General features: G+C 47.6%; 41 protein-coding genes and 2 tRNA genes (2 of these 43 only partly in view). 20 read left to right on the top strand and 23 right to left on the bottom strand.

Annotated features, from left to right (window positions below; translation table 11 throughout):
- Window positions 1-955, bottom strand: the 5' portion of a protein-coding gene (locus ACT6NV_RS10240; RefSeq protein WP_445384356.1) for an Sb-PDE family phosphodiesterase. The gene continues 161 nt to the left of window position 1, outside the view; only the first 955 of its 1,116 coding nucleotides appear in the window; it begins with the start codon at window positions 953-955; the stop codon falls past the left edge of the window.
- A gap of 181 nt (window positions 956-1,136) precedes the next feature.
- Between ACT6NV_RS10240 and ACT6NV_RS10245 the strand changes: the two genes are divergently transcribed.
- Window positions 1,137-1,400, top strand: coding sequence for a hypothetical protein (locus ACT6NV_RS10245; protein WP_445384357.1), 264 nt, complete (start codon window positions 1,137-1,139; stop codon window positions 1,398-1,400).
- Between the two features lie 18 nt (window positions 1,401-1,418).
- Window positions 1,419-1,787: a DUF1801 domain-containing protein gene (locus ACT6NV_RS10250; protein WP_445384358.1), complete on the top strand. Its 369-nt coding sequence runs from the start codon at window positions 1,419-1,421 to the stop codon at window positions 1,785-1,787.
- Here the strand turns inward: ACT6NV_RS10250 and kdsA are convergent.
- Complete coding sequence (gene kdsA / locus ACT6NV_RS10255) at window positions 1,784-2,602, bottom strand: 3-deoxy-8-phosphooctulonate synthase (protein WP_445386689.1); 819 nt, start codon at window positions 2,600-2,602, stop codon at window positions 1,784-1,786. The two genes, ACT6NV_RS10250 and kdsA, sit on opposite strands and share 4 nt — an antisense overlap.
- Window positions 2,603-2,989: 387 nt before the next feature.
- Here kdsA and typA point away from each other — a divergent pair, with 387 nt between their 5' ends.
- Window positions 2,990-4,789 (top strand): translational GTPase TypA, encoded by a 1,800-nt coding sequence (typA, locus tag ACT6NV_RS10260; RefSeq protein WP_445384359.1) that lies wholly within the window; start codon window positions 2,990-2,992, stop codon window positions 4,787-4,789.
- On the opposite strand, the gene ppgK is transcribed toward typA, so the two are convergent.
- Both ppgK and ACT6NV_RS10270 read right to left on the bottom strand, forming a co-directional pair.
- Window positions 4,790-5,548, bottom strand: coding sequence for a polyphosphate--glucose phosphotransferase (ppgK, locus tag ACT6NV_RS10265; protein ID WP_445384360.1), 759 nt, complete (start codon window positions 5,546-5,548; stop codon window positions 4,790-4,792).
- Between the two features lie 171 nt (window positions 5,549-5,719).
- Complete coding sequence (locus ACT6NV_RS10270) at window positions 5,720-6,403, bottom strand: cell division ATP-binding protein FtsE (RefSeq protein WP_445384361.1); 684 nt, start codon at window positions 6,401-6,403, stop codon at window positions 5,720-5,722.
- A gap of 153 nt (window positions 6,404-6,556) precedes the next feature.
- Between ACT6NV_RS10270 and ACT6NV_RS10275 the strand changes: the two genes are divergently transcribed.
- The 3 genes from ACT6NV_RS10275 to ACT6NV_RS10285 all read left to right on the top strand — a co-directional run bounded on the left by ACT6NV_RS10275 (window position 6,557) and on the right by ACT6NV_RS10285 (window position 12,580).
- Window positions 6,557-9,574, top strand: coding sequence for a tetratricopeptide repeat protein (locus ACT6NV_RS10275; protein ID WP_445384362.1), 3,018 nt, complete (start codon window positions 6,557-6,559; stop codon window positions 9,572-9,574).
- A 1-nt stretch (window position 9,575) separates the two neighbouring features.
- Complete coding sequence (locus ACT6NV_RS10280; RefSeq protein ID WP_445384363.1) at window positions 9,576-11,339, top strand: TonB-dependent receptor; 1,764 nt, start codon at window positions 9,576-9,578, stop codon at window positions 11,337-11,339.
- A gap of 152 nt (window positions 11,340-11,491) precedes the next feature.
- Window positions 11,492-12,580, top strand: coding sequence for an OmpA family protein (locus tag ACT6NV_RS10285; RefSeq protein WP_445384364.1), 1,089 nt, complete (start codon window positions 11,492-11,494; stop codon window positions 12,578-12,580).
- Between the two features lie 77 nt (window positions 12,581-12,657).
- Here the strand turns inward: ACT6NV_RS10285 and ACT6NV_RS10290 are convergent, their stop codons facing one another.
- Complete coding sequence (locus ACT6NV_RS10290) at window positions 12,658-13,197, bottom strand: DUF2911 domain-containing protein (protein ID WP_445384365.1); 540 nt, start codon at window positions 13,195-13,197, stop codon at window positions 12,658-12,660.
- Window positions 13,198-13,434: 237 nt separating this feature from the next.
- On the opposite strand from ACT6NV_RS10290, the gene asnB reads away from it, so the two are divergent.
- The 3 genes from asnB (at window position 13,435) to ACT6NV_RS10305 (ending at window position 18,368) form a co-directional block, all read left to right on the top strand.
- On the top strand, window positions 13,435-15,105 hold the full coding sequence (gene asnB / locus ACT6NV_RS10295; protein ID WP_445384366.1) for an asparagine synthase B: 1,671 nt from the start codon (window positions 13,435-13,437) through the stop codon (window positions 15,103-15,105).
- Window positions 15,106-15,347: 242 nt separating this feature from the next.
- Window positions 15,348-17,288: a DNA topoisomerase (ATP-hydrolyzing) subunit B gene (gene gyrB / locus ACT6NV_RS10300; RefSeq protein WP_445384367.1), complete on the top strand. Its 1,941-nt coding sequence runs from the start codon at window positions 15,348-15,350 to the stop codon at window positions 17,286-17,288.
- A gap of 72 nt (window positions 17,289-17,360) precedes the next feature.
- Window positions 17,361-18,368, top strand: a complete 1,008-nt coding sequence (locus ACT6NV_RS10305) for a DUF6588 family protein (protein WP_445384368.1) — start codon at window positions 17,361-17,363, stop codon at window positions 18,366-18,368.
- A 74-nt stretch (window positions 18,369-18,442) separates the two neighbouring features.
- Here ACT6NV_RS10305 and ACT6NV_RS10310 read toward each other — a convergent pair whose 3' ends face one another.
- Window positions 18,443-18,811, bottom strand: a complete 369-nt coding sequence (locus ACT6NV_RS10310) for a hypothetical protein (protein WP_445384369.1) — start codon at window positions 18,809-18,811, stop codon at window positions 18,443-18,445.
- Between the two features lie 232 nt (window positions 18,812-19,043).
- On the opposite strand from ACT6NV_RS10310, the gene ACT6NV_RS10315 reads away from it, so the two are divergent.
- Both ACT6NV_RS10315 and secDF read left to right on the top strand, forming a co-directional pair.
- Window positions 19,044-19,970, top strand: coding sequence for a malate dehydrogenase (locus ACT6NV_RS10315; protein ID WP_445384370.1), 927 nt, complete (start codon window positions 19,044-19,046; stop codon window positions 19,968-19,970).
- 226 nt (window positions 19,971-20,196) lie between these two features.
- On the top strand, window positions 20,197-23,148 hold the full coding sequence (secDF, locus tag ACT6NV_RS10320) for a protein translocase subunit SecDF (RefSeq protein WP_445384371.1): 2,952 nt from the start codon (window positions 20,197-20,199) through the stop codon (window positions 23,146-23,148).
- Between the two features lie 70 nt (window positions 23,149-23,218).
- Here secDF and ACT6NV_RS10325 read toward each other — a convergent pair whose 3' ends face one another.
- Window positions 23,219-24,472 carry an ATP-binding cassette domain-containing protein gene (locus ACT6NV_RS10325; protein WP_445384372.1) on the bottom strand — a complete coding sequence of 418 codons (1,254 nt, stop codon included), beginning with the start codon at window positions 24,470-24,472 and terminating at the stop codon, window positions 23,219-23,221.
- A gap of 246 nt (window positions 24,473-24,718) precedes the next feature.
- On the opposite strand from ACT6NV_RS10325, the gene ACT6NV_RS10330 reads away from it, so the two are divergent.
- Window positions 24,719-24,934 (top strand): YgaP family membrane protein, encoded by a 216-nt coding sequence (locus tag ACT6NV_RS10330; protein ID WP_445384373.1) that lies wholly within the window; start codon window positions 24,719-24,721, stop codon window positions 24,932-24,934.
- Between the two features lie 161 nt (window positions 24,935-25,095).
- On the top strand, window positions 25,096-25,791 hold the full coding sequence (locus ACT6NV_RS10335; RefSeq protein ID WP_445384374.1) for a hypothetical protein: 696 nt from the start codon (window positions 25,096-25,098) through the stop codon (window positions 25,789-25,791).
- Between the two features lie 124 nt (window positions 25,792-25,915).
- Here ACT6NV_RS10335 and ACT6NV_RS10340 read toward each other — a convergent pair whose 3' ends face one another.
- The 5 genes from ACT6NV_RS10340 to folE all read right to left on the bottom strand — a co-directional run bounded on the left by ACT6NV_RS10340 (window position 25,916) and on the right by folE (window position 29,877).
- Entirely contained in the window at window positions 25,916-26,416 is a 501-nt protein-coding gene (locus ACT6NV_RS10340; protein WP_445384375.1) for a DUF192 domain-containing protein, read from the bottom strand.
- Complete coding sequence (lgt, locus tag ACT6NV_RS10345) at window positions 26,406-27,368, bottom strand: prolipoprotein diacylglyceryl transferase (protein WP_445384376.1); 963 nt, start codon at window positions 27,366-27,368, stop codon at window positions 26,406-26,408. Before lgt ends, ACT6NV_RS10340 begins: the two co-directional genes overlap by 11 nt.
- Window positions 27,369-27,460: 92 nt before the next feature.
- Entirely contained in the window at window positions 27,461-27,691 is a 231-nt protein-coding gene (gene yidD, locus ACT6NV_RS10350; RefSeq protein ID WP_445384377.1) for a membrane protein insertion efficiency factor YidD, read from the bottom strand.
- Between the two features lie 15 nt (window positions 27,692-27,706).
- On the bottom strand, window positions 27,707-29,185 hold the full coding sequence (cysS, locus tag ACT6NV_RS10355; RefSeq protein WP_445384378.1) for a cysteine--tRNA ligase: 1,479 nt from the start codon (window positions 29,183-29,185) through the stop codon (window positions 27,707-27,709).
- Window positions 29,186-29,196: 11 nt separating this feature from the next.
- Window positions 29,197-29,877, bottom strand: a complete 681-nt coding sequence (gene folE / locus ACT6NV_RS10360) for a GTP cyclohydrolase I FolE (RefSeq protein WP_445384379.1) — start codon at window positions 29,875-29,877, stop codon at window positions 29,197-29,199.
- A gap of 138 nt (window positions 29,878-30,015) precedes the next feature.
- Between folE and ACT6NV_RS10365 the strand changes: the two genes are divergently transcribed.
- Together ACT6NV_RS10365 and ACT6NV_RS10370 are read left to right on the top strand one after the other, a co-directional pair.
- Complete coding sequence (locus tag ACT6NV_RS10365; RefSeq protein WP_445384380.1) at window positions 30,016-31,821, top strand: T9SS type B sorting domain-containing protein; 1,806 nt, start codon at window positions 30,016-30,018, stop codon at window positions 31,819-31,821.
- Between the two features lie 111 nt (window positions 31,822-31,932).
- Window positions 31,933-33,330 (top strand): T9SS type B sorting domain-containing protein, encoded by a 1,398-nt coding sequence (locus ACT6NV_RS10370; protein ID WP_445384381.1) that lies wholly within the window; start codon window positions 31,933-31,935, stop codon window positions 33,328-33,330.
- A 48-nt stretch (window positions 33,331-33,378) separates the two neighbouring features.
- On the opposite strand, the gene ACT6NV_RS10375 is transcribed toward ACT6NV_RS10370, so the two are convergent.
- Together ACT6NV_RS10375 and ACT6NV_RS10380 are read right to left on the bottom strand one after the other, a co-directional pair.
- Entirely contained in the window at window positions 33,379-34,887 is a 1,509-nt protein-coding gene (locus ACT6NV_RS10375; RefSeq protein ID WP_445384382.1) for an OmpP1/FadL family transporter, read from the bottom strand.
- Between the two features lie 30 nt (window positions 34,888-34,917).
- The gene (locus ACT6NV_RS10380) at window positions 34,918-36,300 is read right to left on the bottom strand and encodes a hypothetical protein (RefSeq protein WP_445384383.1); all 1,383 of its coding nucleotides are present in this window, start codon (window positions 36,298-36,300) and stop codon (window positions 34,918-34,920) included.
- Window positions 36,301-36,397: 97 nt separating this feature from the next.
- Between ACT6NV_RS10380 and proS the strand changes: the two genes are divergently transcribed.
- The 4 genes from proS (at window position 36,398) to rpsT (ending at window position 38,446) form a co-directional block, all read left to right on the top strand.
- Window positions 36,398-37,873 carry a proline--tRNA ligase gene (gene proS, locus ACT6NV_RS10385; RefSeq protein ID WP_445384384.1) on the top strand — a complete coding sequence of 492 codons (1,476 nt, stop codon included), beginning with the start codon at window positions 36,398-36,400 and terminating at the stop codon, window positions 37,871-37,873.
- 95 nt (window positions 37,874-37,968) lie between these two features.
- Window positions 37,969-38,040: transfer RNA gene (locus ACT6NV_RS10390), tRNA-Glu, on the top strand.
- Between the two features lie 45 nt (window positions 38,041-38,085).
- Window positions 38,086-38,157: transfer RNA gene (locus tag ACT6NV_RS10395), tRNA-Glu, on the top strand.
- Window positions 38,158-38,194: 37 nt separating this feature from the next.
- Window positions 38,195-38,446 carry a 30S ribosomal protein S20 gene (gene rpsT, locus ACT6NV_RS10400; protein ID WP_445381545.1) on the top strand — a complete coding sequence of 84 codons (252 nt, stop codon included), beginning with the start codon at window positions 38,195-38,197 and terminating at the stop codon, window positions 38,444-38,446.
- Window positions 38,447-38,528: 82 nt separating this feature from the next.
- Here the strand turns inward: rpsT and ACT6NV_RS10405 are convergent, their stop codons facing one another.
- From ACT6NV_RS10405 to rho, 3 genes are all read right to left on the bottom strand, one after another.
- Entirely contained in the window at window positions 38,529-39,224 is a 696-nt protein-coding gene (locus ACT6NV_RS10405; RefSeq protein ID WP_445384385.1) for a hypothetical protein, read from the bottom strand.
- A 13-nt stretch (window positions 39,225-39,237) separates the two neighbouring features.
- Complete coding sequence (locus ACT6NV_RS10410) at window positions 39,238-39,930, bottom strand: hypothetical protein (RefSeq protein ID WP_445384386.1); 693 nt, start codon at window positions 39,928-39,930, stop codon at window positions 39,238-39,240.
- Between the two features lie 167 nt (window positions 39,931-40,097).
- The gene (gene rho, locus ACT6NV_RS10415) at window positions 40,098-41,780 is read right to left on the bottom strand and encodes a transcription termination factor Rho (protein ID WP_445384387.1); all 1,683 of its coding nucleotides are present in this window, start codon (window positions 41,778-41,780) and stop codon (window positions 40,098-40,100) included.
- 302 nt (window positions 41,781-42,082) lie between these two features.
- Between rho and ACT6NV_RS10420 the strand changes: the two genes are divergently transcribed.
- Window positions 42,083-42,493, top strand: a complete 411-nt coding sequence (locus ACT6NV_RS10420) for a DUF4293 domain-containing protein (protein ID WP_445384388.1) — start codon at window positions 42,083-42,085, stop codon at window positions 42,491-42,493.
- 182 nt (window positions 42,494-42,675) lie between these two features.
- On the opposite strand, the gene ACT6NV_RS10425 is transcribed toward ACT6NV_RS10420, so the two are convergent.
- The 6 genes in view from ACT6NV_RS10425 to ACT6NV_RS10450 are tightly spaced (at most 30 nt apart) and all read right to left on the bottom strand, a layout consistent with a single transcriptional unit that may run on beyond the window.
- Window positions 42,676-43,716 carry a response regulator gene (locus tag ACT6NV_RS10425; RefSeq protein WP_445384389.1) on the bottom strand — a complete coding sequence of 347 codons (1,041 nt, stop codon included), beginning with the start codon at window positions 43,714-43,716 and terminating at the stop codon, window positions 42,676-42,678.
- The gene (locus ACT6NV_RS10430) at window positions 43,716-44,090 is read right to left on the bottom strand and encodes a response regulator (protein WP_445384390.1); all 375 of its coding nucleotides are present in this window, start codon (window positions 44,088-44,090) and stop codon (window positions 43,716-43,718) included. The genes ACT6NV_RS10425 and ACT6NV_RS10430 overlap by 1 nt, the downstream gene beginning before the upstream one ends.
- Window positions 44,091-44,120: 30 nt before the next feature.
- Complete coding sequence (locus ACT6NV_RS10435; protein WP_445384391.1) at window positions 44,121-47,666, bottom strand: two-component regulator propeller domain-containing protein; 3,546 nt, start codon at window positions 47,664-47,666, stop codon at window positions 44,121-44,123.
- Complete coding sequence (locus ACT6NV_RS10440) at window positions 47,663-49,804, bottom strand: ATP-binding protein (RefSeq protein ID WP_445384392.1); 2,142 nt, start codon at window positions 49,802-49,804, stop codon at window positions 47,663-47,665. The genes ACT6NV_RS10435 and ACT6NV_RS10440 overlap by 4 nt, the downstream gene beginning before the upstream one ends.
- A complete protein-coding gene (locus ACT6NV_RS10445) occupies window positions 49,801-57,330 on the bottom strand; it encodes an ATP-binding protein (protein WP_445384393.1) in 7,530 nt (2,509 codons plus the stop codon). Before ACT6NV_RS10445 ends, ACT6NV_RS10440 begins: the two co-directional genes overlap by 4 nt.
- Window positions 57,327-57,671 carry the end of a sensor histidine kinase gene (locus ACT6NV_RS10450; RefSeq protein ID WP_445384394.1) on the bottom strand. Its footprint extends 7,332 nt past the window's final position, so 345 of the gene's 7,677 nt are visible here — the last part of the coding sequence; its start codon lies beyond the right edge, outside the window; the stop codon is at window positions 57,327-57,329. Before ACT6NV_RS10450 ends, ACT6NV_RS10445 begins: the two co-directional genes overlap by 4 nt.

Raw genomic sequence — 57,671 nt, forward strand, 5'->3', positions numbered from 1 at the left:
AAAAGGTAAAGCCCATTGCATTTTCGAAAATGAGGTCACTGCTGCTGTTGTTTTTTAGGACTACCTTCAGAATGCTTGTATTTGGAATGTATTCTTTTTCGAGAATTTCAACCGACGCTTTCAGTAAAGGTTTGAGAAATTCTTCCCTTCCCACAAGCAGCGTATTGTAAACGGCAACCGTCCTCCTTTCGAAAAGGGACTCTTTAAGGCCTTCGACAGATCGCTCTTTGGAAAAAACCAGGGTAATGGGGCGGTGGTTGTTTTTCTCCAGGTAATCCCAGCTGATCAGTCCGTGAATATCGCTGGTTCCAATAATAGTCAGGTTTTGTTCAAGGGCAATGCCCAGGGCTTCTTCGGAATAATCTGTGGTATTGATCACCTCAATGCCGTGCAATTCCCCTCTGCGGATGCGCTCTTGCTGGAATTCACTTAAGACGGGGTTCCCCTGAGGTTGCTGGCTGTACCAGGCAGGATGGTTCCAGAAGATAAAGGCGCCCTGCTTTTTGGCTTCGCTGAAAGGAACCGCTGCCGATCCGGCCAGAAGGGGGTTGGCGTCTTTTATAAAAACGGCATTGCTGTGCCCCATTGGGGCTTCACGGGTAATTTCAGAGCCGTGAATGATAAGCAAATCGTGGTCCCTTGCTTCATTCAGGGCAATCTCATAAGACCGGTTCCGGTCGGGATGCGGAATATCAGCACTGTGTGGCTGGTATTCCAGATGTTCTGTAAGGGAAATGGCATCGAGCCCTTCCCGCAGGGCCTCCATCACACGGATATCCGGCCAGACACTTCCGTCTGAAAAAACGGTATGCTGATGCAGGTCGGTGGTGAGAGTGAGATACCCGGGGATATCAGGGTAATTAAAAGGTTCACTTTGAAGATGCGTATGGCCCTGGCCGAAGGCAGGCAGTGATGTCAGAAGGACTAGGCCAAAAAACAAACGGAGATGTTTCATTTGTGGATGTATTAGTACAGTAAAATAAGCAATAGATCATAATAAATGGGTATTTCAGGAATGCGCAAATGCGTTAAAGCTATCCCATAACCCTGTCAATAATAGCTTTTATCCAAATCCATTAGATAAAGTACTTAGAATGAATATTTATTCTTATTTTCCATAGCTTTTTGAAACAGACATGCACTTTAACTGGATTTTAAACGGAAACCAGAATGAGGCCGACACAAAATTCCTCATCGATTTGGAATACCGGCTCCGGCCCCGAATAACACGCTTTTTAATGGAACGCCTGGAAAAGGAATGTTCCGGGGATTTTTCCAGCTTCTATTTTGACGTGGACATGGTCAGCAGGGAAATCCGGATTGCAGACAAAACGCCGCCGGCCCTGGCACGAAAGGTATCCGGGGAATTTAAGCTTTTGATAAGCAGTAACTGTTGTTAGGATTTTAAGAGCAGCCATGTGAATCCGTCAGAATCTTATATACTCGAACAGGCCGAACCCTACCGGACCATTTTAATCCATTTACAAACCCTGATTGAGCAGGGTATTTCAAGCCTGGAACTTCGATTTAAATACCGTATTCCCTTCTACTATCTCAATGGCAGGCCATTTTGTTATCTTAATAAATCCGGGGATTATGTGGACCTGGGAATTCCCAATGGGTATCGTTTAAAATCACATCAGCAAGAACTGCAGTCCAAGGGGCGCAAAAGTGTCCGGTCCCTAAGGTTCAGGTCAATTGAGGAAATTGATGCCGATGTTCTTCTGGACGTGCTCAAAGAAGCCGAACAGCTAGTTGAAAACCGCAATTCCCAAAAAAGTATTTAGAATTCACTCAGTGTTTTCCGTATTGCTGAAAGACGCTGCATCAGCCGGTCCATCTGGTCCAGAGGAAGCATATTGGCCCCGTCGCTCTTGGCATTGGCAGGATCAAAATGGGTTTCAATAAAGAGCCCGTCTACCCCGGCTGCTATCCCGGCCCGGGCCATGGTCCCGATCAGTTCCGGGCGTCCGCCGGTAACCCCGGAAGCCTGGTTGGGTTGCTGAAGTGAATGGGTTACATCTAGTACCAGGGGTGCATATTGCTTCATAACCGGCACCCCTCTGAAATCCACGATCAGGTCCTGATACCCGAACATGGTTCCCCGGTCCGTTATAATGGCTTGCTCGTTTCCGCTTTCGGTAACCTTGGTCACGGCGTGCTTCATACTTTCCGGACTCATAAACTGCCCCTTTTTCAGGTTAACTACCTTTCCGGTTTCAGCTGCAGCAACAATCAAATCGGTCTGCCGCACCAGAAAGGCCGGAATCTGCAGCACATCCACATATTCTGCCGCCATAGCGGCATCGGATTCTTTATGAATATCCGTAACAGTGGGGATTTGGAAGGTTTCAGATACTTTCCGCAGGATCTTCAGGGCTTTTTCATCCCCTATCCCGGTAAAGGAATCTACCCGGCTTCGGTTGGCCTTTTTAAAACTGCCTTTAAAGATATAGGGGATCTGCAGGCGGTCTGTAATGTCCACTACCTTTTCCGCAATGCGCAGTGCCATTTCCTCTCCTTCTATAGCGCAGGGTCCTGCCAATAGAAAAAAGTTTCCTGAATGGGTGTGTTTCAGTTGGGGGACTTTATTGAGATCCATGGTAAAATGAGTTTTGTCAAAGGTATGGATTTGGGAGAAAAGGCCTTGAGGTTCACCCATACAAAATTAACTCCTCAAAGCGGTCCAGATGGCTAAATCTCTGTTCTTCGCACTTTGATTTAAATGTTAAGCGGGCAGGAAAGGTTTAGGTTTTGGAAATGAAGAAACTGAAAACTCGCCTCAATACTATCAAATTTTAAGGGTGGAATTATTTTAGGGTAGTTTAATTGAGGCACTTTGTTTTACTCTTTTAGTAAACCTACCTGCTTGAGAAACAAAAAAATAGCCTGTAGTTCTTTCTCAGGATTTTCCGTCTGCTTTTATTTTTGTACCGGCAGAACAAGCTGAGGTATTTTAACCTATCTTTGCGCGCTCAAAATCAGCACTATGGCCGATATCAAAAACATTGCAATCATTGCCCACGTAGACCACGGGAAAACCACCCTGGTGGATAAGATCCTGCATTACTGTCAGCTCTTCCGGGAGAATGAACAGACCGGGGAACTTATCCTGGATAACAATGACCTGGAACGCGAGCGCGGGATTACCATCGTTTCCAAAAACGTTTCAGTTACCTATAAGGATACCAAAATCAATATCATTGATACCCCCGGCCACGCCGATTTCGGCGGGGAAGTGGAGCGGGTGCTCAATATGGCTGATGGGGTGCTCTTACTGGTGGATGCCTTTGAGGGCCCTATGCCGCAAACCCGTTTTGTGTTGCAGAAAGCCCTGAGCATGGGCCTTAAACCCTGTGTGGTTATTAACAAAGTGGACAAGCCCAACTGTACCCCTGAAGAGGTGCATGAGAAAGTTTTCGACCTGATGTTTGAACTGGGGGCAGAGGAATGGCAATTGGATTTTCCGGTTGTGTACGGATCTGCCAAGGAGAACTGGATGTCTGAAGACTGGAAAAACCCATCAGACAATATCGCTCCGTTGCTGGAAATGGTGCTGGATCATATCCCCACCTTTAACCCGGAGGAAGGTAATACCCAGATGTTGATTACCTCCCTGGACTATTCTTCCTTTACCGGGAGAATAGCGATTGGCCGCCTGCAAAGGGGCCCGTTGTCCGAAGGGCAACAGATCACCCTTGTCAAAAGGGATGGGAAAATGATTAAGTCCAGGATCAAGGAGTTGTATACCTTCGAAGGTTTGGGACGGACCCGGGTCAAAACCCTTAAAACAGGTGATATCGGGGCACTGATCGGCCTGGAAGGTTTTGATATCGGGGACACTATTGCAGATGCCGAGGCTCCGGAAGCCCTGGGTTCAATCGCAATAGACGAGCCCACCATGAGTATGTTGTTTACAATTAACGACAGCCCTTTCTTCGGGAAGGATGGTAAGTTTGTCACTTCCAGGCACCTGAAAGAAAGGCTGGAACGGGAATTGGAAAAAAACCTGGCACTGCGGGTAGAACCCACAGACAGTGCAGATAAGTTTATGGTATTCGGTCGCGGGGTGCTGCACCTCTCCGTACTCATTGAAACGATGAGAAGGGAAGGCTATGAATTGCAGATCGGGCAGCCACAGGTAATTATCAAGACCATTGACGGACAAAAATGCGAACCGGTAGAGGAACTGACCATAGACCTGCCCGAGGAAGTATCCGGCAGGGCTGTTGAGATGGTTGCCTTGCGCAAAGGGGAAATGACCAAAATGGAAGCCCGCGGAGACCGTATGGTTTGTGAATTTGTGATTCCCTCCCGTGGGATCATCGGCCTGAGGAACCAACTGCTTACGGCTACTGCCGGAGAGGCAATTATGGCCCACCGTTTTATGGAATACCAACCAATGAAGGGGGATATTCCGCAACGGCAGAACGGATCACTGGTATCCATGGAGAATGGTAAAGCCATCCCATATTCAATTGATAAACTGCAGGAAAGAGGCCGTTTCTTTATCGATCCGGGAGAAGATATCTACGAAGGGCAGATTATCGGGGAAAATTCCCGTGGAGACGATATGGTGGTTAATGTAACCAAAACCAAAAAACTGACCAACGTACGGGCCGCCGGGTCTGACGATAAGTCCAAAATTGTCCCCGCCGTTAAATTTTCGCTGGAAGAGGCCCTGGAATATATACAGAAGGATGAATATGTGGAGGTAACTCCCAAGCACCTCCGGCTGCGCAAAATTTTCCTGAAGGAGACTGATCGCAAACGCAACAAGGTCGATTGATCAGACCTCGTTTAGCTCGGGGTGGTCCACCAGACAGGCAGTTGCCGCCCCTATAATTCCGGCATGGTTTTGTAGTCCGGCAGGGATCACCGGGGTTTCTATTTTTATATACTCTTTGTACTCTTCAAAGTCCTTGGAGGTCCCTCCTCCGAGAATAATGGTATCCGGAGCCACTATGAGTTCAACCAGTTCCAGGAATTTGTTGAAGCGTTTGCCCCATTTTTTAAAGGACAACTCTTCTTTTTCCTTGGCTGATGCTGCAGCCCAGCTTTCGATCTTGGAATACTTCTTATAGGGGATTTGCCCCAATTCAAAATTTGGAATTAACCGACCATCCAGAAAGGCACCACTTCCCAGTCCGGTCCCGATGGTGATCATCACCACAAAGCCGTCCATGTCCTTTCCGATCCCGTAGTTCATGGCAGCGTACCCGGCTGCATCGGCGTCGTTAATGACTGTAAAATCATTTCCCGAAGCTTTTCCGAAAAGCTTGGCAACATCTTTGCCAACCCAGGATTTGTGAAGGTTGCCCTTGGATTTGCAAACCCCTTTTTTGATAACAGAGGGGAAACCGCAGCCCACCGGGCCTTTGTAATCAAAATGTTTTACGATCTGGGCAACCACATCGGCCATTTCCTCCGGTTTCCTGGATTTGGGTGTCGGGATCCTGAAACGCTCCGTAAGCATTTCACCGGTTTCCATATGTACGAGGGCCCCTTTTATGCCCGATCCGCCTACATCAATTCCAAGTACTTCCATGGTTTGTGTTTCATTTTGCCCCGCAAATTAGTGAAAAAGTTCGGGACTGATTTCAAAGCCTTAACAGATTCTGTCCGGACCCTTTTATCTCGCTTGTTTAACGGGCATTTGAACCTGAGAGTACAGGGAGTTCATGTATTTTCATCAGGCCGAAAGGGGAGCTCAAAAGGATTAACCGGCCTTCTGAATCACTTCAAATACCTTGTTCCCGTCGCATTTCAGTGTTTTTGAGGGGTATTTCAGGATCAGTGCATAATCATGTGTGGCCATCAGGATACTTCTGCCGGCCTTGTTAATTTCCTGTAACACCTTCATAACTTCAACACTGGTCTGCGGGTCCAGGTTTCCGGTAGGTTCATCTGCCAGAATCAGCTCAGGGTCATTAAGCAATGCCCTGGCAATGGCAATACGCTGCTGCTCACCTCCGGATAATTCATGCGGGAACTTAAATCCCTTGGTTTTCATCCCTACTTTGTCCAGGACTTCATTTATTCTTTTTTCAATTTTTTCCGGGTCCTTCCAGCCGGTTGCCCTAAGCACAAAATCCAGGTTTTTATTGACATTCCGGTCTGGCAGCAGTTTAAAATCCTGGAAAACGATCCCGAGCTTCCTTCGCAGAAAGGGGATATCCTTCTCCTGAAGTGTTCTGAGGCTGAACCCTACGATCCTCCCGTTACCCTCCTTAAGTGGGAGATCGGCGTAAAGGGTCTTCATAAAGCTGCTTTTCCCGCTGCCGGTTTTCCCGATCAGATAGACAAACTCACCCTGTTGAATTTCGAGGCTGATATCATTGAGCACCATATTTTCCTGGTGGTAAACTGCAACTTCCTTTAGGGACAGAACGGGTTCGGGCATAGCTTTTTTGTTGATATAAAAGTAATAAGTTCCACCGGAATGGAATGCATAAGGTCATAAATTTAGCTTAATTCGCAACGGGCTGCATACTTGGCAGCCACATTTGACGTTATTAATTGAAATTCGGTTATTCTTCAACGCCAAGAGAACATTATGCGAAAGAAATTCACCGTCCTGCTGGCTATTGCCGGCACCTTGTGTATAGGATACGCACAGGAATCCGTTGTGTACACCCACGAGCAGAAAACCTATCAGGACGCCCTTACCCTTTACAATAACAAACAGTACCAGGCAGCCCAGACCCTTTTTGAGAAGGTCTTGCAGCAGAGTTCAGACCAGGAAACCAAAGCGAATAGCGCCTACTATGTTGCAAATGCCGCGGTTAGGCTGAACCAATTGGGGGCAGACCGGCTGATGGAAGATTTTGTGGAACGCTACCCTACATCCGTAAAGCGGAATTCCGCCTTTATGGATGTTGCCGATTATTATTTTGAAAATGGCCGTTACCCCTACGCCATGAAGTGGTACGGGAAGGTAGACCAAAGCTCTCTTTCCAGAAAAGACCGGGCCCGATTCGATTTTAACATGGGGTATGCCCTGTTTTCCTCCCGTAAACCCGAGGAGGCCAAACGTTACCTGAACCGGGTAAGCAACTCGCCACTCTATGGCTCCCAGGCCAAATACTATCTGGGTTATATCGCTTATCAGCAGGATGATTACGAGCAGGCCAATGAGCGCTTTGATCAGATAACTGACCAGGAGGTGCTGGAGGAGAAACTCTCTTACTACCAGGCAGACATGAATTTCAAACTGGGAAATTTTGAAGAGGCCATTGCGCAGGCCAAAAACCAGTTGCCCAAATCGGACCGGCGGGAAGTATCTGAATTAAACAAGATTATCGGGGAAAGCTATTTTAACCTGGGCCAATACAGCAATGCCATCCCTTACCTGGAAGACTACAAAGGCAAAAGGGGAAAATGGAGCAATACAGACTATTATCAGCTGGGCTATGCCTACTATAAGCAAGAAGACTTTGCCAATGCCATACAGCAATTCAATAAGATTATAAACGGGCAGAATGACGTGGCCCAGAATGCCTATTACCATCTGGCGGAATGTTACCTGAAGCTGGAGAAGAAACAGGAAGCGCTCAATGCGTTTCGCAATGCTTCGCAGATGGAATTCAATGCCGAAATCAGCAAAGATGCCTTGCTCAACTACGCCCGGCTTAGCTATGAAATAGGAAATGCCTATGAGCCGGTTCCCCAGGTACTGAGCAGCTACCTGGAACGCTATCCCAAAGATGAACACCAACAGGAGATACAGGAGCTGCTGGTAGATTCCTATATAACCTCCCGAAACTTTGAAGGCGCTATGGAATTGCTGGAAGCCAATAAGGGATTCGCCAGTAATACAACCTATCAAAAAGTTGCTTTTTACAGGGGCCTGGAGCTCTTTCTGGAGGAAGATTACCCTGCCGCTCAGGAGGTTTTCAGCAAGTCCCTGACTAGGGGAGACGATCAGTTGTTTAAAGCCAGGGCCCATTACTGGAAGGCTGAAACCGCTTATGCGCTTAATGATTTTGAATTGGCGCTTACCGAATATGTACAGGCGCAACAGTTTCCCGGGGCCCGCAATCTGGAGGTTTTTGAAAGCCTGGATTACCAGTTGGCTTATACGTATTTCAAGCTGAAGGATTATTCCAATGCCATCGCTTATTTTAAAAAGTTTACAGAATCCGGCCCTTCCGGCGAGGCCAAAACGGATAGCTGGATGCGCCTTGGCGACAGTTATTTTGTGAGTAGTTCCTATCAACAGGCAATAGCTGCCTATGATAAAGCCTTGCGGGCCAATAGTCCGGAGCAGGACTATGCTGCCTACCAGAAGGCCATGTCTTTGGGATTTTTGTCCAGGGGCAATGAGAAAATACAGGCCTTAAAGGATTTTATAAACCGCTACTCCAGGTCTACCCTTAAGGATGATGCCCTTTTTGAACTGGGGAATTCATATGTGCAGGCCGGGCAGGAACAGCAGGCTATTGCCGCTTACGATCAATTGCAGCGGGAATACCGAATGAGCTCCCTGCTGCCCTCGGCACTGATGCGGAAAGGTCTCATTTATTACAACAGCAATCGCAACCAGGAAGCCCTGAAGGTCTTTAAGGAAGTTGCAGCCAAATACCCCAATACCGCGGATGCGGTTCAGGCCGTGGCCACTGCCAAGCTGATCTATATGGATTTAGGGCAGGTAGATCAGTACGCCACCTGGGTCCGCAGCCTCGATTTTGTGGAAGTGAGCGATCAGGAACTGGAACTGGCCAGCTATGAGGCGGCCGAAAAACAATGGGTTGAAGGAAACAAAGGTGCTGCTGCCCGCGGCTTTGAAAAATATCTGCAGCAATTCCCGGGGGGCATCCACAGTACAGAAGTGCATTTTAAACTGGCACAAATACAGTTTGCAGAAGGAGAAGCGGAAAAGGCCTTGCCCCACTTTAAATACGCCGCAGATACGGGGCAGGGGGAAACGGCGGAGCAGGCCCTTACGCGTGTGTGCGAGATCCTGATATCCAGGGATGACTACCGCCAGGCAATGCCTTACCTGGAGCGGCTCGAAAATACGGCTGACATCCCGCAGAACCGAACCTTTGCACAATCCAACCTGATGAAAGGTTATTTTGGCAGGAAGGAATATCAGAAAACCCTGGCCTATGCCGAAAAGGTTCTCGGCAGTCCGGCCCTCGATAACCGTATCAGGAGCGACGCCCGCATCATGATTGCCCGGTCGGCCATGGAATTGGAAGATTTTGAACGTGCCCGGGGGGCTTATAATGAAGTGCTCGAAACGGGGACCGGAGAAGTTGCAGCCGAGGCCCTTTATTACAGTGCGTATTTCAAGCGACAGGATGGGGATTTTGAAGGGTCTAATACTGCAGTTCAGCGCCTTGCCAAAGACTTTTCAGCCTACAAAAAGTGGGGCGGAAAAGGCCTGATCCTGATGGCCCGGAATTTTGCTGACCTGGAAGATGCTTTTCAGGCAACCTACATCCTGGAAAACGTGATTTCGAATTTCACCGCCTACCCGGAAATTACAGATGAGGCCAAAGAGGTCCTGAATCGGATCAAGTTAAAAGAGGCAGAGCGCAATTCGTCTGTTAACCCAAACGAGAATTAAGATGAGAATTAGAAAGATATCTGCATTAAAAAAAGGACTCCTCGGCACGGCACTGCTGATGGTCTTTGTGGCAACTGCGCAGGATGACGAACTGGGTACAGAAACAGTAACCGTGGTACGCCCATATACGCCTTCAGTGTCGGATGCCTTCAAAATAAAAACACTGCCCAGCCTGAATGATTCCATTATCCTTCAGAAAAAGCCCATTCGCTATAGCATTTTCTCAGTGCCTGTGGCTTCAACCTTTACCCCCGCCAAGGGGAGTGCGGCCAGTGTTAAAAAGGTAGCCCCGGAAAAAATCTTCAACAGTTATGCAGCCGTTGGCCTGGGTAATTACAACAACGCCCTGCTGGATTTTTACAGCAGTAAAGGCTTTGATCGCGGGGCACAACGCCTGGATGTAGGCCTGAATCACCATTCTTCCAGAGGGGAGATAGACAATACGGTGCTGGATACCGATTTTTACAATACGGGTCTGGACCTGACCTATTCCAAAAGGGACCGGGACATGCAGTGGAGTATAGGAGGTGGATTGGAACACAGGCGATACAACTGGTACGGCCTTCCTGATATCGGCTTCGATGAGGCAACCATTTCCGCCATTGATGAATCTCAGGATTACTTCAATGCCCAGCTGGAGGGACAACTGAGCTTTGAGGATGCATATCTCAAAGAGGCCACGCTACTGGCACGACGCTTTTGGGATGGGGTACAATCCGCAGAAAACAGGTTGATTGTAAATCCCAAACTTGAGTTTCCCATAACGGAAGAGACCTTTTCCCTGGGGCTTAAACTGGACTATGTAGACGGCAGCTTTGAAAATGCCGACCTCAATAACCTGCAGAATAATACGCCAATTGCTTACCGGCAGTTCCAGGCAGGAGTGCATCCCAGCCTGTTGTTGCTGCGGGATGATTTGAAGATTCAGTTGGGGGCCCGCCTGGTTTATGGCCTTGACGCGGAGAACGAGGAAAATAACTTTTATATCTATCCGGTGGTCCGGGCTTCTTATTCCCTGCTTGAAGAGATGGCTATTGTCTACGGAGGGGTAGAAGGGGAACTCCGGCAAAACAGCTATTACGACTTCAGCCATGAGAACCCTTATGTTTCCCCCACTCTGATGGTTATGCCAACAGACCGCCAGTATGAGGCCTATGCAGGCCTCCGGGGCCAGCTCAGCCCCAACCTGAGTTATAATCTGAAAGGATCATATACAGCTGAAAATTTTCGTCCGCTGTTCTATCTGAACCCTGTTAATGAGTCAAGGACAGACGAGAAGGGATACAATTACGGGAATTCATTCCGGCTTTTTTATGACGATCTGAAAACCCTGGGGGTTTTTGGGGAACTGGAGTTTTCTTTTAACCGGAACTTCAGCCTGGGGCTTAATGCAGCCATTTATGATTACGATACCGAAACGGACAACCCGGCCTGGAACCTGCCGGATATTGAAGGCTCTCTCTTTCTGGATTACCAGATAGGGGAACAGTGGTATATGGGGGCGAACCTGTTTTATGTGGGGCAGCGGGAAGATTACCAGGCCGTTGCCCAGGTGGGGCTCAGCCCTGAGGAGTTTCCCTTTGTGATCCGCAGCCTGGATGCCTTTTTTGATGCCAATGCCCATGTAGGCTACCATTTAAATACGCAGCTTTCGGTCTTTGCCCGTTTTAGCAACATCGCTAATAATTCCTATCAGCGCTGGGCAAATTTCAGGGTGCAGGGTTTCCAGGCCCTGGCCGGGATCAGTTATAAGTTTGACCTTTGATTTTAGATCCGTCTGTACCATTTTTTTGGCCTTTTATCGCCGGCTAAGGGGTTCGGAGGCTGTTTTTCTTAAGTTTGTATTGCTTGCGATCAGGCAACAGAGATATGCAAACAGCCTATTCCAGATATTGTTTTCTGTGGACGCTGGGTTCTATGTGTTCAATTTTTTCGTCAAACGCACAGAACCTGATTCCCAATCCGGGTTTTGAGACCCTAATAGAGTGTCCTTCCCAGCTCGGAAATTTTGAAAGGGATGTTTCCGAATGGAATACCCCAACGATGGGAACCACTGATTATTTTCACAACTGCAGCGGGCCCATGGGAACACCCGAAAATTTCAACGGAGAGCAACCGGCTATAGAAGGTGCCGGATATGCCGGGTTTTATGGCTATGCCCCGGAAGATTATCGGGAGTACCTGCAGACCCGTCTGTTGTCCGACCTGACGGAAGGGGCGGAATACGAACTTACATTCTGGGTAAGCCTGGCGGAACGATCCGATTATGCCCTGCGCGAATTCGGGCTGCTCTTTTCTCTGGAACCTCTTGATTTCCTCACCCGTAAGACCCTTTCCAAAAAACATTGGTACAGCATCCCGGAAAATGAATACCACTACCTGGAGGTGGCCTATCCCACTTATGTCAATGACACAGAAGAATGGCTGCAGGTCAAAACGACCTTTATTGCCAAGGGGTTTGAGCGACACCTGTCCATCGGAAATTTTAAGACCAATAAAAAAACGCGAACTACCAAACGAACAAAAAACGCAAGCCGGGGGGCCTACTATTATATTGACCATTTCAGCCTGCAGCCAACGGGAGGCGGCAGGGCTGTCGCCGGGACCGACCCCTTAGCCAGGGAAGTTAAAACGTATTCCCTGGACAGCACCCAGGTTTTCAATTCGCTGCTGTTTGAGTTTGATACGCATCGCCTGAGCCAGTCCGGGGAAAGTGAACTCCGTAACCTCTATGAATTCCTGAGTCAGGATTCCAGCCTTACCCTTTCCTTAACCGGTCATACGGACAACTGGGGCAATGCAGATTATAATCAACGCTTATCTGAACTGCGTTGTCTGGAGGTGGCCGGGTTTCTGCAAAAAATAGGGCTGGAGCCCCAACGCATCCAATGGAAAGGATACGGTGCCGGGCAGCCTTTGTTCCCGAATACCACGGCCGAACTGCGCCGGCGCAACAGGAGGGTGGAGTTCCTGATCGGGCGAAGTCCCATCACAGAAGAGGAGTGATAAGTCCCTTAACCTCTATACCGGAAACAAAAAAGCAGCCCGCAGGCTGCTTTTGTATTGTTAGATAAAACGATGGCTTACATGGTGATAGGTACTGCAACACGTGTTTTGTCCCATCCCATTATCATGTGTACGCCATCTGCTACTTCTTTAAAGGCGATGGAAAAAGCCTCAAGGGATTCGGCATCGTCGTTCACAGGTACACTTACCCGGGCAACATCAGCTCCCTCATCGTAGGAATAGGCGCCCCACTGGTTTATATTTTTATTGAGGATTACGGTCCATTCGGAACGTCCGGGGATAGTAAACAGGGAATAGGTTCCTGCCGGAATATTTTTCCCTCCAAAATTTACGTCTTTGTAGAATACGATCTCCGGCGCTTCATTGGCTCCGGTTCGCCATACCTGTCCCTCAGGTGCCAGATCAGCCATAGCCCTTCCTTTTAACTGAGGGCGACTGTAAGTAATGCGGACTGCTTTGTCTGATACCCTGTAGCTGCTGGGGAATGAAGCAATATCAAGAGGACTTTTATCCAGGCCGCTGAATTCCTGTGCCTGGGTATTGGTGGTAAAAATCATTGCAAGGGCGATGAATGATAGTGTTAAGATGTTTTTCATGGTAAAATTTTTGATTTGTTAAAACTACGGTCTTTTTGTGGAGTCTTTTTCTAAAAAGTCGTTAAAATTTGGACAACTTACAGTTTGATCCGAATACGTATTAAACCGGTTTTAATTATTACATAATGGTATAATATGTTATTATTAAGTTATAAATAACAATCATATAATCATTATATATTTATATATAGTAATATTATACACATATTTGCCTTCATAATGATATAATTAAATGTTATGTGCGGAATTGTTTGTGCTTTTGAACTTAAGGAACCGGCCGAGGGACTCAGGCCGCAAATGCTGGAGATGTCTCGTAAAATAAGGCATCGTGGTCCGGACTGGAGTGGAATATACAACTCGGATAAGGCAATCCTGACCCACGAACGGCTGGCTATAGTAGACCCGGCTTCGGGCAAGCAGCCTCTTGTCAGTCCTGATGGTCAACTCATTCTGGCTGCCAACGGAGAGATCTACAACCACCGGCAATTGCGAAAGCAGTTTGAGGGTAAATATTCTTTTAAGACCGAATCGGATTGCGAAGTGATCCTGGCCCTGTATCAGGAGAAAGGTACTGCCTTCCTGGACGAGCTCAACGGGATTTTTGGTTTTGCCATATACGATAGCACCCGGGATGAATATTTTATCGCCAGGGACCATATGGGAATCATCCCGTTATATATCGGCTGGGATAAAAACGGGACCTTTTATGTCGCCTCTGAATTAAAGGCTTTGGAAGGGCATTGCACCCGTATTGAACTCTTTCCCCCGGGGCATTACATGCGCCGGGCGGATGAAGGTTTTATTCGCTGGTACAAAAGGGACTGGCAGGAATATGAAGCGGTTGCGGAAAACGAAACGGATATAAGCGCCCTGCGAGAAGCCCTGGAAGCGGCGGTACATCGGCAGTTGATGTCCGATGTCCCCTATGGAGTTTTGTTGTCTGGTGGCCTGGATTCTTCCATTACCTCGGCCATTGCCAAAAAATATGCCAAGATGCGTATTGAATCTGATGATACCACCGATGCTTGGTGGCCACAGTTGCATTCCTTTTCCGTTGGGCTGGAGGGGTCCCCGGACCTCGCGGCGGCCCGAAAGGTTGCGGATCATATCGGGACGGTGCATCACGAAATCAAATTTACCATACAGGAGGGCCTGGATGCGCTGCGGGATGTTATTTATCAACTGGAGACCTATGATATTACCACCATACGCGCTTCTACCCCAATGTATCTGATGGCCCGGGTGATCAAATCCATGGGGATCAAAATGGTACTGTCCGGAGAAGGGGCCGACGAACTCTTCGGGGGCTATCTTTATTTTCACAAAGCCCCCGGACCCCTTGATTTTCATGAAGAAACCGTGCGCAAACTGGATAAGCTGCACATGTACGATTGCCTGCGTGCCAACAAATCCCTTGCAGCCTGGGGAATAGAAGGAAGGGTGCCCTTTCTGGATAAGGAATTTATGGATGTGGCCATGCGCATCAACCCCAAAGATAAAATGATCAACGGGGAGCGGATGGAGAAATGGGTGCTGCGCAAGGCCTTTGAAGAATATCTTCCGGAGAGTGTTGCCTGGAGGCAAAAAGAACAGTTTTCGGATGGGGTGGGTTATAGCTGGATTGATACCTTAAAGGAATTGGTGGCTGCAGAGGTAAGCGATGAGCAACTGGCAAATGCCCGTTTCCGTTTTCCCATTCAAACCCCCACTTCCAAAGAGGAGTACTATTACCGCAGCATTTTTGAGGGCCATTTCCCCAGCGATGCAGCAGCCCTGAGCGTGCCACAGGAACCCTCTGTTGCCTGTAGTACCAGGATTGCCCTGGAATGGGATGAAGCTTTTCGCAATATGAACGACCCCTCGGGAAGGGCAGTTTCCAGGGTCCACAGCGATGCTTATGTCAAATAAAGGATAAATGGGCAAATACCGGTATGTGCCGGCCTGAAATGCCCTTGAATGAGACCTAAAAAAGTGCCGTTAAAACCGGCACTTTTTTTATGGCTCCAAAACTGTGCATTCCTTCATGTTTTTCCACAATTTTTGTTGATAACTTCCCTGGTCGAAATTCAGCTAAAACCCAGTAAATGCGGGGGTATTTGCTATATTTGTAGGATTGCATAATTACAGGCAAACACAACTCAAAACGAACGATGAGCGAAGAACTAAAAAGCAAAAAATATTCGGCCGATAGTATTCAGGCGCTGGAAGGTATTGAACATGTGCGAATGCGTCCCTCCATGTACATTGGAGACGTGGGAGTCAGGGGGCTGCACCATCTGGTCTACGAGGTGGTGGATAACTCCATTGACGAAGCCATGGGCGGGCATTGCGACACTATTTCCGTAACTATAAATGAAGACAACTCCATAACCGTTGAGGACAACGGGAGGGGAATCCCTGTGGATTTGCATAAGAAAGAAGGCGTTTCCGCCCTGGAGGTGGTGATGACCAAAATCGGCGCCGGAGGGAAATTTGACAAAGATTCCTACAAAGTATCCGGTGGATTGCACGGGGTAGGGGTATCTGTTGTAAATGCCCTTTCGAACCATCTGAAAGCCACTGTGCACCGGGATGGTAAAATTTGGGAGCAGGAATACGAAAGGGGAAAAAGCCTGTATCCTGTAAAAAGCATAGGGACATCTGATAAGAACGGGACTGTCGTTACCTTCCATCCGGATGAATTGATCTTTACCCAGACCATAGAATTCAGTTATGATACCCTTGCCAACCGGATGCGGGAACTGGCCTACCTGAACAAGGGGATCAAAATCAGAATCACCGACCGTCGGCACAAGGAAAAGGACGGGGAATTTATCTCTGAAGAGTTCAGTTCTGAAGAGGGTCTTAAGGAGTTTATCCGTTTCCTCGATGGGAACCGGGAACCCCTTATCAAGGAGGTGATTGCCATGGAAGGCGAGAAGAATGACATTCCGGTGGAAGTTGCCATGGTCTATAACAATTCCTATACCGAGAACCTGCATTCTTATGTAAACAATATCAACACCCACGAAGGGGGTACGCATTTGTCAGGTTTCAGGAGGGGGCTAACCACCACCTTAAAAAAGTATGCAGATAATTCCGGTATGCTGGATAAGGTGAAGTTTGAGGTTTCCGGGGATGATTTCCGGGAAGGACTTACAGCTATCGTCTCGGTTAAAGTTGCGGAACCCCAGTTTGAAGGGCAGACCAAAACTAAGCTGGGAAACCGGGAAGTATCTGCAGCCGTAAGCCAGGCGGTTTCTGAGATGCTTACCAACTACCTGGAAGAGCATCCTGACGATGCAAAACTTATCGTTCAGAAGGTAATCCTGGCTGCACAGGCCAGGCATGCGGCAGCCAAGGCCCGCGAAATGGTTCAAAGGAAAAACCCTATGGCCGGCGGCGGACTGCCCGGGAAGCTGGCGGATTGTTCCGATCAGGACCCCGAGCGATGTGAGATCTTCCTGGTAGAGGGGGATTCGGCAGGCGGAACGGCCAAGATGGGCCGAGACCGGAATTTCCAGGCGATCCTCCCACTGAGGGGGAAAATCCTCAATGTGGAAAAGGCCATGCAGCACAAGGTCTTTGAAAATGAAGAGATCAAAAATATCTATACAGCCCTGGGGGTCACCATTGGTACAGAAGAAGACAGCAAAGCCCTCAACCTTGAAAAACTCCGATACCACAAAGTGGTCATAATGTGTGATGCGGATGTGGATGGAAGCCATATAGAGACGCTCATCCTGACCTTCTTCTTCCGCTATATGAGGGAATTAGTGGAAAACGGGCATGTCTATATTGCCACGCCACCGCTTTACCTGGTAAAGAAAGGGAACAAAAAGCGCTATGCCTGGAACGATAAGGAACGGGATGAAATTGCCGAAAGCTACAGCGGCGGGGTAAGTATCCAACGTTACAAAGGTCTTGGGGAAATGAATGCGGAACAACTCTGGGAAACCACCATGAACCCGGAGAACCGAACCCTCAGGCAGGTAACCATAGACAATGCAACGGAATCCGACAGGATCTTCAGCATGCTTATGGGAGATGAGGTGCCTCCCCGTAGGGAATTTATTGAGCGAAATGCCGTTTATGCGAATATTGACGTATAAAAAGCGGAAATTCACAACAAAAACCCCGGCAAGCTACCGGGGTTTTTTAGTTTTATAAAAAATAACACAATCATGAAGAAACTATTTGTAGCATTGGGAATGCTTTGTGCGGTATCATCTGCCTGGTCCCAATCCAACATCAATGACCTCCTTGCAGCCGGGGTGGATGACGCGGAGCGCTTCACCACGGATTACCTTTCACCCATATCAGAAGGCGTACTTTACAGCCTCGCAGGATCCTGGATCAATACAGGTGAAGCAAAACCTCTTGGGGGCTTCGAAATTTCTATTGTAGGATCCATTTCTTCCTTTAAAAATAAGGACGATAAAAAATCCTTTGTAATGGATATTGCCGATTATGAGAGCCTTCGATTTGAAGATGGGAGTCCTTCTAAAACTGTTGCCACTGCTCTTGGGGATATTCAGGGGATCAACGTGGTTATAGAAGATGAAAACGGCTTGTTTTCAGAAAGTTTTGAATTACCCAGCGGACTGGCCTCAGAGGATCTCAATTTCATTCCGGCCGGTTTCATTCAGGGATCTGTTGGGCTTATCAAGGGAACAGAGGTAAAGGTCCGTTTTCTGCCCAAAATCAAAACAGATGAGGTGGCAGTCAGTCTATATGGATTTGGAGTATTGCATGATTTTACCTCCCATCTGCCTGCAGACAAGCTCCTTCCGGTTGCTATTTCCGGATTTATAGGCTATACCCGCCTGAACGGGGACTATAATTTTACGAATACTAATTTCATTGACGGTGATAACCAGCGTATCGAAAACCGCTTCAATGCCTGGAATTTTCAGGCCATTGTAGCCACTAAATTGCCGGTAATCAACTTTTACGGGGCCCTGGGCTACATCAGCGGAAAGTCTGAAACGGATGTGCTGGGTACTTATACGGTTACTTCAGGCCCTTTCCAGACCACCTATGAGGATCCTTTTTCCATCTCAAAGAAAACCAGCGGCGCTTCTGCCACGGTAGGAACCAAGCTAAAGGTTGGATTTTTCCGCCTGCACGCAGATTATACCCTCGCAGCCTTCAATACCTTTACAGTGGGCGCGCATTTCGGATTCAGATAAAAGAGACCTTTAAAACATATAAAAGCCCGGTTTCAAACCGGGCTTTTATATTTATATAATGATAAGATTTGGGTCTATTCTCTCAGGGCCAGGATGCCTCCCTGAAGGTCTTCAAGGAGTATGCTTTCTTCGTTTTCTTTGATGGTGGCCCGGTCTGTACCGCGGTCCAGGCCAGGGTATTCTATGGTGTAAATTCCCTGCTGGGCTTCCCATCTGAAATCGGTTTGTTCAACTATCTCGTTACCGTTATAGCGATGGTACCGGCCCAGGTAGGCATCATTAAATATCCATTCTTCCCGCATCAGCTGGCTGCTGGCATCTCTTTGTTCAATTTGGGTCTTTGCCCAGATACCGATAACCGGATCGTTGTTCTCGGGAATTTCACTGCATCCTCCTATGGTCAGGAGTACCAAAAGAAAGGCTAAGCCTGTTATGCGTCGCATATCATTTCAGATTTGGGGTTAAAATGGCAACGACTCCTGCCGGGCAATATTGTTTTTTTTCGACCTATGGCAGGCTGCCAGCCAGTATTTTCGACGAACGGAGCTGTTTGGCCATCCGGGGCGTGCGTTAAAACACTCTTGAATTCGGGCTTTTTCAGGAAGTGTATCGCTCGGATTTTCGCTTAATTTTGCGTAATTTTGCAGTCTTCGAAATACCATAAAAACCATATATATGAAAGTTACAATAGTTGGAGCGGGAGCAGTTGGTGCGAGCTGCGCAGAATACATTGCCATAAAGAATTTTGCATCGGAAGTAGTCTTGCTGGATATCAAGGAAGGCGTTGCCGAGGGAAAGGCCATGGACCTGATGCAATGCGCCTCCCTGAACGGATTTGACACGCGTATCGTGGGAACTACCAATGATTACTCCAAAACTGCTGGCAGCGATATCGCAGTTATTACTTCCGGAATCCCCAGAAAACCGGGAATGACCCGTGAAGAACTGATCGGGATCAATGCGGGAATTGTCAAGACGGTTTCCTCCAATTTACTGGAACACTCCCCTAATACCATTGTAATTGTGGTGAGCAACCCAATGGATACAATGACCTATCTGGTCCACAAAACAACCAACCTCCCTAAAAACCGCATTATTGGAATGGGTGGCGCTTTGGATAGTGCCCGCTTTAAATACCGGCTGGCAGAAGCAATGGAATCCCCTATTTCAGATATCGACGGAATGGTAATCGGGGGGCATAGCGATACCGGAATGGTACCTCTTACCAGCCATGCAACCCGAAACAGTATCAGGGTTTCTGAGTTCCTTTCGGAGGAGCGATTGCAGCAGGTGGCTGAAGATACCAAGGTAGGCGGGGCAACCCTTACCAAATTGCTGGGAACCAGCGCCTGGTATGCACCTGGGGCGGCAGTGTCTGCCCTGGTTCAGGCAATTGCCTGCGACCAGAAAAAAATGTTCCCCTGTTCTTCATTATTAGAAGGGGAATACGGGCTCAACGACCTTTGTATTGGAGTTCCTGTCTTGCTTGGCCGAAACGGGATCGAGCAGATCGTGGAAATTGAATTAACTGAGGCTGAAAAGGCAAAAATGAAAGAAAGTGCCGCAGGAGTTTCCAAAACCAACGGCCTTCTGGAGGTCTAGCTCAGGCATTAAAAATTAGAAAAAGGCATCCCGGATACCTCCGGGATGCTTTTTTTGTTTGAAATCACAAAGGGACAACTGCAAAGCTGATGCCGACAATACGGAAAGCAGGAATTGGCCGCACGGCGCTATAAATACTTGTATTTAATTGGCAAATCTTAGTGGAAATGATATATTTGCACGCTGTTTGCAAAAACCATCATAAATTTCAGATAATCCATAACTCATGCAGAATAAAGGACTTATAAGGCTGTTTGCCTTGCTGTTCGGACTCGTCAGTATTTACCAGTTATCCTATACGTTTATCACTTCCAAAATTGAATCGGATGCTGAATCATTTGCAGCAGCTTCTGTACCAGCTTCAGAAGAGGATTATGTAGCTAAAAGGGAAATGGCTGAAGCCCGGTACCTGGACTCTATTGCGAAAAACCCCATCCTTGGGTTTACTTCATACGAAGAAGCAAAGAAAAAGGAACTGAACAAGGGACTGGACCTGAAAGGGGGAATTAATGTTACCCTGCAAATTTCTGTAAAGGACATCCTGAAAGGACTTGCCAATAATACCAAGAACCCGGTATTCAATAAAGCCCTTGCCGATGCCGATAATGCCTCCAAGAACAGTGACGAGACCTATCTGGAATTGTTTTTTGATGCATTTGACAATATAAAGGGGGACACCAAACTGGCTTCCCCGGATATCTTTGCCAACAAGGGGCTGAGCGATGAGATCAATTTTGAAATGAACGATGAGCAGGTAAAGCCTGTTATCCGCAGAAAGGTGGATGAGTCGGTTATTTCTGCCTTTGAGGTCCTCAGGGAACGTATAGACGGCTTTGGGGTTACCCAGCCGAATATTCAGAGGGAAGGAAATTCCGGACGTATTCTGGTTGAATTGCCGGGTGCCCGCGATATCGCACGGGCACAGGACTTACTTTCAAGTACTGCCCAGCTGGAATTCTGGGAAACCTATGAACCTCAGAACCAGAGCCTTTACAATTTCTTTATTCAGGTGAACGAAGAGCTGAAGTCTATAGTGGAGGTTGAGGAAACCCCTGAGAAAGAAGGCTCGGAAATTGACTCCCTCTTATCGGATGTAAACCAGGATTCTCTGGACCTGGCCGATCAGGTTAACCCGCTGTTCGAGAAATTACAGATCCCCGGCCCTGGATATGCCATTGGGATTGCGGCAATAAAAGATACTGCACAGATCGGGGAGTGGCTCCGTATGCCGCAAATGCGCCGGTTGTTGCCCACGGATGTTCAGTTTACAAAGTTTTTATGGGAGCGTCCTTCCCAGGATTCTGAAGTGGCGGCACTTTTCGCCCTTAAATCAAACCGGGATGGCGTACCGCGTATGAGCGGAGACGTTGTTAGTGATGCACGCGACCAGTTTGACCAGTTCAACCGCCCCTCTGTGGGAATGGACATGAACGTTCGCGGTGCCCGTGAATGGCAACAGCTTACCAATGAGGCGAACCTGAATAATACCGGGATAGCCATCGTATTGGATAACAAAGTTTACACCGCTCCCGGAGTCTCCCAGAAGGGAGGGATTGCCGGGGGTAGTTCTGAAATTTCCGGAGCCTTTACGGTAACAGAAACCAAGGATATTGCAAACGTGCTCCGGGCAGGGAAACTTCCGGCTTCAGCAGAAATTATCGACTCTTTTGTGGTAGGGCCTTCCCTGGGACAGGAGGCGATAGACAGCGGTTTTATGTCCTTCCTTATTGCGATGATCTTCGTCCTGATATGGATGGTTTTTTATTACGGGAAGGCGGGGATTTTTTCAGATATAGCACTGATCTTTAACATTGTACTGATCTTTGGTGTACTGGCCAGTCTGGGTGCTGTACTGACCCTGCCGGGGATTGCAGGTATTGTACTGACCATAGGGATGTCTGTGGATGCCAACGTACTGATCTACGAACGGATTCGGGAAGAGCTGCAGAAAGGCAAAGGGATGTCCCAGGCGGTAAATGATGGTTTCGGCCATGCACTTTCCTCCATTTTGGATGCCAATATCACCACCGGGCTTACTGCCCTGATCTTACTGGTCTTCGGATCCGGGCCGATCAAAGGGTTTGCAACAACCCTGATCATCGGTATTCTGACCTCCCTGTTTACAGCTATTTTCGTAACGCGACTGTTAATCGAAAAGTACCTTTCCAAGCGGGGACGCAAACTGGACTTTGCCACCGGTATTACCAAAGGCCTCTTCCAGAACCTCAATATAAATTTCCTTGCCAAAAGGAAGATCGCTTATGTAATTTCAGGGATATTACTGATTGCAGGTACAGCCTCCCTCTTTACGAAAGGCCTCGACCAGGGAGTGGATTTTGTTGGGGGGCGTAATTACCAGATCCGCTTTGTGAACCCTGTAAGTCCTACGGAAGTAACCAGTGAACTTACTGAAGTACTGGGAAGTGCCAGTGCAAAGACCTTTGGGGATGCGAACCAGATAATGGTTTCCACCAAATACAAGGTAGACGTGCAAGGGACTGAGGTTGATGACGAGATACTCGGGATCCTTTTTAATTCCCTGCAAAAATACCTTCCGGACGGGGCTACTTATGAAGATTTTGTTCCCGGAGGAACCAATGAAGAAATCGGAGTGATGAAATACCGAAAGGTAGGGCCCACTATTGCCGATGATATTAAAAAGAATGCGGTCTGGGCCGTTATCGGTTCCCTGGCGGTTGTGTTCCTTTACATCCTGCTGAGATTCCGGAAATGGCAGTTTTCACTGGGTGCTGTAGTTGCTGTCTTCCACGATGTTCTGATCGTTCTTGGAGTTTTCTCAGCTACTTCAGCCCTGATGCCTTTCAGCATGGAAATAGACCAGGCCTTTATAGCAGCAATCCTGACAGTGATCGGGTACTCTCTTAACGATACGGTGGTAGTATTCGACCGGATCCGTGAGATCATAAACGAGAAGGGCTGGAAGGGCGGAGAAAACACCAATGAAGCCCTGAACAGTACCCTGAGCAGGACCCTGAACACCTCCCTCACCACCCTGGTGGTACTGCTGTCCATCTTTATATTTGGCGGAGAGACCTTACGTGGGTTTATGTTTGCAATGATTGTAGGGGTGATTGTGGGTACATATTCCTCCCTCTTTATAGCAACTCCAGTCATGTTTGACACGCTGAGCCGTAAATTGTCCGGAGGGAAAAAATAAGTAGTCAGGTAAATTGAACTAAAAAAGCTGCAGGCAAACGCCTGCAGCTTTTTTTTATGCTTATGATGGCTCAGCTCTTCAGCTTGTTTGATCTGATTTGTCTTCCCAGGGAACCCTCTGGTGAGGGTATCAATTCAAATATATATTGGCCGGAGAGTCCTGGTTCTATCCGATGTGAAACAAATACAATGGCTGACTTACTTTGTACAGCCATTTTGTTTACCAGGTCTGTTACCCATGCCGCAGCTGTATCGTCCAGCCCGGCGGTTGGCTCATCCAGAATAAGCAAAGGGGGATGCTTTACCATGGCCCGGGCACAGAGTAAAAGGCGTTTTTCACCCTCTGACAGGGAGCGGAAGCTTTCATGCCTTCTGGGGTACCACCCCAGCAGTTTTAACCATTTGGCGGCCAGCTGCAGCTGCAGGTCTGAAGGTTTGATATACAGCCCGATAGAGTCCATAAAGCCGGAGATCAGCATGTTTTCCAGGCTGTGGTTACCCCTGAAACGGTCGGTAACAGCAGGGGTAAAATAGCCGATCTTTTCTTTGATCTCCCAGATACTTTCCCCACTGCCCTTGGGGCGGCCGAACAGGTCTATTTGCTGGCCGTAGGCCTTGGGGTTTTCCCCTGTAATCATAGTAATCAGGCTGGTTTTGCCACTGCCATTGGCTCCCCGCAGTTCCCAGAATTCGCCCTGCCTGATCTTCCAGTTGATTTCCTTTAAAATGGGACGCCCGTGGTAAGAGAGGTTCACGTCTTTAAAGGAAACGAGTATTTCGGGGAGGTTTTCCAAGGGTTGCAGCGGGGGCGGAATAGTTCCGCTTAGTGCTGAAGCTGCTGTTTTGGCGGGACGATAATCGGGAAAACCAACGAGCAAGCCATTGTCCAGAAAACAGGATTGCTTCATGCAGCTGAGTGTATCCGCCGCCCGGCTAATAAATTGTATGAGTATCTTTTTGTCAGATAGCGCCAGTAAATCCTTTTTCAGTACTTCCCTGAAATCTTTATCCAGGTTATCAAAGGGATTGTCCAGCAGCAGGTAATCCGGATCTGCTGCCAAAATATGCTTTAGCAATGCTTTTTTTCGTTCGCCACTGGAAAAGCTGGCCAGTTTTCGCTGCCCGGGGAGTTGCAGCCCGGAGCGTTCATGAAGGGCTTCTTCCTCCAGTAATTCGGCTATGCGGGTATTCGAAAAAAGGACACCTTTCAGGCCTTTGAGAAATTGCAGTTCCTCTGGCGGATTACCCTTTAGCAATTGGTTGGCAAACTGCTTTTTTTTGGAGCGATTATCTGTATAAATAGCCGTATGGACTGTTTTTTGCATGTGTTGGCTGGTGTGATTGCAGATTCAGCAGCTGTAATTTACAAATCCCTTTGGGAATTCCGGACCGGGCCATCATCCCGGGGCTAAAAATATGATATATATCACTGTACGGCCCGGGGAAACACCCTACTTTTATGTGGATGTATAAAAAGGCACTAAAGCTGATCGGGGTATGCCTGCTTTGTCTGGGCCTGATCAGCCTTGTGGTTTTGGCAGTCGAAAAATGGTTAATCTAAAAAAGCTAAGATGAAAAAAAATATGGGTTCTGCGGACCGGGTGATCCGCCTGTTAATTGCTGTAATAATTGGATTTTTGTATTATACCGGAGCTATTTCCGGAACGCTGGCAATTGTATTGCTGGTGCTGGCAGGAATTTTTATATTAACCAGTTTTATAAGTTTTTGCCCTTTGTATGCGCCGTTCGGAATTTCTACCTGTAAGGTTAAATCCAAAGACCAATAGTAAAGCGTCTGGCGGCACTGAAATATAATAAACTGTAGAAGTTTCTCGTTTCTTTCAAAGAAAAACATAGAAAATCGGTAGGGTTTTTCACCCTACGGTTGTTTTTATATTGGCGCGTTTAAAAGTGCGGCCAATTAAATCTTAACCTATAAATTTTTGTTATGAAACGAGTACTTATGTCCCTGTTGTGTATGGGATCATTAATTATTTCATCTTGTAGTGAAGATGAATCGAACGGGGGAATCCGATTAACTGTCAGGGGTATAAACCCGCCCGCTGGAACTTCTGCCAAGGCAAATGACAATGTAGTATTTACAGATTTTAAAATATCTATCAGGGATGTGGTTTTCAAAAACGACGATGATCCCAACAGTAGTCTGGATACGGATGAAATACAATTTAGAGGCCCTTACCAGATAGACCTGCTGGATAATAGTGATGCGCTTACCCAAACAATCGGTACTGCCTTTGTCCCAGATGGACTTTACAAAGAATTGCGGTTTAAGTTCCATAAAGACGAAAGCCTGCCCGTTTCGGACGATTTATATGATAAATCCATTTATATCGAAGGTACAGTTGACGGGAAGCCATTCGTATTCTGGCATGATACCAGCGAAAACCTCGATGTAGGACGTAGCACGGGAGTAGAAGTAATAGATGGGGTCGTTAATTTTACCGTTACTTTTAATATGTCTCAATTTTTGAGTTCCCTTAATCAAATCGATTTACATGCTGCAACTGATGAAAACCAGGACGGTTTAATCGAAATCTATCCGAATGATATGGATGGGAATCAGGACATAGCCGATGCCTTAAAGGACAATATAAAGGCTACAGCCGATATTATTGACGAGTAGGCGATAATCAGTGTATTTCAAGCCCCGGGAAATCAATAAAATTCCCGGGGCTTTTCATTTTATGGGTATGCCTTGCAGGTAGGTATAGAGAAAACCGGTTTTTCTCAGAAACCAGAAAGGAGTCTTATAATGATTTGCGATATTGGATTCTATTTCCAACTTCAATTCCCCATTGATCACTCAGGCCGGCCCCTATCTCCAAAACATAACGGGCAGGGCTGCCTGAAGGGATGCCATTGGCATTGAGCGGTTCCGTATTGCGGGCGATGCTGACCACTTTCAGGTCCTGATTTATAAAGAGAATATCAAGTGAAATAAGGGTATTTTTCATATAGAACGATCGGGGTTGCTCATTCTCAAAGATAAAGAGCATCCCCTGGTCTTCCTCCATAGACTTTCGGTACATCAGGCCGGTTTCCCTTTCATAGGGCGTCTCGGCAATCTCTATATTGATTTCCTGCAGCAGGCTGTCTGTCTCGCCATCAAAGATGGAAAGACTTCCTTCCCGGCTAAATCGGATTTCATCCGTAGGTAAAACTTGTTTGGCTTCTTCTTTGCACTGCACCAGAGCCAATCCCAGCAGTATAAAGGCCAGTTTAAAATACTCCATTGGTTTAGCGTACATGGGAGGCGCTTTTGCGGAACATAAAATAGAAGCCAATCAGGATAAATGGCAGGCTCAGCCATTGCCCTGTGGAAAGTAAACCGAGGCTTTCCTCAAAGCCACCCTGGCTCTTTTTGACAAATTCTATAAAGAAGCGGATGGTCCATAGCAAGACCAGGAATAAACCAAAAAGAAAGCCGGGCTGGTCTTTCTTGCTTGTTTTCCAGTACAAATAATACAGCACAACAAAGACGGCTATGTACAAAACCCCTTCATATAACTGTGCGGGATGCCGGTATGGGATCGTTTGCAGCGTCTCGGCAAATGCCGGGTTGTCTTCGAGGGCGTGGTAGGCGGCATTCGGACTGTTTTCATTGGTAATGGCCATTGCCCGGCTGGCGGGCATATCATCAGAATCCCTCACAAAGCGGGTGGCCAGGAAAAAGGATGCATCCGTAATTTTACCGTTGATTTCAGAATTAAAGAAATTCCCCAGACGAACGAAAAAGGCTCCTAAGGCAACGGGGATCACGACGCGATCCAATATTCCGAGTAATTTGAAGGATTTGTACTTGCGCGTAAAAAGATACATCCCAATAATGACTCCTATAGCTGCCCCGTGGCTGGCCAGCCCGGTAAAGCCTGTAAATTCATAACCATTTATGATACCAAAAAGACTGCTGCCAGCGCGTTCGCGAATGGGAAGTAAAATTTCAAGGAGGTGATTTTTGTAATAAGCCCAGTCGTAAAAAAATACATGGCCCAGGCGGGCGCCCAGCATGGTCGCCAGAACGGTATAGATAAATAGTGAATCCAGTTCTTCACGGGAACGCTGTTCCCGTTCAAAAATACGCTTCATTAGATACCACCCCACTGCAAAAGCCGCAATCCAAAGCAGATTGTAATATTTGATTTGCAAAACACCCAGCTTAAAAAGGGTATCATCCGGATTCCAGGTAAAACCTAAAAACATAGTCCAATTTTTTCAGTGGCTAAGTTAAGAAAATAGGGTGAGGGGCAGCACATTTAATCTCCGACTTAGGATATTTGACGGATTACTGTTTGTCAGGGAACCGGATCGTATCCGGAACCCCCGAACGGATTACAGCTCAGGATCCGTTTTAATGAAAGCCACCCGCCTTTAAGGAGACCGTGTTTTTTTAAAGCTTCCAGGGTATACTGGGAACAGGTAGGAGTATAGCGGCAACTCGGGGGAGTAAGCGGGGAGATATAGCGCTGGTAGAAACGGACCAGCCATATAAACGGTCTTACCCAAATAGTTTCCGATCCTGCCACTACTGTTATCTAATTTTAGAGGGAGAAGGTCGTTCCTTCCTTGCTGTCTTTAAGTTGTATCCCAAGGGCTCCGAGGGCATCCCGGATTTCATCCGATGTCTGGTAATCCTTATTTGCCCGTGCCTTGTTCCTGAGGTCTATCAGCAATTGCACCGTTCCTTCAAGTTTCTCGCTGCCATCGGCATCATTGAGGGACTTTTCAATTCCAAGGACCTCATAGACGAATGAATCCAACGCTTGCTGCAGGGCTAGGCGGTCTTCACGGCTCAGGCTTTGTTTGCCATCCCGTACCAGGTAGATTGCCTTTACGGCTTCAAAAAGCTGCGCTATCAGCACCGGTGTGTTGAAATCGTCATTCATGGCGTCGTAGCAGCGCTGCTTCCAGGCTTTCAGGTCAAAATCGGACTGTTCCCCTTCCGGGAGGTCCCGCAGTACCTCCATAGCCTCCATCAGGCGCATATATCCTTTTTCCGCTGCCAGCAGGGCGTCGTCGCTCAGGTCCAGTATACTGGTGTAATGGGCCTGCATCATAAAAAACCGAACCACAGCAGGGGAGAAGGGTTTGCTGAGGATATCGTTTTCCCCTGAGAAAATTTCAAGGGGCAGGAGGTTGTTCCCGGTAGATTTAGCCATTTTCTTCCCGTTAAGGGTCAGCATGTTGGCATGCAGCCAATATTTTACCGGAGACTTGTCATTACTCGCCTCGGCCTGAGCAATTTCGCATTCGTGGTGCGGGAATTTCAGGTCCATTCCCCCGCCATGGATGTCAAAAGTTTCCCCAAGGTATTTGGTGCTCATTACGGTGCACTCCAGATGCCAGCCGGGAAAACCTTCACCCCAGGGAGACGGCCATCGCATAATATGCTGGGGTTCCGCCTTTTTCCACAAGGCAAAATCCTGGGGGTTTTTCTTTTCATCCTGGGCCGTTAATTCACGGGTATTGGCGATCATGTCTTCCAACTTCCGGCCGCTCAGTTTCCCGTATTGATAATCTGTGTTGAATTTCTGTACATCAAAATAAACAGAACCGTTTTTTTCGTAGGCATACCCCTTATCCAGGATAACCTTGATTATTTCGATCTGTTCCACAATATGGCCGGTTGCCGTGGGTTCTATGCTGGGCGGTAAAAAATTGAATTTCTGCAGGATGTTGTGAAAATCAACCGTATATCGCTGAACCACTTCCATTGGCTCAATTTTTTCCAGGCGCGCTTTTTTGGCGATTTTATCTTCCCCCTGTTCTGCATCGTCTTCCAGATGCCCTGCATCTGTTATATTTCGCACATACCTCACCTTGTAGCCTAGGTGCCTGAGGTAGCGAAAGATCATATCAAAGGACATGAAGGTCCTGCAGTTGCCCAGGTGAACGTTGCTGTAAACGGTGGGGCCACAGACATACATGCCAACATGCCCCTCGTTAATGGGTTCAAAAACTTCTTTTTTACCGCTCAGGGAATTGGTTACCCGTATTTGTTGGTCTTGGTAAAGGGCCATTTGTAGTTGCCTTAAAATTCCGTTTCCAGTTTTATATAATCCAGAAATTCCTGACGCACTTCTTTTTCCTTGAATCGTCCGCCGTATTCTGCAGTTACCGTGCTGCTGTCTACATCCCGTATACCACGCGAATTCACGCAGAGGTGCTTGGCGTCAATCACACAGGCCACATCATCAGTGCCCAGTACGCGCTGTAATTCCCTTACAATTTGTATGTTCATCCGCTCCTGTACCTGGGGGCGCTTGGCGAAATAGTCTACGATCCGGTTCATTTTGGAGAGCCCCACAACGGAGCCATTCGAAATGTATCCAATATGGGCTTTTCCCACAATTGGGAGCAGATGGTGTTCACATGTACTGTAAACGGTAATGTTTTTTTCCACCAGCATTTCCCCGTACTTGTACTTGTTGTTAAAGGTGGACGATTTTGGCCTCCTTTCCGGGTGCAGCCCTCCGAATACCTCCTTAACATACATCTTGGCAACCCGGTCCGGGGTTCCGTTCAGGCTGTCATCGCTAAGGTCCAGGCCCAGGGTTAGCATTATATCCCTTACACTTTCAGAAATGCGCTCTATTTTCTCCTGATCACTCAGCAGGAAAGCATCCTCTCGGATAGGCGTCTGCTCAGCTGTTGAAAAATGGTCGTTATCAAAGGATTCTTTTGAAGGTTCCAGGCCAGAATTTATTTTCATTCGTTCATCACTTTTCAAGTGGCAAAGATATACATAATATGGCACTTTATGACCGGTTTTCCCGGCTACACAACATAAATTCGTGTTAAGGCAGCACGGCGTGTATTTTAGTGGATGTCATACGTACAGACCAGGAAAATGCAGCCAAAATTGTGGCTTATCGGGATCTTGTTCCTGGGAATTCTGAACATCCTGAACGGACAGATTTCCCAGGACTGCAGCACTGCTATACCCATATGCAGTAATACCCCTGTTAACGGAGGTACAGACGGCTTTGGTACGAATGACTTTTCCGGAGCCGACCGCAGCGGATGCCTCCTGGAGACCACCACAGGGTTTATAGAATCGAATTCGGCCTGGTATCGCTTTCGTACAAATGCCAGTGGACAATTGGGGTTTGATATCGCATTTGATCCCAGTGAAGACTGGGATTTTGCCCTTTATCGGGCCTCAGATTGCAATAACCTGGGTGATCCGGTCCGCTGTAACTTTTTCGACAATTCCGAATCACGAACCTATATGGGCGTGGGGGAAGACCCCGGGGGGGCTACGGATACCTTTTTATACGAACCCTGGCTGGATGTGGTTCCCGGGGAGGACTACTATTTGCTGATCAATAATTTCAGCAATACCAATTCGGGTTTCTCCATACAGTTTTCCGGGAGCATCTTTGAGACCAACCCATATGACGCCCTTGATTGTTCCATTATAGACAATCTTTTAGGCCCGCCTATGGCGCTTTGTGAGGGCGATTTGGTGCAGCTCGATGCCACCACTGCCAATGCAGTAAGTTATCAATGGTTTTCGGATACCGGATCCGGGTTTACACCCATTGCCGGGGCAATAGCAGCCACCTATCAACCAACGAGTTCAGCCCTCTATCGTGTACAGGCCAACACATCCGACCCATCCCAGATTATCAGTGATGTGCAGGTAGCCTTCAGTCCATCTCCCACAACCTATGCGCTGATCGATGAGGTGGTCTGCGCGGATACGGGCAGCTTCGATTTCAGCCTGAAAAATGCGGAGGCCCTGGGTTCGCAGGATCCTGATGCCTTCAGGCTCAGCTATCACCTCAGTCAGGCCGCGGCAGACTCCGGAACCGGTGCACTGCCTGTATCCTGGCCGCTCAACCCCGGACTGTATACCATTTACGTAAGGACTAGCTCGCGGACCAACCCAAACTGTTATGACACCTCCGAACAATTCAACCTGGAGGTGCTGGCAGCGCCCCAATTGCTGTTTGCCGAAGAGGTCTTTATTTGTGAGAATGGTGGAGTAGCCCAAATCGGGGAACTCAATCCGGAAATAGGGGTTTCGTATTCCTGGGACACGGGGGAGTCTTCTTCCTCATTAAATGTAAGCAGTCCGGGGAGCTATACCTTAACAGCCAGTCGTTCGCAATCGGGAACCAACTGTGTTGTGCAACGGACCGTTGCGGTCATCGCTTCTACACCTCCCAGCATAGACGAAGTATTGATAGAAGATCTTCAAGTGGCCAATCGGGTCACTGTAACTACCTATGCCAATGGTAATTTTGAATATTCCCTGGACGATGGTCCTTTTCAGAGCAGCCCGGTTTTCAGCGAGGTTCCCGCTGGTTCTCATCAGTTGTATATGCGGGATAGTCTGGGATGCGGGATGGTGTCCGAAACCATCACGGTAGTTGGCTACAATGCTTTTTTTACCCCCAATGCGGATGGCAATAATGATTTCTGGCAAATAGAGGGACTTGAAGAACTTTCCAATCCGGTGGTCTATATATTTGACCGCTATGGAAAATTGCTGAAGCAACTCAGCCCTGACGATCCGGGCTGGGATGGTACTTTCAGGGGGAATCCCCTGCCTGCGTCTGATTACTGGTTCCGCCTGAACTATACAAACCAGCTGGGGGAACGGGTGGAAGCCAAATTCCTCAATGCACACTTCAGTCTGAAGCGATAAAGTCCGGGAGGCAGCTGTATTTGATCGATTAAGGGTCAAAAAACCCGCCAAATTCATACTAAAAAAGCTTCACTGTAGTTATACTATACAGAAAATCGTACCCCTTAGCTTATGCGAACTTACCTTTTAGCAATATTTGGTTTGCTTCTTTCATTTTCAGGCCTGCAGGCTCAGAACTCAGCAGACTGCCGGTCTGCCATCCCGGTTTGTGCAGATGCACCCATCCTTTCTTTTGCTGATGGAAGTGGAGATATAGATGATTTTGACCCGGATGTTATCCGGCAGTCGGGTTGTCTGGAAAAAGGGAGTATCAGTTCTGCAAATATCGAAAACAACACTTCATGGTATGTATTTCGGGCAGGTACTAACGGACAGATCGGCTTTGACATTGAAGCCCTCTCCGACACGGCCGAATGGGATTTTGCCCTGTATGGCCCGGATGTGGATTGCGGGGAAATCAGCAGCGGAACCGCCCAGCCCATACGCTGTAACTATGAAGTAAATGAAACCAGTTTTACGGGCTTAGGGGTAAACCCTGAAAATGGAGAGGAAGGCCGCCCATTCCTGAAGGGGAGCCAGAATACATATGACGAATGGTTAAACGTTCAGCAGGGGGAGATTTACTACCTGCTGATCAATAACTACAACACCAATTTTGACGGGGACCCGGAACCCTTTTCGCTCACTTTTACCGGATTTTCGGTAGATCAGAATCAGGATACCGCCCTGGACTGTACGCTGAGGGATGAATTCCTGGGTCTTGATATTGTAGCCTGTGAGGGAGATCCGGATATCGTTTTGTCGGCCCTGAATTCCCCTGCCGGCCCGAATATCGCCAATGTGACCTGGTCCGTGGATTACGAGGATGATGGAACAATAGACCAGGTACTCGCCAGCGGCCCGGCAGAAACGACCCTTACCGTTGCCAGCCCCAATTCCGGCCGGTATTTCGTAAGCATAGAAACGACCCTTGCAAGCACCTATACAGATGATATCCTGATCACCTTTTACGGTATCCCGGTACTGGACCGGGTGGATATACTGTCAGACCTGTCCGACAGCAACAATATTGAAATTTTTGTACAGGGCGACGGGGATTACGAATACGCCATCAACGGCGGTGAATTCCAGGACGATGCTGTTTTCCGGGATGTACCTCCGGGGGAAAACACCCTGGTGATCAATGACAAAAATGGTTGCGGGACAACTGAACCCATTCCGTTCCTGGTAGTGGGCTATCCCAAGTTTTTTACCCCCAACGGTGACGGCATCCACGATGCCTGGAATGTACTGGGAATTGAAACCCTTTCAGACCCTGTAATATTTATATTTGACCGTTACGGTAAATTACTCAAGCAAATAGATGAGACCAGTCTTGGATGGGACGGGACCTACAACGGCCGGCCTATGCCTTCTTCTGACTATTGGTTCCGCATGGAGTACAGCAGGGACGAAGACGGGGTACTGGTGGCTAACTTATTGCGGTCCCACTTTTCATTAAAGCGTTAAAAAAAAATCGGCACCTGGCCGATTTTTTAATTTCCTTTTTCACTTCTTTTAGAAGTTAACACTGTATCCCAGACTGACATAGCTGTTAACCTGGTTTACCTGCCCGGTACTCAGGCCGATGTCGAAAATGGGAACTCCCAGGTCGCGTTCGGACCGTGTATAGGCCAGGTCGATACGATTGGGTCCCCAGCTGTAGCCAAACCCCCCGGAATAAGCTTCCAGGTCACCCCAGCTCGGGTTGTCGGCATAAGGGCTGCTTTCAAAACGATAGCCAGCTCTCAGGCTTACTCTGTCGATTCGGTACTCTCCTCCCAGGCGGAAAGTGGAAATGGCCCCCAATTGCTCAGATATAAACTGGTTCTCTGAAGTAAAACTTGGGTCTGATGCAGGCCGTAATTCTGCCTTGGACATATCCTGGTAGCTGTAATCAAAACTGATCAAACCTTCCTTACCAAAAATCATTGCCAGGCTCCCAGTTAACTTGGAGGGGGTCCTTATGGTATATTCTTCGAGCAGGTTTACGCTGTTAAAATCGATGAAAGTAATGTCCGGATTTTTATCCGCAAAATCCGTATCGATGCGTTGTGCAAAGTCGTCCGTTAAATTATACCAGGTAGGAGACTGGTAATTACCACCTACCCGAATATTGTCGCTTAGCTTGGCGATAGCCCCCAGGCTGAATGAGAACCCGGCTCCCTCCGTATGCAGCCTATTGTCAAAATAGCTGCTTTGTATGGCGGAAGAAGGGTCGTATCCATCCTCGTCCAGGGTCGTAAGCCTGTCAAATAAAACGGAATGGATATTGATGGTGGCACCCAGATACAGGTTTTCCTGATACTGCCCTGCAAAATTGAGCGTAAACTTACTGTTGTAGCCGGATGTTCTTTGCAGATATTCCTGGTTTACGTTATTATAGGTGGCGTTTGAAAAATACTGGGTATTGTTATCGTCATCCGGGTTTACCGGGTCTATAAATCCGGACTGGAAACCAAGGAACGCCTGCTGGTCAGCAAAGCCAAGACCGGCTCCAATATCCAGATAAGCATCTTCTATCAATTCTCCCTGCTGTACCCGGATTGGCCCAAGCGGGACACCATTGGCAAAGGTCAGGAAATAATTGTCGATACCTGCTGAGGTTGTTCCACCAATGCGAATTTCATTGTCGAAATTCTGTACCATATCATAGTTCACCGACAGCGCTATTTTTTTCCAGGGAGAACCGCTGTTGTTTTTGAAGACAAATACACCTCCAAGCTGGTTTAAGTCCAGGTAGTTCCTGTCTGAACTCCTGAAACCGTTCCCGAGGAATGCTTCATTATTGCGATTATAGTGGCTCGCAGTGGCCGAGAAAAAACTATTGTTAAATACTGCCGATCCTGCGGCATTGTTATTCAGGGCAGACAAATCTCCTCCCAGGGCTCCAAAGGCACCGGCCATGGCCTGGTATCTGGCTGTTCCCTGGGTTTCCTCCAGACCGTACCGCAATACTTCGTTAATGCTCTGTGCACTACCGATAGTACATAATCCGAGCAGGATGAAAGTGCTTAAACGTTTCATTTGACTTGTTTTTTTGTAAGAATTTGAAAATTATCCGCGTCCGCCTCTGCCTCCGGACCTTCCTCCGGACCGGCCACCAGAACTTCTGCTGCCGCCACCGGAACTCCTCATACTTCCGGAGCTTCTGCCACCACCGCCGGAACTTCGCATGCTGCCAGAGCTTCTGCTACTGCCTCCGGAACTTCTATACGATCCGGAACGGGAAGACCGGTTGCCCGAGCTTCGGATGGCACCACCCCGTGAAGACCTGCTTCCGGAACTTCGGTAAGACCGGTTGCCACTGGATCGGGAAGGGCTCCTGTAAGCACGGTTGGAGGACCTTGCAGATGAATTTCCACGATATGAATTATTGGCCCGGTTACCGTAACTCCTGGAGTTAGCCCCACTGTAGCTGCGGTTATTTCCGGAATAGCTCCTGCTACTCCTGCTGGATCGGAAAGCCCTGTTCCGGGCCGCTGCATCCGAATTGTAACGTCCGCTGGCGTAGCGATTGTTCCGTGCACTCGCATAACGATTACTGCGTACGCTGGTGCTGCGATTGGTGCCTCTGTTGAGGTTGGATCGCCCGCTATTGGTGCGGTATCTGCTGCTAGTATTACTCCGGGCACTGTAACGTGTACCCAGGGTGTTGAAGTTGCTTCGGTTATAGTAACCTCTTCTGCCGCGGGCAAAGGCGTAGTTCCTGCTGTAAGGGTAGCCATAGCCCCAGTTGTTCCATCCCCAGTTATTCCAGCCCCAACCGCCATACCAGTTGTTCCAGCCCCAGCCCCAGCCGCCGCCGTACCAGTTATTCCAGCCCCAGCCGCCGCCGTACCAGTTATTCCAGCCCCAGCCGCCATACCAGGTATTCCAGCCCCAGCCGTTCCAGGCCCAGTTGTTCCAACCCCAGCGGTTCCAGCCCCAGTTGTTCCAGCCCCAGCCCCAGCCGCCGGCTCCCCACCAGGGGTCATTCCAGTACCAATTGTTCCAGCCACCTCCCCAGGTGTTGAAGTTGATGGTCACGTTATCTCCACGGTCTCCCCAGCCGGGGTTTCCGTTGTAGTTATTATTGTAATCGTTGAAGTAATCGCCTTCCAAATCCATGAGGCTGTCATTTTCAACGTCGCCGTAATAATCGTCCACATCGGTGAAAATCTCATTTTCCATGATTTGGTCCAGCTCCTCAGCTCGCTGCCCGAAGTATTCCTCATAGGTGTTTTTGGGCTGCTGCTGTTGACGCTGTTGCTGCCTTGGCACGTTCTGAGCGTAACGATAGTCGCGCACCGCTACCTCGTTCTGCGCCTGCCCGCCATAAATGCCATCATTATCGTAATAAGATGCCTGCTGATAGGAGCCACAGGAGACGCCCAGCAATCCTAAAAGGCCTGCCAGGGCGGTCAAACGTATTTTTTTGTGGGGTAATGAAAGTATCATCGATGCAAATTTATATTGTTGAACATACTAAAAATAGTTAGTTTTGACGAACTATTTTCCACTATAAAGGCACAAGTTTTGTGCCAAACTACTAAAGATGGGTAAAAATTTAACGAAACGGAGCGAGGATTATTCCAAATGGTACAACGAATTAGTGGTCCGGGCAGACCTGGCTGAAAATTCCGGAGTACGAGGCTGCATGGTCATCAAACCCTACGGCTATGCAATCTGGGAAAAGATGCAGGCCGCCCTGGATAAGATGTTTAAGGAAACGGGTCATGAAAATGCCTATTTCCCCATTTTTATCCCAAAATCCTACCTGAGCAAAGAGGCCAGTCATGTGGAAGGCTTTGCCAAGGAATGTGCCGTAGTTACCCATTACCGCTTGAAAAATGCGGAGGATGGCAGTGGTATTGTGGTAGACGAAACCGCTAAACTGGAAGAAGAACTGATCGTACGGCCTACCTCGGAAACCATTATCTGGGATACCTTCAGGAAATGGATCCAATCATACAGGGATCTGCCCTTATTGATCAACCAGTGGGCCAATGTGGTGCGCTGGGAAATGAGGACCCGATTATTTCTTCGTACCGCAGAATTCCTCTGGCAGGAAGGGCATACGGCTCATGCTACGGAAGCCGAAGCCATTGCAGAGGCAGAAACCATCCTGGATATCTATACCAAATTTGCAGAGGCCCATATGGCCGTTCCGGTAATCCGGGGGACAAAAACTCCGGGCGAGCGATTTGCCGGAGCTATAGAAACCTATTGTATTGAGGCTCTGATGCAGGATGGAAAAGCCCTGCAAGCAGGAACTTCACATTTCCTGGGTCAGAATTTTGCAAAGGCATTCGATGTGAAATTTGCAAATAAGGAGGGCTCACAAGATTATGTCTGGGCAACCTCCTGGGGGGTTTCAACACGACTGATGGGTGCGCTTGTTATGACCCACAGTGATGACAACGGCCTGGTATTACCTCCAAAACTCGCACCCATTCAGGTGGTCATTGTTCCTATTTATAAAGGCCTGGACCAACTGGAAGCCATCAGTGAAAAAATAGAGCCCTTTTTGAAGGAATTACGGGCGAAAGGCATATCCGTTAAATTCGACAATCGCGATACGCATAAACCTGGATTTAAATTTAATGAGTACGAACTAAAAGGCGTACCGGTCAGGCTGGCCATCGGGCAAAGGGACCTGGAGAACAACACCTTTGAAGTCGCCCGGCGGGATACCCTCGAAAAACAAACCATTCCGGCAGATAGGGTAGTAGCTCATATTGAGGGTCTGCTGGAAGAAATACAGGAAAATATTTATAAAAGGGCAGAGAAGTATCGGGATGCGCATATTACCGAGGTGGATTCCTACGAAGATTTCAAAAGGGTGCTGGAAGAAAAGGGAGGTTTTATTTCCGCCCATTGGGACGGTAGTGCAGAGACCGAAGAGCGGATCAAAGAGGAGACCAAGGCAACGATCAGATGTATTCCACTGCAGCCTAAAAATGAGGCCGGTACCTGCGTGGTAACGGGAAAACCTTCTCAATTTCGGGTCCTTTTTGCCAAAGCCTATTAGTAGTCGAAAAAATCTCCTGGAGTTGTTGTTCGACTCAAAAATAATTGTATTTTTGCACCTGCCTAATTGAGATCTCAATAGAGCTTAAAAGGTATGGCCCGTTCGTCTAGGGGTTAGGACGCCAGGTTTTCATCCTGGTAACAGGGGTTCGATTCCCCTACGGGCTACAAAAAGGGAATTATCCTTTGTAGGTCCCGTTTAATTGAAATAATGGCCCGTTCGTCTAGGGGTTAGGACGCCAGGTTTTCATCCTGGTAACAGGGGTTCGATTCCCCTACGGGCTACAAGTTGTATTACAAACAAGTTAGTAAGAAGTAGATTATGGCAAATCACAAGTCAGCTTTAAAGAGAATCCGCAGAAACGAGGCTGTTCGTCTGCGCAACCGGTATCAGCATAAAACCACGCGTAACGCGATCAAGAAGTTGCGAAGCGAGACGGACAAGAAAAAAGCAGAGGCACTGTTACCTTCTGTGGTTAGTATGATTGACAAGCTTTCCAAGCGAAACATCATACATGCAAACAAGGCTGCAAACCTCAAGGGTAAATTAACGAAGCAGGTAGCTGGCCTGTAACTGTCTGTATCTAATAAAATAGCCCCCGGAGCCTATGGCTTCGGGGGTTTTATTTTGCTCCTGATTCAAACTTAAGGGGCGCTTAGTTCTTCTGGTACCGCATCCGGTACATGCGTATAAGGCCCAGGCAGTAACACCCGTACATCAGGATAATAAGGCTCAGGGTTATGCGGCGAACCAACATGGCCTGTTCCACGGATGTAATCAAAGACACATGCTTTATTATCTTGATGGGAATATAGAGTGTGTAAAAAATAGCCATCCCCAGGCCTATCCAGGAAAGCAGGTCCCGATTTTGAAAATATACCCCTACCATACGGCGGTTTTGCCTGAAATACTCAAAAACACAATACAACAATAAGAGCGCCCCGCAGATGTAACTGTAAAATTGGGGCTGGGTAAGAAAATCCTGCAATAAGGGGTTGGCCAGGGTAATCCCAACAAAGAGGATGCTCGCGTATTCGATCCGGTTTTTAATCTCGTCAGATTCTATATAGGCCCTGAATACATAAAAGAAATACAGACAAAAGACAACATTGTACACATTGTAAATGGGAGTATTGTAATTGTTGTAGATCTCATTAAAGAAAAAGTCGTACTCATCGAAGGTGCGTATGATAAAACCCAGAAGTTCCGTAATAAGCGTATAGCAGATAATGATTGGAAAGAACCTCAGGGGGGTATCGAAGTATTTCGGAAAACGCATTAACGATAATACCAGGGTAAGGGTATACACCGGTAAAAAGGAATAATCCAGTAAAATATAAATAATATCCAAGGACCAGAAAGGCTTAGTTATAGGGTGGGGGTACCATCTGAGATTCATTCAGGATCAGGCTTCCGCCCAACTGAAATGGATTTGCCGGGGGTTTGGGCGAGAGCGCAGGAACCAGGCTGGCTTCAGCAGCTTTGCGGTTGGCTGCCTCACTGAAATAAGCCTGAACGGTATCTGCGGTTTGCAGGTCATCCCCGATCAGGATGGCCTCTGGCTTTTCCCCTTCCGAAATGGCATATGCGTACTCACGCCCCCCTTTTTTTACCGTTGGCATAAGCATAAAGGAACTCTGTCTTTTATGGACATAACCCGGTTCATCAGGGTAATTGGCAAAATAGATACGGATGGTGGAGATGCTGTCTCCCGTTTTTTTGGTTTCCTGTTCAATATAGGCGAGGTACTGTTTGAGCGTCTTATAATCGTAATAGCCATAACGGGCCACATCAAACTTTTTAGGCGCTTCTTCCTGCATTTTTGGATCTGCCATCCTCAAATTGATGGAATCTTCGTATTTCCGTATCAGCGGCACCCGTCGGGTAGTATAGTTCCCATATAATTTCTGGGCTTTTTCCAGGCTGATAATTTGCTTTGGGGCTGGTATGGGTTCTGAGATTGTTTCTTCACCTTTGGTTGCTCCATTACAGCTGAGCAGCAGGCAGGTGGCACCCATAAAAAGGGCAATTCTTTGAAAGTAACTGATGTTTTTCATGGACTTGGTTTTCTCGATAATTAATTTGTCTGGCGGGGAAACTGTACTAAAAATACTATAATAATTTTTATTTAGGACTACAGGCAGGCAGGAGCTCCGGGCAAGGGGGCATAAAAAAAGCCCGGTATTTAAAATATCGGGCTTTAGTGTAAAATTTATGATCAGTTTTACTGACTCATCGTCATCAGGAATTCTTCGTTGGATTTGGTCTGCTTGATGCGCTGTTCCATAAATTCCATGGCTTCTATTGGGTTCATATCTGCCAGGTATTTACGCATAATCCACATCCTTTGTATGGTGTTTTCATCCAGCAGGAGATCATCGCGACGCGTACTGGAAGAGATCAGATCTATTGCAGGGAAGATTCGCCTGTTGCTGATCCTTCTGTCTAGCTGCAATTCCATGTTTCCGGTACCTTTGAATTCCTCAAAGATCACTTCATCCATTTTAGAACCGGTTTCGGTTAGTGCTGTGGCGATAATTGTAAGCGAACCGCCATTTTCTATATTCCGGGCCGCTCCAAAAAATCGCTTGGGTTTGTGAAGCGCATTGGCATCCACACCCCCGCTGAGAACCTTCCCTGAGGCTGGTTGTACGGTGTTGTAGGCGCGGGCCAGACGTGTAATGGAATCCAGCAGGATCACTACATCGTGGCCGCATTCTACCAGCCTTTTGGCTTTCTCCAGTACAATATTGGCAACTCTTACGTGTTCCGTGGCCTCTTTGTCAAAAGTTGAGGCGACCACTTCCCCGCGCACATTGCGCTGCATGTCGGTAACTTCTTCTGGACGCTCGTCTATCAGGAGAATGATCTGGTATACTTCCGGATGGTTGGCCGCTATAGCATTGGCAACATCTTTCAGCAGCATGGTTTTCCCGGTCTTGGGTTGGGAGACGATCATTCCCCTTTGCCCTTTTCCGATAGGGGAGAAAAGGTCAATAATACGGGTGGAGATAGTACTTTGCCGTTCCGCCAGCTTAAATTTTTCCTTTGGGAACAAAGGGGTAAGGTGTTCAAAAGACACTCGGTCCCTGACCACTTGCGGGTCCAGACCATTTATTTTGTTGACTTTTATAAGCGGGAAATACTTTTCGCCTTCTTTGGGAGGCCGAACATTTCCTAAAACAGTATCCCCTGTCTTCAGGCCGAATAATCGGATTTGCGACTGGGAAACATAAATATCGTCCGGAGAGGAGAGGTAGTTGTAGTCTGAAGAGCGCAGAAATCCATAGCCGTCAGACATAATATCCAGCACGCCTTCACTTTCGATAATACTGTCGAACTCGTATTCGGGTTGCTTGTATTTGTTTTTCAGGTCTTTATCAAAATTGCTGCTTTTTTTATCGTGGCTGTTGCTCTTCTTGTCGTGTCCGCTGTGTTTGTTGCCATGATCTTTTTTACGCCCCTGACTTTTAGGATTTGAATCCTGATCCTTTCGGGACGGGCGCTCGTCATTGCGTTTCTGTCTTGAATCCGATTTGTTGGAATCCGGTTTGTTGGAATCTTGCTTGTTGGAATCCGGTTTGCCGGAATCCTTGCTATCCGAACGGTTATCTTTTGTATCCTGTCCATTTTGTCTTGGAGCAGCTTTTGGCTGCGGACGGGAACCGGATCGGGGATTTTTGTTCCTTTTTTGAGGAGTTTCTTTTGGCTCTGCTGCGGAGCTTTGCCCATCGGTTAGTTCGGCCTTTTGTTCTTTAACTGCATTGGGGTTGCTGGCTTGCAGGTCCAGGATTTGGTAAACCAGATCTAATTTTTTAAGGCTTCTGTATTTGGGGACATTCAGGTTTTTAGCTATGTCCTGAAGCTCAGGGAGCTTCTTCGCCTTTAATTCGGAAATTTCAAACATGTAATGGTGAAAAAGAGTTATACTTCTTGTATCGTTATCTATAAAATTGAAGAAATGTTATTTGAATATTGCAGGAAAAGAGTTTTCCTTGTGGTGAGTGCTATAACGAATAACGAGGCAATATTACGAATAATTTTCCACATTCCTGTCTTTTGAAAGGAATTTAAGTAGTATATCTGAAGATAAGCCCTTAATAATGAATAGTTAAGTATTGCTTAACTGAGGCTTATAAAGTTTTATCGGCTTTGTTTACTTAAAATATAAAATCTCTTTATTTTTGCTAACTGCAATTAAGAGGTATTTTGATACAACGCATACAAACGGTTTACCTGCTTTTGGTGGCCCTCCTAACAGGAGTGCTTCCCTTTTGGTTGCATTTATGGACGGAAGATTCCGGAACCCCTGTATATGCCCGTGATGAAATGGCCGTTTCGATTGCCTTTTACGCTGCAGCCCTGCTTGCCGTGATATCTATATTGCGCTTTAAAATCAGAAAATCACAATTTATATTGAACCGCTTCAATATTTTATTACAACTTTTTTTACTAGGATTTTTCGTGTATCGGGCCCTAAATCTATCCGGAGGGACGGCGGTCTCTGAGAAGGGTATTGGGATGCTGATTCCTGTATTTTCTATCGTTTTACTGGTCCTGGCCAACAGGGCTATCAAAAAGGATGAAGATCTCGTAAAATCTGTGGATCGATTGCGATAAGCCTTATATCTTAGTAGTATTAGTGCGATGACCCCGTAGTGAGCTCTGCTCTACTTCGGGGTTTTGCATTCTTTGGGAAAGTGTTTTGCATCCATGTTGGGGAAGCCCCCCTTAAACCCCAGGTTTAAAAATTACTTCTCAAAGCTGAATATTGCATGCAGGGCGCATTCCATATCCGGACATTACTCCAGCACTTCGTACAGCGTAACCGGCTTTGCCTTGTTCTTCAGTTCAAAATCGCCCAATTTTTTGCATTTAAAGGCCTCTTTGACCTGCAGGTAGCAGGCTTCTGATATTACAATCTGGTTTTCTGCAGCCAGTCCCTGCAGCCGGGCGGCCACATTTACAGTGTCCCCGATCACGGTGTAATCCAGTCGTTTTAAGCTGGCAGACCCAATATTTCCGGAAACCATCTCCCCGCTCTTGAGCCCGATGGAAACCTTGGGACGGTAACCGGTCTGGTCATCCGATTCGGGGAACTGATTTATTTTTTGCCGGATTGCCAGGGCGGTATCAATGGCCCGGTCCAGGTGGTATTCCCCGCGAAAAACAGCCATCACGGCGTCCCCCATAAATTTGTCTACATAGCCTTCCTGGGCAATGATCTCTCCTACCATCAGGTCAAAATAGGCATTCAGAAGCGTCACGACTGTATCCGGTTCCGTTTCCTCACTGATGGCCGTAAAACCACAAACATCGATAAACATGACGGTGGCTTCGATATTTTCGTTGGTCATCATGGTATTTTCCACCATTTGCCCCCCCATAAAGCTCAGGACGTTTTCATCCACGTACATTTTCAGGATATTGTTTTCCTTGATGGCTTTAAGTGTTTCCTTCAGCTGGTTTACATGCTTCAGGGTCTTTTCCATGGTAATGGTGAGGTCTTCGAAATTGATTGGTTTCGTGATGAAATCAAACGCCCCCCGGTTCATGGCCGTACGGATATTATCCATATCGCCGTAGGCCGATACAATGACTGCCTTTAGCAGCGGATTTAAATCATGGAGCTTGGAAAGCAGGGTTAGCCCGTCCATCTCCGGCATGTTAATATCAGACAGGACCAGGTCCACACCCGGGTCCTGACTTAATTTTTCAAGCGCCTCCTTTCCATTATAGGCAAATAAGAACTCGTAATCGTTTTGACGGATCTGTTTCCGGAATTTCTGTTTGATCAGTACTTCCAGGTCGGTCTCGTCATCCACCACTAATATTTTTGCCATCACGACAGGTTTAAAAGTTTTTCTTTAAGAATGCTGAAATCCAGTGGTTTTGTGAGGAATTCATTAGCTCCCAGCCGGGCGGCCGTAGAACGATTTTGTTCATCCCCATAGGCCGAAATCATCATCACCACAGGGGGTGGGTTATCGTAATTTTTGCGGATTTTTTCAAGCAACTCCAAACCACTCATCCCCGGCATGTTGATATCCGATAAAATTAATACTGCCTCATGGTCCATCGAATTTAGTTTTTCAAGGGCCTGTTCGCCTGAAAAGGCAAAGACGAATTCAATGACCTCCTTGCGGATTTCTTTGCGAAACCGCTGCTGGAAGAGCAATTGTACGTCTTTTTCGTCGTCTACTACCAATATTTTCATAGGTATTCTGGATTTATTTTTCTTTCAGTTTCATGAACCCTTCTTTTGTTCGGACTGATTCAAAGGCAATTCGATAGTGAAGGTGGTTCCGTCTCCGTTAGCGGATTCTACCTTTAATTCCCCTCCATGTCCTTTGGTTACTATCTCGTAACTCATGCTAAGGCCCAGGCCGGTTCCCCGTCCGGAGGGCTTAGTGGTAAAAAAGGGCTCAAAAATCCTTTTTATAATTTTCTCGGGGATACCCGAGCCATTGTCTTTTACTTCAATTTGAACTTTGTTTTTGCTTGTTCGGGTGCTTACAAGCACTTTTGGCTTAAAGTTTTCTCCGGTTTCCTTCCTTTTTTCCTGTACGGCGTGGAAGGCATTGGTGATCAGGTTCAGGATCACCCGTCCGATATCCTGCGGGACTATTGAGATCTCACCAAGTTTGGGATCAAAATGGGTTTCCATATCTACGTTGAAAGACTTATCCTTGGCACGGAAACCATGGTAAGCCAGGCGCAGGTATTCATCGGCCAGCGCATTGATATCTGTAGGTTCTTTTTTTCCGTCGCTGTTCCGGCTGTGTTGTAACATCCCTTTTACGATGGAATCTGCCCGTTGCCCGTGGTGGGAAATCTTCTCGAGGTTCTGGTCAATATCCGTAAGCAATTCCTGCTCCAGTGCCCAGTTGCGCTCCTTGGGTTTTTTGGAGGCCTCCTCCTTGAGTTCCTCTATTAGTTCCCGATTTACATCAGAGAAATTATTGACAAAGTTGAGCGGGTTCTGAATTTCATGGGCAATCCCTGCGGTAAGTTCCCCAAGGCTTGCCATCTTCTCGGACTGTATCAGCTGGTCCTGGGTGGCCTTTAGTTCGGCATAGGCTTTTTTGATTTCCTTTGCCTGCTCCAGTTCCCTGGCACGCGCCTCCTCCTTGGCCCTGGCAAGGGTACGGGCTTTCTGGTACAGGTGAATTCGATATCCGATGAAAGCCAGTACAACGAAATAAAGCAGATATGCCCACCCATTTTGCCACCAGGGCCGGTTTATAGTAACCTGCATTTGGATGCCCGCTTCATTCCATACCCCGAGCCCGTTGGACCCCCTGATCCGAAAGGTATACTGTCCTGGATCCACGTTCACATAATAGGGTGTTTCCCCATTTCTGAGGTCACTGCGCCATCCCCTGTCATATCCCTCCAGCATAAATTGCAGGGTATTGGATTCGGGCCGGTAAAAGTCAAAGCAGGCTACCGCAAAGGCGAAGGTGTTTTCGCTGCTGCCAAGGGTAATTTCAGTAGTCTCCCAGATCGGTTTTTTCAATATATTCCCTTTCTGTCCGGCAATACCACTGGCCATAGCCTCATCCATTAATTTAAATCCGGTAATTCTTAAATCGGGTTCCTTTGCTTCGGCCTTATTCAGAAGTGAATCCGGGTTGAAGGCGTGGAAACCGCTCCAGCGGGCAAAAAGAAGGTCTCCATCCCGGGTGGATGCCCCAATATTGGTGCTCCCGGAAACGGGCCGGACTCCGTGATAAGAATCATAAACGGAAAAAGTTTCCAGCAGAGGATCAAAAGCTACTAACTGATCCGGGGTATTTAGCCAGATTTGCCCATTAGGATGCATTGCGATCCCGTTGATACTTTTTCCCGGCAAAAGACTGTTACTGGCTGAAAAACGCTTTAAATCCTTAGTATTAGGGTTGAGCTTGTAAAAGCCTTGATTCCAGTCAATAAACCAGAAATTACCATTTGAATCCTGAACCAGCTTAGAGATAATCCCTGCGGGTAATTTTCTTGCAATATAGGGTTCAAATACCCGGGTTTGAGGATCTAATCGATCCAAAAACGGAGGGTTATCCGCACCACCTCCAGCATCTCCGCCCCCTATCCAGATGTAACCATCCGCGTCTTCCAGGATGGCCCATACAAAGGGTCCGGAAATTCCCCCGGGGCTTGTCGGGTCATACTCAAAAACCTCATAATTTTCCAAATCGGAATCGTATCGGATCAGGCCATGGTTCCAATATGGTAACCAGATATCACTGGTACTGCTTTGGAACATAGGGGCAACCCACCATTGTTCTGGCCCGGCGACTTCTGGCAGGAACTTTTGGAAATTTTCCGTATCGGGATTCCCAATAAAATATCCGACGCTCGTTCCCACCCAAATGTTACCAGCAATATCTGTTGTAAGGCTTCCTATAAACCCCTGCAGGTTATCCGATGGGCCATTAGGATCCAGTTTTATCTTTTTAATGGCATTTGTTTCTTTATCAACCTTCCACAAGGCAGAAACCTGAGGGGTGATAAAAGGGGTAGGGGGGGATTGCGCGATCCAGATATCCCCGTTGCGATCTTCCAGGATGCCCCTTTTGACCGTTGCCGTGTCCCGGAGTTCAGGAAAATAATAATAGGGAAAGCGGAATTTGTTCTCCAGTACCTTGTAAACCGCCCTGCCTTCCCCGGCCGTGGTGACCCAGATGGTACCATCATCACTCTGGTACGCCTGCCAGATGAAATTGGATTTAAGGTCCGAGTCTCCTTCCCCGGCTTCGAAATGCCAGTTCATTCCGGCTTCGGGATCATATACGTTCAGACCGCTATATACGGCAGATATCCATAGCCTGTTCTGGTCATCCTCAAAAAAAGAGGTGATGTGGCTATACTGTTGGGTATTGCCTGTTTCTTCTCCTTCAAGGTAGGGCATGGAAGGCCTGGTGGAATCATTGGGATCAAACGGGTACTGTTCGAAGGTTTTGGTTTTTCGATCGAACAAATGCAATCCGTCTGATGCGGTACCCACCCAAAAATTGCCTTTGCTGTCTTCAAAAATACTGCCAACCTTATTATTACTGAGGCTTTTGGGATTTTCGGGATTGTGCAGGAACCGTTCAAAGGAATCGGTTTCCGGATTGTAGCGGTTCAGGCCACCCCTGCCATCCGGAGTCCAGGCAATTCCGGTAGCCACCCATAGGGTTCCTTCGGAATCCACATAAAGATCTCTAACATCATTATTTGAAAGGGAAGTAGGATCTTCGGGATTATGCGAATACCGCCTGAATTTACCTGTTTCCTTATGTAACCTGGAGAGTCCCTGCCTGCCCCCTATCCAGATGTTGCCTTCCGTATCTTCTGCAATTGCCCCGGTTTCCCCGGGCATTATGGATTCGGGGTCGTTCGGATTGTGTATGTAACGGGTAAAGGTTTCTTCATCCGGCCTGAATTCTGTGAGACCCCCTCCGGACCAGTGGGTTAGCCAGAGCGTCCCGTTACTTTCCAGATACAGGGCTTCAATGTAGTTACTGATGGGGGTATTCTGGTTGATCGGATCCGAGTAAAAACTAATGAAGTTTTTACCGTCGTATCGATGCAGGCCGTCCTGTGAACCAAACCACATATAACCCAGGGAATCCTGTACCATTGCCTGTACACTGTTGCCCTCCGGGCCATTGGGGAGTTCCAGTGCCTCAAAGAAAAGGTCCAGGCCTGGCGCTGCGTCCGTATCCCCGTTTTGAGCAAAACCTGTGTGAATGGAAAAAAAGGTCCATAACACTAAAAGGGCGGAGATAGTAATGCGTGATCCTGGAATCATTGGTCAGGGGTATCTGTAGGTAAGATAACAAAAAATACCGCCCCTCTGCCTTGGGTGCTCTCCACTTTTAACTGGCCATTGTGCCCTTTGGTGACAATGTCATAGCTCATGCTCAGGCCCAGGCCTGTACCCTCTCCGGTCTTCTTGGTCGTAAAAAAGGGCTGGAAGATTTTGCCCTGTACGCCAGGAGGGATTCCCTTCCCATTGTCTTCTACCCGTATTTCAACCCCTTTTGCAGTTTTCCGGGTCCGTACCGCTACAGTGGGTTCATAATCTTCAGGAGCTTCTCTTTTCTTTTCCGAAACGGCATGGAAGGCGTTTGTAAAGAGGTTTAAGAGTACCCGCCCGATTTCCTGGGGAACCACATTTACCTTCTTTACGTCCGGGTCAAAGTCCGTTTCCAGGGTGGCGTTAAAGGATTTATCCTTGGCCCTAAGGCCGTGGTAGGCTAAGCGGAGGTATTCATCTGCCAGGGCGTTGAGGTTGGTAGGTTCCTTTTTGCCGTCCCCGCTGCGGCTGTGTTGCAGCATGCCTTTGACAATGCTGTCTGCCCTTTGCCCATGGTGGTTTATTTTTTCAAGATTTTGCTTTAAGTCCTCGGCAATGGCTTCTACTTCTTTAAAATCCCTGGCAGCAATCTCTGCTTTCATCTCGTCGATAAGCTCCTGGCTTACTTCGGAGAAATTGTTGACGAAGTTCAGGGGGTTCTTGATCTCGTGGGCAATCCCGGCGGTGAGTTCCCCCAGGGAAGCCATCTTTTCGGAGTGGATCAGCTGTGATTGAGTCTCCTTTAAATTGCGCAGGGATGTGTTAAGGGATTCAGTGCGCTCCCTTACCTGTTCCTCAAGGGTTCTTTTCTGTTCTTCCAGGATAGCCTCTTTCTCTTCGGATAGTTTTCTTACCTGTTCCAGGTTGAGCCTAAGTTCCTGACTGCGTTTTCCAAAGGCATATCCCAGATAGATGGCAATGCACATAGGCAAAACCACGAAGCCCAAGGGGTAGTAATTTCGAAAATCCTGCTCTTCAAGAATATCCAGTATATCAATAAAAATTATCGCAAAGAAAATAATGTGCAGAACACCTGATGCCAAGAATATTAGTGCTCCTACTCTGTGAGTTTTTATAGATAAAATACTAATTCGGATCGTTTCAAAAATGGCAAGCCCGCCGAAAATGGGGAGCAGGACATCCAGTCCGAAGAGAATAATCCCCATGATGCATCCACCACCCAATAGGGTTAAGCCCCAAAAAAATCTACCAAGGGGCCTTTCGAAGATTCGGTATATGCAAAAGAGAGCAAGCAATAAATAGAGGATCGCTAAGATTTGAACCGCCAGGTTGCTGTAATACCCGGAGCCTATACTTTCGAGTGTCATAATATTGGCGACCATGAAAAAGCAGAAGACCAGGCCGCAGAGGGCGAAATAACCATTTAATCGCTCTGTTGGAAAAAACAGGAAGTACAACAGGAATAGGACAAACATAAAGATGGCAATACCCGAGACCACATACATCGCGTTGGTCCAATATTCATTTTGGGCGTCTCCATAATTTAGCTTGAATTCCTTGGGATTTATATGGGAAAATGGACTTATCCTCAGCAATGCCTGTGGGTAAAGCGGGCTGGCCAATACGGGCCCGGGAGGTTTGAGATTCATAAAGCGTACCGCCAGTGTATGCTCGCCATAAGGACTTAATTTAAGGGGAAACATTTCTTTAAACCAGGGATTGTAGGCTTCAGCCTTTTTGGGGTCCGGGTTTATGGTCCCAAAACTGTAGAGGAGTTTTCCGTCAAGGAATATTTCCATGGCACCGGTTTGAAATACCCTCAGGAGTAGGATGTCATTCAGGTTACGGCCTAATTTGATGTATTTTCGGTACCATACGATCTCGTTAATCCCCAGGGTCTCGACGGAATCGAGTTTTACCAGATCTGAAGTCTCGGTAAAGCTTTTCCATGAGCTGTCATCAAACTCGGGTTGGGCCCAGTCCGGGTTATCTCCTTTCTGAAAGCGCCAATCGTTGCCTAGCCAAAGCGAGCGTCCGGAAAATTCTATACTGTCCAGGGCCGAATAAATCCGGTCCTGGCCCATAAGGCTCAGGGGAAGTAAGGCCAGAAGAACAAGTATTTTTCTCATGTGGAAAGCTGGTTTTTTATAGGCAATATGATGGTAAAGCAGCTGCCTTTGCCAGCTTTGCTTTCAACTTCCAGGGTCCCCCCATGCCCCTTGGTAACAATATCATAGCTCATGGAGAGCCCCAGCCCGGTGCCTTCCCCTGTGGGCTTGGTGGTAAAGAAGGGTTGAAAGATCTTCTCCTTAATATTTTCAGGAATACCCTCCCCGTTATCCTGAACTGAAATTTCCACACCATCAGATGTTTTTCGGGTGGTAATCCAAACGGTAGGGACATAGTTTTCGGACTCTTTGCTTTTCCGCTGGCTAACCGCATGAAAGGCATTGGTAATCAGATTAAGCAGTACGCGCCCGATGTCCTGGGGAATGACCTTCATCTCAACAATTGTTTCATCAAAATCCGTTTCCATGGTGGCGTTGAAAGATTTGTCCTTGGCCCTTAGCCCATGGTATGCGAGGCGAAGGTATTCATCGGCCAGCGCATTGATATCTGTAGGTTCTTTGGTATTGCCTCCGGCCCGGCTGTGCTGCAGCATTCCTTTAACTATACCATCTGCCCTCTTGCCATGGTGGCTGATCTTCTGCAGATTCTGCACTATATCCTGCAAAAGTGCTTTTGATTCTTCAAGGTCCCCATTCTCCAATTCTTCCAATAACTCTTCCAGTAGCTCCTCACTCACTTCGGAGAAGTTGTTGACAAAGTTTAACGGGTTCTGTATTTCGTGGGCGATCCCGGCGGTAAGCTCCCCCAGGGAGGCCATTTTTTCGGCGTGTACCAATTGCTGCTGGGTTAGTTGTAATTCTTTCAGGGCGTCTTCAGCCCTTTTCTTTTCTTCTTTTAAGCGCTGCAAGTCCAGGCGGGCCTGGGTGAGGTCACGGAAACGCGAATACGCCAGGGAAAATACCAGTGCCGCTCGTTTGAGCAGATTCCAACTCTCATCGCTCAGCCCTGCAGGGGTGGCAGCCCCTATTGCCCCATGGGAAAATTTGTACAGGTGATAGGTCCTTTCAGGGATCTCTTCCCCATAGTACCCGCGTAAGGCTGATGAGTGTTTTTCGCAATAGTTAATCCACTCTTTCCGTTCTTCACCTTTCATCTCAATGGATACTTGCTCCTCAGCGGATTCGTAAAATTTTAGCATCTGTCTGCCCACCCAGGTGTCTTTGAGGTCCAGGCTGAAGTGATCGGAGACCATCACTTTTTCCTGCTCCCGGATGTCTTTAATCGCAAACCAGCATTCCGTTTTCCCTACCTCATTATCGTGGATGTAAATACTGGAGGTTTCCAGTTCCTCCACCCCCAGAAGCCCCATTTCCCGTCTTAAAACCCGGGCAACATCCATTAGCTCTTCTGGTTCCTGCATGGCAAGGGCCCTTGCCCGCACCCGCTCCAGAGCCGTTTCTATTTTGGATTCACGGGTCTGTGCCTCTGCTCTTTGTAGGTCCTGAAAGCGGGTATAGGTTTGTTCAAACACCTTTCCGAATCTTTTGAAAATTTCATGTGCCTCGGGTACCGGTTCATATGTAATAAACATCAGAAAACCATGTGGAAAGTAGACGATATGAAAGATCTGGAAAGTTGGCAGCGATAAGCCGGCTGCACGGAGCTCATCTAAAATTTCCCCTACCGATGGCAGCGTACTCATAAAGTCATAATGCTTTACCAGCGCATCACCACCAAGTTCTGCCACATAGAAATCTTTTCCCTCCCGAGCAGGATCATAAAAATTGTAACCTTCTCCGATTGAAGGTAGTATAAACGGTTTTTGCAACTCCCCCTCGCTGCTCATGTTGCAGGAGGTTGCTTTTTTATCATCAGATGTCCATATGCAATAGCCAGCACTCCAGGCCGGGATGCCGAGCTCCTGTACCTGAAGGAAGAGGATATTGGCTGCTTCCGGTAATTCGTCACTACGCTGCATGGCCATGGTACGGGAGCGAACTTTTTCCAGAGCGGCTTCGATCTGTGCCTCCCGAGCCTGGGCTTCAGCCTTCTTGAGATCGGAAAATCGTGTATACGTTTGTTCAAAGGCTTTCGCAAAACGGATTAGGATCTGGTTCTTTTCTTCCGGTAATTTTTCTTCTCCAACTGCCTGTATCATCCCTTCCTTCATATAGTAAACGGAAACACAGGCCCGGTCTGCCACCCGCATCATTTTTTTCTGCTCCTGAGACAATTCATTAAAGGCTTCCTGATTAATTAAGAGGTCTTCATACTCCCTTTTCTCCTTACCTTCATACTCGATAACCTTAAAGCTGACCCCTTCCTCCCAGCCATTGTAGAATTCCTTCCATATCCTGTGTTCCAGTGGCATAACTTCGAACCGCTTTGGTAAAACGGTATCTATTTTGTTGGATAATAACATGTCCACGCCTCCGGTTTTTTCATTTTTGAGAGCCAGCACACACATCCAGGAATCAATCCCGGCAGCAACCAGTTGTTCGTATAGTGTTGCTACAACCTGTGGCAGTTCGTCACTGTGCTGCATGGCCATGGTGCGGGAGCGCACCTTCTCCAGGGCATTCTCGATTTGGGCTTCCCGTGCCTGTGCCTCCGCTTTTTTAAGATCGAGGAAACGGGCATAAGTCTGTTCAAAGACCCGGGTAAACCTGGCCAGCAAAACTTCTTCTTGTTCCGTCAGCACACACGGGCATACCAGGTGCAGGTATCCATGGGAAAAGTTAAAACAATAAAATACGGTTGGGTCCGGAAACTGGCTGCGTACCATTTCCTCAGCCTCTTTGGAATTAAAGGTGGTTATTGCAAATTCCAGATGGCTGTTTCGCACTTCACCCGCCACGGTTTGGTGAAAGATGGTTTGTTGTCGTTTCCAGGCCGCATAGCGCTCATCAAAAGTAGCATCCCCGTTTAAAGGCAGGTAAAACAAATCCATGGTATCCCCGCCCGGGGAGGTGACCCAGGTAAATTGCCTTTTGGCCTCCTCATTTACTTCCACATATCCGCAGGTTACGAAATTGGTAACCCCTAGTGCGAGAAGCTCCTTATATAAAAGGACGGCGACCTCTTTGAGTTCCTCTCCTTTCTGCATGGCCATCGTCCGGGTCCTGACCTTTTCAAGGGCCGTTTCTATTTGGGCCTCCCGGGCCTGTGCCTCGGCCTTTTTAAGGTCAAGGAAGCGGGTATAGGTTTGTTCGAAAACTTTAGCGAAGCGATTTAGGATCTCCGGTTCCGGATAGGGTTCAAGCGTAATTATCAATAAATAACCGTGTTTGAAGTAGGCCGCATTCCATTGCTGCCACTCAGGGAAGGAGAGCCCCTTGTCCAGTATTTCCTGGAAAAAAGGCCTGACTTCAGGTAACGACATCATGTATTTGTAATGCTCCTTTAATTCCTTTCCGGAAGCTTCAATGGCTACAAAATCGGAATTATTTACCCACCCCTGGTACATCCGCTTATGTGCCGGATCTGTGGTGTTGGGAATGGCAGCCGGAGGGAGGATTCCTTTTTCATATGCAAACCAAAACTCATCGGTTGTAGCATCCTTTTTGCATAATCCTAAACCACAACCCCAATAATTGCCCCCCAGGCCCTGTAATTGTTCAAAAAGGACAACCGCCACATCTGAGAGTTCCTCCGATTGCTGCATGGCCATTGTACGTGCCCTTACCCGCTCGAGTGCCGTTTCAATCTTCGCTTCTCTTGCCTGTGCCTCTGCCTTTTTCAGGTCCAGGAAGCGCGTATAGGTCTGATCAAAAACTTTTGCAAAACGCCTTAATAATAATGCAGATTCTTCCCTTATTTCCCGGTCCGACATTAACTCAAGATACCCCATAGCGAAAACGGCGCAATGAAAGAAAGTTGGATCCGGCATTTTCTTTAGAACCCGATCCTCTAATTCTGTTCGCTGGGATACGGGATAAACAAATTCATTATGATTCTTAAGACTTGATCCACCGACCTTTACCGTGAAAAACGCCTCCCCCGAATGCCAATTATCATAGAGCTCCTGGAGGATTTTATCCCCAAGAAGCGGCATTACGGATTTTTCAAGGTATTCGGATTCCGTTCGGGCACCCCAAACAATTTGCTGGTTATTGGGTTCGTCAAAGATGACTATGGAAGCATCCGAAAACTCACTGACCTCCAAATTTGTCAATTCGGTATGAAGGACCGTAGCAACTTCCACAAGTTCCTCACTTTTATGCATAGCCATAGACCTGCTCCTGACCCGTTCCAGTGCAGTTTCAATCTTCGCTTCCCTGGCCCGGGCCTCGGCATTTTTCAGGTCCAGGAAGCGGGTGTAGGTTTGTTCAATAACTTGTACAAAGCGGCGATAGGTCGGATAATTTCCGCTATCTAAGGCTTTAACGTCTACAATCTCAAGCAAGCCATATTTAAATGTGAAATAGGCAAAAAATATGTCTTCGGGTTTTCTCCACTCCTCCTTGACATCTTCAGGCAAGATGTGATTATAGGCTGTATCATTCAGCATAAAGTTGGTGTAGTCTTCCTTTTCTTTTCCCAGAAGACTAATTTCAAATTGCGGAGTCCCAGACAGCCATAAATCCCAGGTCTTTTTAACAATTTTATTGGTTAAGGGCACATCGCAGTAAAAAGGTAAATTCGACAGGTTTACCTCGGCATACCAATAACGCATAACCCGGGCCTCTTCGTTGCAAATAATTATTGAACAACCCCAATCATTAAAACCAAGGATCTGAATTTGTTCATATAAAAGTGCGACTACTTCCGAAAGCTCATCGCTGCGATGCATGGCCATTGTCCGGGCTCTCACGCGCTCCAGTGCAGTTTCAATCTTCGCTTCCCTGGCCCGGGCCTCGGCATTTTTCAGGTCCAGGAAGCGGGTGTAGGTCTGCTGGAAGACTTTTCCAAAACGGATTAAAACTTCATTCTCACGTTCTGAGTAAGGGGCAGCTTCAAAATTCTCAATATACAGGCCCACGGTATCCATCAGGACGGTTGATATGGCCAGGCCGGGTACTTTAAAATAATGAGCCTGAACTTCTTCCGGAATTTCGGGCAGGTGCTCAAAAAGATCTTTGTAGAACCGGTTTTTCTCATCAAAAGAAAGGAGGTTGGTAAATAGGCTGTCTCCGGATTCCCGCGCTTTTAAAAAACTATTCCAGTGAGGGGAGTCAAAATAGGGAAAGGTAATTTCAGGCTGTATGGCATTATGGTCTGCCAGCCAGATATGCATATCATCCCGGTTCTTGTAATCCAGGATAAAGCCCGTGTGTTCTACATGTATCCCCAGGGCCACAAACTGTTCAAAAATAACCTTGATCACAGCTTCCAGCTCATTACTGTTGTGCATGGCCATAGTGCGGGCCCGAACCCGCTCCAAGGCTAATTCGATTTCTGCTTCCCGTTTTTGTTTTTCTGCCTCCTTTAAATCTTCAAACCGCCTGTAGGCAAGATCAAACACCCCGGCAAAACGGACAAGGGTCTCCAGCGCTTCCGCAGGGGGCTCCGGTACCATTCCCGGCAGACTGAATCCGATCTCCCCATGGGTTGTGCGGGCCATTACAAAGGTGAGTCCACCAATGTGGCGGATGTCATCAGATGAAGGGGCCTGAGGGTCGATTTGCTGAAAATCCCCCAGGGAAACCATTTTATCCACATAGGCGACCGCTTCCTCAGCATCCATGGCGTAAACTACTGTGGACTCATCGCTTTTTTCCCAGGTAGCCAGCAGGGAAATATCCCCATGCATATGCCGTGGTAGTTCCATTACCATCCCAATCCGGGTGCCGTCTCCGGAGGTCATAGCCTTCTCATACCTTTCGGGAAGCCAGCGCATATGCCAGAAATAATGGGCCTGGTGCCCCAGTTTGACAAACTCCGTTCGCATGGTAACAACAATATCGAGAAGTTCAGAGGATTCCTGCATGGCCGTTACCTGGGCACGTATACGTTCCAGAGACAATTCAATCTGTGCCTCCCGGGCCTGCTCCTCTGCTTTTTTCAGATCCAAAAAGCGGGTATAGGTTTGCTCAAAAACCCCTGCAAACCGTCTGAAAATATCGTGGGCCTCGGGAACGGATTCGCGGGTAATAAACAACAGGTAGCCGTATTTGAAATAAACAACGTGGTCTATCTGATAGTCAGGGAAGGAGCCATTGGTTTTTTTAAGCTGCTGCAAAACTTCCCCCACTACCGGAAGGGTACTCATATATTCGTAATGGGCGATGCACACATCCCCCGAGAATTCCTTTACAAGAAGGGTTTCCCCTTTTTGTCCGGCATCGTAATATTCCTTGAATATCCCTTCTCGCGGAACAGTATAAGTTGGCAGGAGCCCTGCTTCGTTTCCGAACCATTCAATAGAATCGTTTTCCCTGTAAATATTGAAGGCACAGCCCCAGGTTTTGATACCGAGTGCCCGGACCTGTTCGTCCAGTAAATGCGAGGCCTCCGCCAGTTCGTCACTGTGCTGCATGGCCATTGTTCGCGCCCTCACCCGCTCCAGGGCCAGTTCAATTTCCGCTTCCCGCGCCTGGGCCTCCGCTTTGAGTAAATCGTTAAACCGCGTATAGGTAAGGTCGAAGACTTTTCCAAAACGGCTCAGTATTTCAAGGCTGTCCTTGGAAAGGGGTTCTTCCCCCACGGTTTGAAGCCCGCCAAAATTGCTGAAGGTAAAAGAGGCCACATAGCGCTCAGAGGCCTTCATCTGTTCTTGCACACTTGCAGGTACCCTCCTGAATTCCGTCTCTGAAAACAAATAGTTGTCATAAACCTCCTTCTCTTTCCCTTCAAGAACAATGACCCACTTTTTCTTCCGCTCCTTCCAGGCCCGGTACATTTCGTGATGGAAGCGAAAATCTTCAAACAACATATGATAGGATTCAGGGGGTTTTCCGATTTGCGGATTGGCACCCCAGACCGTGTTGGACATGCTCGCTTCATCAATAATATTGATCATGCACCAGGACAATGCCATGTCCAGGCCGGTCAGTTCCTTAAAAACGGTATCCACCAGATCGGAGAGCTCGTCGGACTGCTGCATGGCCATGGCCCTGGCCCGGACACGTTCCATGGCAGCTTCTATTTCCAGTTCCCGGGTCCTTTCCCTGATCTTAGCCTCCAGTTCTTCATTCTTTCTGCGCAGTCCCTGGTCCGGAAAGGCTTCTTCTTCGGCAATATCCGAATCCGGAGAGGAACCATGAAAATGGGTAACCTGCCATTTCCCTTCCGTTTTTTCAAGCAAGGTGGAAACCCTTACGTCTAATTGGTGGTCGTTTGCCGAAAAATAGAGCTTAAACTCCTCGAGGATCAGGTATATGGCTCCGTTGGCAAACAGACGCTCCCTTCGGGAAGTTCGGGTATACTTGAACTCCTGGCCTTTTAGTTGCTGCGCCTGCATCTCTGCCATCTTCCTGAGGTCTTCGCGCGTCCTGAAAATCTCATGAGCCGCCGAGCCATACCCCATAAATTCGGGATGTACGATGTGTTTGAGGTCTTCCACGGGCTTAAAATCCAGCAATACTGCTATCAACCGCTCATAAATGGAATGTCCATCAAATTTTTCCACCTTTTTATTCTTCATGACAAGGGCAGGTTGATTGTAAATTCCGTAAATTGATTTTCTTCCGACTCCACCGCAATATCTCCTCCATGTGCTTTAATGATATCGTAACTCAGAGAAAGTCCGAGCCCGGTACCCTGCCCGGTCGGTTTGGTGGTAAAAAAGGGTTGGAAGATTTTAGCCAGCACAGTTTCGGAGATCCCTTTTCCATTATCCTTGATAGAAATCAATACTTTATCTTCCTTTTTCCGGGTATTTACCCATACCGTAGGTGTAAATGAATTTCTTTCAGTACCCTTAAGTTCCTGGTTTTTTTCATTTACGGCATAAAAGGCATTGGTAAGCAGGTTAAGCAGTACCCG

This window comes from Robiginitalea insularis, assembly GCF_052497835.1.

What these genes read in the sequence shown, in the direction of transcription:
- ACT6NV_RS10245 (WP_445384357.1), top strand. Translation starts at nt 1,137, where the DNA reads ATGCACTTTAACTGGATTTTAAACGGAAACCAGAATGAGGCCGACACA.
- kdsA (WP_445386689.1), bottom strand. Translation starts at nt 2,602, where the DNA reads ATGGATCTCAATAAAGTCCCCCAACTGAAACACACCCATTCAGGAAAC.
- typA (WP_445384359.1), top strand. Translation starts at nt 2,990, where the DNA reads ATGGCCGATATCAAAAACATTGCAATCATTGCCCACGTAGACCACGGG.
- ppgK (WP_445384360.1), bottom strand. Translation starts at nt 5,548, where the DNA reads ATGGAAGTACTTGGAATTGATGTAGGCGGATCGGGCATAAAAGGGGCC.
- ACT6NV_RS10270 (WP_445384361.1), bottom strand. Translation starts at nt 6,403, where the DNA reads ATGCCCGAACCCGTTCTGTCCCTAAAGGAAGTTGCAGTTTACCACCAG.
- ACT6NV_RS10275 (WP_445384362.1), top strand. Translation starts at nt 6,557, where the DNA reads ATGCGAAAGAAATTCACCGTCCTGCTGGCTATTGCCGGCACCTTGTGT.
- ACT6NV_RS10280 (WP_445384363.1), top strand. Translation starts at nt 9,576, where the DNA reads ATGAGAATTAGAAAGATATCTGCATTAAAAAAAGGACTCCTCGGCACG.
- ACT6NV_RS10285 (WP_445384364.1), top strand. Translation starts at nt 11,492, where the DNA reads ATGTGTTCAATTTTTTCGTCAAACGCACAGAACCTGATTCCCAATCCG.
- ACT6NV_RS10290 (WP_445384365.1), bottom strand. Translation starts at nt 13,197, where the DNA reads ATGAAAAACATCTTAACACTATCATTCATCGCCCTTGCAATGATTTTT.
- asnB (WP_445384366.1), top strand. Translation starts at nt 13,435, where the DNA reads ATGTGCGGAATTGTTTGTGCTTTTGAACTTAAGGAACCGGCCGAGGGA.
- gyrB (WP_445384367.1), top strand. Translation starts at nt 15,348, where the DNA reads ATGAGCGAAGAACTAAAAAGCAAAAAATATTCGGCCGATAGTATTCAG.
- ACT6NV_RS10305 (WP_445384368.1), top strand. Translation starts at nt 17,361, where the DNA reads ATGAAGAAACTATTTGTAGCATTGGGAATGCTTTGTGCGGTATCATCT.
- ACT6NV_RS10310 (WP_445384369.1), bottom strand. Translation starts at nt 18,811, where the DNA reads ATGCGACGCATAACAGGCTTAGCCTTTCTTTTGGTACTCCTGACCATA.
- ACT6NV_RS10315 (WP_445384370.1), top strand. Translation starts at nt 19,044, where the DNA reads ATGAAAGTTACAATAGTTGGAGCGGGAGCAGTTGGTGCGAGCTGCGCA.
- secDF (WP_445384371.1), top strand. Translation starts at nt 20,197, where the DNA reads ATGCAGAATAAAGGACTTATAAGGCTGTTTGCCTTGCTGTTCGGACTC.
- ACT6NV_RS10325 (WP_445384372.1), bottom strand. Translation starts at nt 24,472, where the DNA reads ATGCAAAAAACAGTCCATACGGCTATTTATACAGATAATCGCTCCAAA.
- ACT6NV_RS10330 (WP_445384373.1), top strand. Translation starts at nt 24,719, where the DNA reads ATGAAAAAAAATATGGGTTCTGCGGACCGGGTGATCCGCCTGTTAATT.
- ACT6NV_RS10335 (WP_445384374.1), top strand. Translation starts at nt 25,096, where the DNA reads ATGAAACGAGTACTTATGTCCCTGTTGTGTATGGGATCATTAATTATT.
- ACT6NV_RS10340 (WP_445384375.1), bottom strand. Translation starts at nt 26,416, where the DNA reads ATGTACGCTAAACCAATGGAGTATTTTAAACTGGCCTTTATACTGCTG.
- lgt (WP_445384376.1), bottom strand. Translation starts at nt 27,368, where the DNA reads ATGTTTTTAGGTTTTACCTGGAATCCGGATGATACCCTTTTTAAGCTG.
- cysS (WP_445384378.1), bottom strand. Translation starts at nt 29,185, where the DNA reads ATGGCCCTTTACCAAGACCAACAAATACGGGTAACCAATTCCCTGAGC.
- folE (WP_445384379.1), bottom strand. Translation starts at nt 29,877, where the DNA reads ATGAAAATAAATTCTGGCCTGGAACCTTCAAAAGAATCCTTTGATAAC.
- ACT6NV_RS10365 (WP_445384380.1), top strand. Translation starts at nt 30,016, where the DNA reads ATGCAGCCAAAATTGTGGCTTATCGGGATCTTGTTCCTGGGAATTCTG.
- ACT6NV_RS10370 (WP_445384381.1), top strand. Translation starts at nt 31,933, where the DNA reads ATGCGAACTTACCTTTTAGCAATATTTGGTTTGCTTCTTTCATTTTCA.
- ACT6NV_RS10375 (WP_445384382.1), bottom strand. Translation starts at nt 34,887, where the DNA reads ATGAAACGTTTAAGCACTTTCATCCTGCTCGGATTATGTACTATCGGT.
- ACT6NV_RS10380 (WP_445384383.1), bottom strand. Translation starts at nt 36,300, where the DNA reads ATGATACTTTCATTACCCCACAAAAAAATACGTTTGACCGCCCTGGCA.
- proS (WP_445384384.1), top strand. Translation starts at nt 36,398, where the DNA reads ATGGGTAAAAATTTAACGAAACGGAGCGAGGATTATTCCAAATGGTAC.
- rpsT (WP_445381545.1), top strand. Translation starts at nt 38,195, where the DNA reads ATGGCAAATCACAAGTCAGCTTTAAAGAGAATCCGCAGAAACGAGGCT.
- ACT6NV_RS10410 (WP_445384386.1), bottom strand. Translation starts at nt 39,930, where the DNA reads ATGAAAAACATCAGTTACTTTCAAAGAATTGCCCTTTTTATGGGTGCC.
- rho (WP_445384387.1), bottom strand. Translation starts at nt 41,780, where the DNA reads ATGTTTGAAATTTCCGAATTAAAGGCGAAGAAGCTCCCTGAGCTTCAG.
- ACT6NV_RS10425 (WP_445384389.1), bottom strand. Translation starts at nt 43,716, where the DNA reads ATGGCAAAAATATTAGTGGTGGATGACGAGACCGACCTGGAAGTACTG.
- ACT6NV_RS10430 (WP_445384390.1), bottom strand. Translation starts at nt 44,090, where the DNA reads ATGAAAATATTGGTAGTAGACGACGAAAAAGACGTACAATTGCTCTTC.
- ACT6NV_RS10435 (WP_445384391.1), bottom strand. Translation starts at nt 47,666, where the DNA reads ATGATTCCAGGATCACGCATTACTATCTCCGCCCTTTTAGTGTTATGG.
- ACT6NV_RS10440 (WP_445384392.1), bottom strand. Translation starts at nt 49,804, where the DNA reads ATGAGAAAAATACTTGTTCTTCTGGCCTTACTTCCCCTGAGCCTTATG.
- ACT6NV_RS10445 (WP_445384393.1), bottom strand. Translation starts at nt 57,330, where the DNA reads ATGAAGAATAAAAAGGTGGAAAAATTTGATGGACATTCCATTTATGAG.